The 55,555-nt window shown below is 68.2% G+C and carries 54 protein-coding genes and 1 tRNA gene (2 of these 55 running past the window's edge); 29 read left to right on the top strand and 26 right to left on the bottom strand.

Annotated elements, in window-relative coordinates:
* On the top strand, nucleotides 1-650 hold the 3' portion of the coding sequence (locus ACJH6I_RS05355; protein WP_138250049.1) for an oxygenase MpaB family protein. 235 nt of this gene lie to the left of the window's left edge; 650 of the gene's 885 nt are visible here — the last part of the coding sequence; its start codon lies beyond the left edge, outside the window; the stop codon is at nucleotides 648-650.
* A gap of 38 nt (nucleotides 651-688) precedes the next feature.
* Nucleotides 689-895 carry a hypothetical protein gene (locus tag ACJH6I_RS05350; protein WP_162563280.1) on the top strand — a complete coding sequence of 69 codons (207 nt, stop codon included), beginning with the start codon at nucleotides 689-691 and terminating at the stop codon, nucleotides 893-895.
* On the opposite strand, the gene ACJH6I_RS05345 is transcribed toward ACJH6I_RS05350, so the two are convergent.
* Nucleotides 892-1,740, bottom strand: coding sequence for an NAD(P)-dependent oxidoreductase (locus ACJH6I_RS05345; protein WP_064858404.1), 849 nt, complete (start codon nucleotides 1,738-1,740; stop codon nucleotides 892-894). The two genes, ACJH6I_RS05350 and ACJH6I_RS05345, sit on opposite strands and share 4 nt — an antisense overlap.
* 23 nt (nucleotides 1,741-1,763) lie before the next feature.
* On the bottom strand, nucleotides 1,764-2,255 hold the full coding sequence (locus ACJH6I_RS05340) for an aminoacyl-tRNA deacylase (RefSeq protein WP_138250048.1): 492 nt from the start codon (nucleotides 2,253-2,255) through the stop codon (nucleotides 1,764-1,766).
* A 210-nt stretch (nucleotides 2,256-2,465) separates the two neighbouring features.
* Here ACJH6I_RS05340 and ACJH6I_RS05335 point away from each other — a divergent pair, with 210 nt between their 5' ends.
* Together ACJH6I_RS05335 and rsrA are read left to right on the top strand one after the other, a co-directional pair.
* Nucleotides 2,466-3,092, top strand: a complete 627-nt coding sequence (locus ACJH6I_RS05335; RefSeq protein ID WP_174814157.1) for a sigma-70 family RNA polymerase sigma factor — start codon at nucleotides 2,466-2,468, stop codon at nucleotides 3,090-3,092.
* Nucleotides 3,092-3,403 carry a mycothiol system anti-sigma-R factor gene (rsrA, locus tag ACJH6I_RS05330; RefSeq protein WP_060999089.1) on the top strand — a complete coding sequence of 104 codons (312 nt, stop codon included), beginning with the start codon at nucleotides 3,092-3,094 and terminating at the stop codon, nucleotides 3,401-3,403. Before ACJH6I_RS05335 ends, rsrA begins: the two co-directional genes overlap by 1 nt.
* Nucleotides 3,404-3,457: 54 nt before the next feature.
* Here rsrA and ACJH6I_RS05325 read toward each other — a convergent pair whose 3' ends face one another.
* Nucleotides 3,458-3,532, bottom strand: a complete 75-nt coding sequence (locus tag ACJH6I_RS05325) for a 50S ribosomal protein bL37 (RefSeq protein ID WP_085976028.1) — start codon at nucleotides 3,530-3,532, stop codon at nucleotides 3,458-3,460.
* 137 nt (nucleotides 3,533-3,669) lie between these two features.
* Here ACJH6I_RS05325 and ACJH6I_RS05320 point away from each other — a divergent pair, with 137 nt between their 5' ends.
* Both ACJH6I_RS05320 and ACJH6I_RS05315 read left to right on the top strand, forming a co-directional pair.
* Entirely contained in the window at nucleotides 3,670-3,885 is a 216-nt protein-coding gene (locus ACJH6I_RS05320) for a biotin/lipoyl-binding carrier protein (RefSeq protein WP_036421130.1), read from the top strand.
* A 26-nt stretch (nucleotides 3,886-3,911) separates the two neighbouring features.
* Nucleotides 3,912-5,405 carry a sensor histidine kinase gene (locus ACJH6I_RS05315; RefSeq protein WP_060999092.1) on the top strand — a complete coding sequence of 498 codons (1,494 nt, stop codon included), beginning with the start codon at nucleotides 3,912-3,914 and terminating at the stop codon, nucleotides 5,403-5,405.
* Nucleotides 5,406-5,621: 216 nt separating this feature from the next.
* Here the strand turns inward: ACJH6I_RS05315 and whiB1 are convergent, their stop codons facing one another.
* The 3 genes from whiB1 to ACJH6I_RS05300 all read right to left on the bottom strand — a co-directional run bounded on the left by whiB1 (nucleotide 5,622) and on the right by ACJH6I_RS05300 (nucleotide 7,496).
* Nucleotides 5,622-5,876, bottom strand: coding sequence for a transcriptional regulator WhiB1 (gene whiB1, locus ACJH6I_RS05310; protein WP_133426888.1), 255 nt, complete (start codon nucleotides 5,874-5,876; stop codon nucleotides 5,622-5,624).
* Between the two features lie 251 nt (nucleotides 5,877-6,127).
* Complete coding sequence (locus tag ACJH6I_RS05305; RefSeq protein ID WP_138250047.1) at nucleotides 6,128-7,087, bottom strand: diacylglycerol kinase family protein; 960 nt, start codon at nucleotides 7,085-7,087, stop codon at nucleotides 6,128-6,130.
* Between the two features lie 52 nt (nucleotides 7,088-7,139).
* On the bottom strand, nucleotides 7,140-7,496 hold the full coding sequence (locus tag ACJH6I_RS05300; RefSeq protein ID WP_138250130.1) for a YchJ family protein: 357 nt from the start codon (nucleotides 7,494-7,496) through the stop codon (nucleotides 7,140-7,142).
* Nucleotides 7,497-7,574: 78 nt separating this feature from the next.
* On the opposite strand from ACJH6I_RS05300, the gene aroQ reads away from it, so the two are divergent.
* Complete coding sequence (aroQ, locus tag ACJH6I_RS05295; protein WP_043392452.1) at nucleotides 7,575-8,018, top strand: type II 3-dehydroquinate dehydratase; 444 nt, start codon at nucleotides 7,575-7,577, stop codon at nucleotides 8,016-8,018.
* On the top strand, nucleotides 8,015-8,404 hold the full coding sequence (locus ACJH6I_RS05290) for a hypothetical protein (protein WP_138250046.1): 390 nt from the start codon (nucleotides 8,015-8,017) through the stop codon (nucleotides 8,402-8,404). The genes aroQ and ACJH6I_RS05290 overlap by 4 nt, the downstream gene beginning before the upstream one ends.
* A gap of 5 nt (nucleotides 8,405-8,409) precedes the next feature.
* On the opposite strand, the gene ACJH6I_RS05285 is transcribed toward ACJH6I_RS05290, so the two are convergent.
* From ACJH6I_RS05285 to ACJH6I_RS05265, 5 genes are all read right to left on the bottom strand, one after another.
* Nucleotides 8,410-9,807 carry a mechanosensitive ion channel family protein gene (locus tag ACJH6I_RS05285; RefSeq protein WP_406783846.1) on the bottom strand — a complete coding sequence of 466 codons (1,398 nt, stop codon included), beginning with the start codon at nucleotides 9,805-9,807 and terminating at the stop codon, nucleotides 8,410-8,412.
* Nucleotides 9,807-11,933: an adenylate/guanylate cyclase domain-containing protein gene (locus tag ACJH6I_RS05280; protein ID WP_267323694.1), complete on the bottom strand. Its 2,127-nt coding sequence runs from the start codon at nucleotides 11,931-11,933 to the stop codon at nucleotides 9,807-9,809. The genes ACJH6I_RS05285 and ACJH6I_RS05280 overlap by 1 nt, the downstream gene beginning before the upstream one ends.
* Before the next feature lie 126 nt (nucleotides 11,934-12,059).
* Nucleotides 12,060-12,551, bottom strand: a complete 492-nt coding sequence (locus ACJH6I_RS05275; RefSeq protein WP_060999103.1) for a GNAT family N-acetyltransferase — start codon at nucleotides 12,549-12,551, stop codon at nucleotides 12,060-12,062.
* Nucleotides 12,548-13,594 carry an isochorismate synthase MenF gene (locus ACJH6I_RS05270; RefSeq protein ID WP_267324332.1) on the bottom strand — a complete coding sequence of 349 codons (1,047 nt, stop codon included), beginning with the start codon at nucleotides 13,592-13,594 and terminating at the stop codon, nucleotides 12,548-12,550. Before ACJH6I_RS05270 ends, ACJH6I_RS05275 begins: the two co-directional genes overlap by 4 nt.
* A 35-nt stretch (nucleotides 13,595-13,629) precedes the next feature.
* A complete protein-coding gene (locus ACJH6I_RS05265) occupies nucleotides 13,630-14,289 on the bottom strand; it encodes an acid phosphatase (protein ID WP_406783817.1) in 660 nt (219 codons plus the stop codon).
* A 14-nt stretch (nucleotides 14,290-14,303) separates the two neighbouring features.
* Between ACJH6I_RS05265 and ACJH6I_RS05260 the strand changes: the two genes are divergently transcribed.
* Nucleotides 14,304-15,107 carry a ParA family protein gene (locus ACJH6I_RS05260; protein WP_166428055.1) on the top strand — a complete coding sequence of 268 codons (804 nt, stop codon included), beginning with the start codon at nucleotides 14,304-14,306 and terminating at the stop codon, nucleotides 15,105-15,107.
* Between the two features lie 9 nt (nucleotides 15,108-15,116).
* On the opposite strand, the gene ACJH6I_RS05255 is transcribed toward ACJH6I_RS05260, so the two are convergent.
* Nucleotides 15,117-16,331 carry a hypothetical protein gene (locus ACJH6I_RS05255; protein WP_406783816.1) on the bottom strand — a complete coding sequence of 405 codons (1,215 nt, stop codon included), beginning with the start codon at nucleotides 16,329-16,331 and terminating at the stop codon, nucleotides 15,117-15,119.
* A 20-nt stretch (nucleotides 16,332-16,351) separates the two neighbouring features.
* On the bottom strand, nucleotides 16,352-17,905 hold the full coding sequence (locus ACJH6I_RS05250) for a DEAD/DEAH box helicase (protein WP_138250041.1): 1,554 nt from the start codon (nucleotides 17,903-17,905) through the stop codon (nucleotides 16,352-16,354).
* A 336-nt stretch (nucleotides 17,906-18,241) separates the two neighbouring features.
* Between ACJH6I_RS05250 and ACJH6I_RS05245 the strand changes: the two genes are divergently transcribed.
* Entirely contained in the window at nucleotides 18,242-18,943 is a 702-nt protein-coding gene (locus ACJH6I_RS05245; protein WP_133426878.1) for a ferritin-like fold-containing protein, read from the top strand.
* A gap of 33 nt (nucleotides 18,944-18,976) precedes the next feature.
* On the opposite strand, the gene ACJH6I_RS05240 is transcribed toward ACJH6I_RS05245, so the two are convergent.
* Entirely contained in the window at nucleotides 18,977-19,915 is a 939-nt protein-coding gene (locus tag ACJH6I_RS05240) for a hypothetical protein (protein WP_138250040.1), read from the bottom strand.
* A 335-nt stretch (nucleotides 19,916-20,250) separates the two neighbouring features.
* Between ACJH6I_RS05240 and ACJH6I_RS05235 the strand changes: the two genes are divergently transcribed.
* A complete protein-coding gene (locus tag ACJH6I_RS05235; RefSeq protein ID WP_135355331.1) occupies nucleotides 20,251-20,487 on the top strand; it encodes a DUF3107 domain-containing protein in 237 nt (78 codons plus the stop codon).
* Nucleotides 20,488-20,557: 70 nt separating this feature from the next.
* Here the strand turns inward: ACJH6I_RS05235 and ACJH6I_RS05230 are convergent, their stop codons facing one another.
* Nucleotides 20,558-21,235 (bottom strand): TetR/AcrR family transcriptional regulator, encoded by a 678-nt coding sequence (locus ACJH6I_RS05230; RefSeq protein ID WP_212806560.1) that lies wholly within the window; start codon nucleotides 21,233-21,235, stop codon nucleotides 20,558-20,560.
* A gap of 224 nt (nucleotides 21,236-21,459) precedes the next feature.
* On the opposite strand from ACJH6I_RS05230, the gene ACJH6I_RS05225 reads away from it, so the two are divergent.
* The 6 genes from ACJH6I_RS05225 (at nucleotide 21,460) to ACJH6I_RS05200 (ending at nucleotide 27,575) form a co-directional block, all read left to right on the top strand.
* Nucleotides 21,460-22,506 (top strand): DUF3152 domain-containing protein, encoded by a 1,047-nt coding sequence (locus tag ACJH6I_RS05225; RefSeq protein ID WP_212806559.1) that lies wholly within the window; start codon nucleotides 21,460-21,462, stop codon nucleotides 22,504-22,506.
* Nucleotides 22,507-22,632: 126 nt separating this feature from the next.
* Nucleotides 22,633-23,838 carry an adenylyltransferase/sulfurtransferase MoeZ gene (gene moeZ, locus ACJH6I_RS05220; protein ID WP_318984121.1) on the top strand — a complete coding sequence of 402 codons (1,206 nt, stop codon included), beginning with the start codon at nucleotides 22,633-22,635 and terminating at the stop codon, nucleotides 23,836-23,838.
* A 36-nt stretch (nucleotides 23,839-23,874) separates the two neighbouring features.
* Entirely contained in the window at nucleotides 23,875-24,729 is an 855-nt protein-coding gene (locus tag ACJH6I_RS05215) for a TIGR02569 family protein (RefSeq protein WP_073697168.1), read from the top strand.
* A 58-nt stretch (nucleotides 24,730-24,787) separates the two neighbouring features.
* Nucleotides 24,788-26,182, top strand: coding sequence for a cytosine permease (locus tag ACJH6I_RS05210; RefSeq protein WP_318984122.1), 1,395 nt, complete (start codon nucleotides 24,788-24,790; stop codon nucleotides 26,180-26,182).
* A complete protein-coding gene (locus tag ACJH6I_RS05205) occupies nucleotides 26,179-26,619 on the top strand; it encodes a nucleoside deaminase (protein ID WP_318984123.1) in 441 nt (146 codons plus the stop codon). Before ACJH6I_RS05210 ends, ACJH6I_RS05205 begins: the two co-directional genes overlap by 4 nt.
* Entirely contained in the window at nucleotides 26,616-27,575 is a 960-nt protein-coding gene (locus ACJH6I_RS05200; protein WP_318984124.1) for a 2-oxoglutarate and iron-dependent oxygenase domain-containing protein, read from the top strand. Before ACJH6I_RS05205 ends, ACJH6I_RS05200 begins: the two co-directional genes overlap by 4 nt.
* Nucleotides 27,576-27,582: 7 nt before the next feature.
* On the opposite strand, the gene ACJH6I_RS05195 is transcribed toward ACJH6I_RS05200, so the two are convergent.
* On the bottom strand, nucleotides 27,583-27,879 hold the full coding sequence (locus ACJH6I_RS05195; protein ID WP_318984125.1) for an MGMT family protein: 297 nt from the start codon (nucleotides 27,877-27,879) through the stop codon (nucleotides 27,583-27,585).
* Between the two features lie 2 nt (nucleotides 27,880-27,881).
* A complete protein-coding gene (locus ACJH6I_RS05190; RefSeq protein ID WP_318984126.1) occupies nucleotides 27,882-28,688 on the bottom strand; it encodes an alpha/beta hydrolase in 807 nt (268 codons plus the stop codon).
* 58 nt (nucleotides 28,689-28,746) lie between these two features.
* Here ACJH6I_RS05190 and ACJH6I_RS05185 point away from each other — a divergent pair, with 58 nt between their 5' ends.
* Nucleotides 28,747-31,878, top strand: coding sequence for an ATP-dependent DNA helicase (locus ACJH6I_RS05185; protein WP_318984127.1), 3,132 nt, complete (start codon nucleotides 28,747-28,749; stop codon nucleotides 31,876-31,878).
* The gene (locus ACJH6I_RS05180; protein WP_318984128.1) at nucleotides 31,869-35,126 is read left to right on the top strand and encodes an ATP-dependent DNA helicase; all 3,258 of its coding nucleotides are present in this window, start codon (nucleotides 31,869-31,871) and stop codon (nucleotides 35,124-35,126) included. The genes ACJH6I_RS05185 and ACJH6I_RS05180 overlap by 10 nt, the downstream gene beginning before the upstream one ends.
* Here the strand turns inward: ACJH6I_RS05180 and ACJH6I_RS05175 are convergent.
* Nucleotides 35,109-35,516 (bottom strand): hypothetical protein, encoded by a 408-nt coding sequence (locus tag ACJH6I_RS05175; protein WP_318984129.1) that lies wholly within the window; start codon nucleotides 35,514-35,516, stop codon nucleotides 35,109-35,111. The two genes, ACJH6I_RS05180 and ACJH6I_RS05175, sit on opposite strands and share 18 nt — an antisense overlap.
* Nucleotides 35,517-35,576: 60 nt before the next feature.
* On the opposite strand from ACJH6I_RS05175, the gene ACJH6I_RS05170 reads away from it, so the two are divergent.
* Together ACJH6I_RS05170 and nudC are read left to right on the top strand one after the other, a co-directional pair.
* Nucleotides 35,577-36,656 carry a TrkA family potassium uptake protein gene (locus ACJH6I_RS05170; RefSeq protein WP_212806550.1) on the top strand — a complete coding sequence of 360 codons (1,080 nt, stop codon included), beginning with the start codon at nucleotides 35,577-35,579 and terminating at the stop codon, nucleotides 36,654-36,656.
* 8 nt (nucleotides 36,657-36,664) lie between these two features.
* A complete protein-coding gene (gene nudC, locus ACJH6I_RS05165) occupies nucleotides 36,665-37,591 on the top strand; it encodes an NAD(+) diphosphatase (protein WP_318984130.1) in 927 nt (308 codons plus the stop codon).
* A 48-nt stretch (nucleotides 37,592-37,639) separates the two neighbouring features.
* Here nudC and mrx1 read toward each other — a convergent pair whose 3' ends face one another.
* The gene (gene mrx1, locus ACJH6I_RS05160; protein ID WP_212806548.1) at nucleotides 37,640-37,876 is read right to left on the bottom strand and encodes a mycoredoxin; all 237 of its coding nucleotides are present in this window, start codon (nucleotides 37,874-37,876) and stop codon (nucleotides 37,640-37,642) included.
* A gap of 83 nt (nucleotides 37,877-37,959) precedes the next feature.
* On the opposite strand from mrx1, the gene ACJH6I_RS05155 reads away from it, so the two are divergent.
* The 3 genes from ACJH6I_RS05155 (at nucleotide 37,960) to ACJH6I_RS05145 (ending at nucleotide 40,910) form a co-directional block, all read left to right on the top strand.
* The gene (locus tag ACJH6I_RS05155; protein ID WP_318984131.1) at nucleotides 37,960-40,071 is read left to right on the top strand and encodes an ATP-dependent DNA helicase UvrD2; all 2,112 of its coding nucleotides are present in this window, start codon (nucleotides 37,960-37,962) and stop codon (nucleotides 40,069-40,071) included.
* Between the two features lie 162 nt (nucleotides 40,072-40,233).
* A complete protein-coding gene (locus ACJH6I_RS05150) occupies nucleotides 40,234-40,494 on the top strand; it encodes a hypothetical protein (protein ID WP_318984132.1) in 261 nt (86 codons plus the stop codon).
* Between the two features lie 152 nt (nucleotides 40,495-40,646).
* The gene (locus ACJH6I_RS05145) at nucleotides 40,647-40,910 is read left to right on the top strand and encodes a WhiB family transcriptional regulator (RefSeq protein WP_029105582.1); all 264 of its coding nucleotides are present in this window, start codon (nucleotides 40,647-40,649) and stop codon (nucleotides 40,908-40,910) included.
* A 148-nt stretch (nucleotides 40,911-41,058) separates the two neighbouring features.
* Here ACJH6I_RS05145 and ACJH6I_RS05140 read toward each other — a convergent pair whose 3' ends face one another.
* From ACJH6I_RS05140 to ACJH6I_RS05130, 3 genes are read right to left on the bottom strand one after another with little or no spacing between them, the layout of a single operon-like run.
* Nucleotides 41,059-42,384 carry an AarF/ABC1/UbiB kinase family protein gene (locus ACJH6I_RS05140; RefSeq protein ID WP_212806546.1) on the bottom strand — a complete coding sequence of 442 codons (1,326 nt, stop codon included), beginning with the start codon at nucleotides 42,382-42,384 and terminating at the stop codon, nucleotides 41,059-41,061.
* Nucleotides 42,385-42,426: 42 nt separating this feature from the next.
* The gene (locus tag ACJH6I_RS05135; protein WP_318984133.1) at nucleotides 42,427-43,284 is read right to left on the bottom strand and encodes a TOMM precursor leader peptide-binding protein; all 858 of its coding nucleotides are present in this window, start codon (nucleotides 43,282-43,284) and stop codon (nucleotides 42,427-42,429) included.
* A gap of 54 nt (nucleotides 43,285-43,338) precedes the next feature.
* Nucleotides 43,339-44,733: a zinc-dependent metalloprotease gene (locus tag ACJH6I_RS05130; protein ID WP_318984134.1), complete on the bottom strand. Its 1,395-nt coding sequence runs from the start codon at nucleotides 44,731-44,733 to the stop codon at nucleotides 43,339-43,341.
* Between the two features lie 89 nt (nucleotides 44,734-44,822).
* On the opposite strand from ACJH6I_RS05130, the gene ACJH6I_RS05125 reads away from it, so the two are divergent.
* The 4 genes from ACJH6I_RS05125 (at nucleotide 44,823) to ACJH6I_RS05110 (ending at nucleotide 49,623) form a co-directional block, all read left to right on the top strand.
* A complete protein-coding gene (locus tag ACJH6I_RS05125) occupies nucleotides 44,823-45,848 on the top strand; it encodes a PDZ domain-containing protein (protein ID WP_318984135.1) in 1,026 nt (341 codons plus the stop codon).
* 90 nt (nucleotides 45,849-45,938) lie between these two features.
* Nucleotides 45,939-48,926: a UPF0182 family protein gene (locus tag ACJH6I_RS05120; RefSeq protein ID WP_212806542.1), complete on the top strand. Its 2,988-nt coding sequence runs from the start codon at nucleotides 45,939-45,941 to the stop codon at nucleotides 48,924-48,926.
* Nucleotides 48,927-49,071: 145 nt separating this feature from the next.
* A tRNA-Met gene (locus ACJH6I_RS05115) sits at nucleotides 49,072-49,145 on the top strand.
* 121 nt (nucleotides 49,146-49,266) lie between these two features.
* Complete coding sequence (locus tag ACJH6I_RS05110) at nucleotides 49,267-49,623, top strand: cupin domain-containing protein (RefSeq protein WP_064983801.1); 357 nt, start codon at nucleotides 49,267-49,269, stop codon at nucleotides 49,621-49,623.
* Nucleotides 49,624-49,686: 63 nt separating this feature from the next.
* On the opposite strand, the gene ACJH6I_RS05105 is transcribed toward ACJH6I_RS05110, so the two are convergent.
* Genes ACJH6I_RS05105 through ACJH6I_RS05090 form a run of 4 tightly spaced genes read right to left on the bottom strand, consistent with a single transcriptional unit; the run spans nucleotide 49,687 to nucleotide 54,885 of the window.
* A complete protein-coding gene (locus ACJH6I_RS05105) occupies nucleotides 49,687-51,390 on the bottom strand; it encodes an ABC transporter ATP-binding protein (protein ID WP_318984136.1) in 1,704 nt (567 codons plus the stop codon).
* Nucleotides 51,390-52,349, bottom strand: a complete 960-nt coding sequence (locus ACJH6I_RS05100) for an ABC transporter permease (RefSeq protein ID WP_318984137.1) — start codon at nucleotides 52,347-52,349, stop codon at nucleotides 51,390-51,392. Before ACJH6I_RS05100 ends, ACJH6I_RS05105 begins: the two co-directional genes overlap by 1 nt.
* Complete coding sequence (locus tag ACJH6I_RS05095; RefSeq protein WP_318984138.1) at nucleotides 52,342-53,268, bottom strand: ABC transporter permease; 927 nt, start codon at nucleotides 53,266-53,268, stop codon at nucleotides 52,342-52,344. The genes ACJH6I_RS05100 and ACJH6I_RS05095 overlap by 8 nt, the downstream gene beginning before the upstream one ends.
* A gap of 3 nt (nucleotides 53,269-53,271) precedes the next feature.
* A complete protein-coding gene (locus ACJH6I_RS05090) occupies nucleotides 53,272-54,885 on the bottom strand; it encodes an ABC transporter substrate-binding protein (RefSeq protein WP_318984298.1) in 1,614 nt (537 codons plus the stop codon).
* Nucleotides 54,886-55,074: 189 nt separating this feature from the next.
* Between ACJH6I_RS05090 and ACJH6I_RS05085 the strand changes: the two genes are divergently transcribed.
* A protein-coding gene (locus tag ACJH6I_RS05085; protein ID WP_318984139.1) for a DUF4129 domain-containing protein crosses the window boundary here: on the top strand, nucleotides 55,075-55,555 show its beginning. The gene runs 488 nt beyond the window's last position; only the first 481 of its 969 coding nucleotides appear in the window; it begins with the start codon at nucleotides 55,075-55,077; its stop codon lies beyond the right edge, outside the window.

Below are 55,555 nucleotides of genomic sequence, written 5' to 3'. Positions count from 1 at the left end.
GCACCACGTTCCAGTACCTCGCGGTGGCCATCCTCGGCAATGACGAGGACCGCACGGCTATGCGCAAGGCCGTCGACACCGCGCACCGCCAGGTGCAGTCCGGTCCGGACAGCCCGGTGCGCTACAACGCTTTTGACCGCGACCTGCAGATGTGGGTCGCCGCGTGCCTGTTCGTCGGCATGGAGGACGTCTACCAACTGCTGCGCGGCGAGCTGACACCCGAACTGGCCGAACAGTTCTACCGGTCGGCCGCCCCGCTGGGCACCACGCTGCAGGTCACCGCCGACCAGTGGCCGGCCACCAGGGCCGAGTTCGACGACTACTGGACCGCGGCCTGCGCCAAGGTCGCCATGGATGACACCGTCCGTGCTTACCTGACGGATCTCGTGCGCCTCAAGATGATCAATCCGGTTCTGGCCCTGCCATTTCGGCCACTGCTGGCATTCCTGACCGGAGGCTTCCTGGCGCCGGTGTTCCGCGACGCGATGCGCATGTCGTGGGGCAGCGGCCGGCAGTATCTGTTCGAAACGCTGTTCCGGCTGGTCGCTCTCGTCAACCGGTTCCTGCCGCTGTTCGTGCGGCAGGCCGGAAGCTACGTGCTGCTGGCCTACGTACGCAGGCAGATTCGCCGGGACGGGGCGCTGATCTGATGCGCCGCTTGCTCAGCCGGCGCGTCAGCGTCGGTGCGATGACCGAATTCCTGCTGTGGCTGGCGCTGCCGTACCTGCTGATCGGGATGGCCTGGACGTTTCTGCACCCCCATGCGGTGCAGCAGGTACAGAAACAGTGGGACCGGGCATTTCCCGCGGTCGCGCCGCTGGCCGCACTCGTCGAGGTGACGGTGGCGTGGCCGCCGATGGTCACGGGTGTCGAGATCTGCCCGGCCACTGATTAGGGGCCGGTGTATCCGGGCGGGTTGGGGGTGTCCACCCACAGGTCGACGCCGAGCTCGGCGTTCGGGGTGCAGTTGTACACCGACAGGTCGGTGACGCCGGAGTCGAGCAGCACGTCCTCGCACAGCAGGCTCTGCCCGGTGTATTCGCGGGCCGGCTTGTTGAAGATGGCGTATGCGGCGTCGGAGTACACCTCGGGCTTGCGGGCCTTGGCCATCGCCTCGTCACCACCGAGCAGGTTCTGCACCGCGGCGGTGGCGACGAGGGTGCGTGGCCACAGCGTGTTCGAGGCGATGCCGGCCTCGCGCATCTCTTCGGCGATACCCAACGCGCACAACGTCATTCCATACTTCGCCATCATGTAGGCGGTCGGCTTCAGCCACTCCGATTCCATCCGGATCGGCGGCGACAGCGTCAGGATGTGCGGGTTCTCGCGGCCCTTCATGTGGGGGATACAGGCCTGTGAGACGGCGTACGTGCCGCGGATCTGGATGCCGTTCATCAGGTCGAAGCGCTTCATCGGCACTTCTTCGATGGAGCCGAGGTTGATGGCGGAAGCGTTGTTGACGCAGACGTCGATGGCGCCGAACTGCTCGACCGCCTGGGCCACCGCGGCGGTGACGGAGTCGGGGTCGCGGACGTCGCCGACGATCGGCAGCGCCTGGCCACCGACCTCTTCGATCTCCTTTGCCGCGGTGTAGACGGTGCCGTCGAGCTTGGGATGGGGCTCGGCGGTCTTGGCGAGCAGCGCGACATTCGCGCCGTCGGCCGCGAACTTCTTGGCGATGGCCAAGCCGATGCCACGGCTGGCACCGGAGATGAACATGGTCTTCCCGGACAGTGTCATGCGCACACCCTATGCCGCGGGAGTTACCGCGGAGTACATATCTCGGCAGTCACCGCCGAGGTGGCGGCGACCAGGTCCGCGGGGGCCAGCACGATGTCCAGTCCGCGCTTGCCCGCGCTGCACAGCACCCGGTCCCAACCGAGTGCCGACTTGTCCACGACGGTCGGCAACGCCTTGCGTTGCCCCAGCGGCGAGATGCCGCCGACGACGTAGCCCGTGGCGCGCTGCGCGGCGGCCTGCTCGGCCATCTCGGCCTTGGGCACGCCGAGCGCCGCCGCCGCGGCCTTGAACGACAGCTTGTCGGGCACGGGCAGCACCGCGACGGCCAGTCCGCCGGGGATCGTGAGTACCAGCGTCTTGAAGATCTGCGCCGCGACGAACCCTTCCGCGGCGAGTTCGGTGACGGCCTCGTCGCCGAACGACGTGGCCCGCGGATCGTGCCGGAACTGCCGAATCTCGTAGCCGATTCCCGCGGCCTGCAGGGCCTTGATCGCCGGGGTAGCCGCACTCGCCATGGCTGGCAAGCGTAGAGGCCGGGAACAACTGCGTGGTCCGGCGCTGTTACTCCCGTCAGCATGGTCAATTAATGGCTCGCGAAGTTGTCGGTCGCAGCCTCTAGGATCGGACGGAAGGGGACACAGGTGCCAACGGCATGTCTGGAACGTCCGGTCGAGTTGCCGGACCTGTTGCGTGGTGCCGCGACAGAAGGGACGGTCACGATCACGATGACCGACATCGACGGGCTGGGTTCCGCGGTCGAGAGCGACGCGGAGCTGACGGCGCGGTTCGAGCGCGACGCTATTCCGCTGCTCGATCAGCTCTACGGCGGTGCGCTGCGCATGACGCGCAACCCGGCAGACGCCGAGGACCTGGTGCAGGAAACCATGGTGAAGGCCTATTCGGCCTTCCATTCGTTCCGTGAGGGCACCAACCTCAAGGCGTGGCTGTACCGCATCATGACCAACACGTACATCAACAGCTACCGCAAGAAGCAGCGGCAGCCTGCCGAATACCCGACTGACGAGATCACCGACTGGCAGCTGGCGTCCAACGCCGAGCACTCGTCGACCGGTCTGCGGTCAGCTGAGGTTGAGGCGCTGGAGGCGCTGCCGGACACTGAAATCAAGGCGGCGCTGCAAGCGTTGCCGGAAGAGTTCCGGATGGCGGTGTACTACGCCGACGTCGAGGGCTTCCCGTATAAGGAGATCGCCGAAATCATGGATACCCCGATCGGGACGGTGATGTCCCGTCTGCACCGTGGCCGCAAGCAGCTGCGCGAACTGTTGTCGGGCGTCGCGCGGGACCGGGGCTTCCTCCGCGGCGAGAGCCTCGACACCCAGGAGGTGTCCTGATGGGCGACGAGTACACCCGGCCCGAGGGGCACGACTTCCAGCCGCCGATCGGCCCCGTCGACCCGGAGCATCCCGAATGCGCCGCGGTGATCGCCGAGGTATGGACGCTGCTGGACGGGGAGTGCACCACGGAGACCCGCGACAAGCTGCGGTTCCACCTGGAGGAATGCCCCACCTGCCTGCGGCAGTACGGCATCGAGGAGCGGGTGAAGGCGCTCATCGCCACCAAGTGCAGCGGCGAGAAGGCTCCTGAGGGCCTGCGTGCGCGCCTGAAGCTCGAGATCAGCCGCACCACCATCGTCCGAGGCTGAAAACGAAAACCGCCCGGTTCCGTGAGGAGCCGGGCGGTTTTTTGAAGGCGTAGGTCAGGCGTTGGGACGCCGGCCGTGGTTGGCCTTCGAGTGCTTGCGGTCACGCTTCTTGCGGCCACGCTTGGCCATGATGGTCCTCCAAAGGTTCGGTTGCTCGCCCTACAGTGTCGCACGGCCACGCCACCCAATTGCAAACCGTGGTGCTGTGGTGCAATAGAGGCCGCAGGCACCGCCTGCGTACAAACGCATAGACGAGTGGGGTGAAGATGGCCGAGGACGTTCGCGCTGAAATCGTGGCCAGTGTGCTCGAGGTCGTGGTTCGCGAGGGCGACCAGATCGGCGAGGGCGACACGGTGGTGCTCCTCGAGTCGATGAAGATGGAGATTCCGGTGCTGGCCGAGGTCGCCGGCACGGTGACGTCCGTCAACGTGGCTGTCGGCGACGTGATCCAGGCCGGCGACCTGATCGCCGTCATCGGCTAGGCAACCCCAGAACGGGATAACGCGACGTGTCCACCCTCGGTGATCTGCTCGCCGAGCACACTGTCCTGCCCGGCAATGCGGTCGACCACCTGCATGCCGTGGTCGGTGAATGGCAGCTGCTTGCCGACCTGTCGTTCGCCGATTACCTCATGTGGGTCCGGCGCGACGACGGTGCGCTGGTGTGCGTGGCCCAGATTCGGCCCAACACCGCGCTGACGGTGCTGTTCGCCGATGCGGTCGGGACCATCAACTCTGCTGCGGACATGCCCGCCGTCACGGCGGCCTTCGAGACCGGGCTCATCGGCCGGGGAGCGGAAAGCTCTGCGGTGCAAGGTGATTCGCGCCTCAATCTGGAGGCCGTCCCGGTCCGGTACGGCAATGATGTGGTAGCGGTGCTCACTCACCAGACCGCGCTCGCCGACCGACGCAAGGTGGCGCCGCTCGAGCGCGCCTACCTGGACTGCGCGCGCGATCTGCTGCGCATGCTGGCCGAGGGGACGTTCCCGAACGTCGGCGACGTGCCGATGTCGCGATCGAGCCCCCGCGTCGGTGACGGCCTGATCCGGCTGGACGTCGACGGGGTCGTGGTCTTCGCCAGCCCCAACGCCATCTCGGCCTATCACCGCATGGGGCTGGCCACCGAGCTGGACGGTCAGAACCTGATCAGCGTCACCCGCCCCCTGATCTCCGACCCCTTCGACGCGCAGGAGCTCGCGAACCACGTCCGGGATCTCCTGGCGGGCGGCTCCAGCATGCGCATGGAGATCGACGCCGGCGGCGCCGCGGTGCTGCTGCGCACCATCCCGTTGTCCGTGGGCGGACAGGCCGTCGGCGCGGCGGTTCTGGTCCGCGACGTCACGGAGATCAAGCGGCGTGACCGCGCGCTGTTGTCCAAGGACGCCACGATCCGTGAGATTCACCACCGGGTGAAGAACAACCTGCAGACGGTGGCCGCGCTGCTGCGGCTGCAGTCCCGCCGCATGAACAACGCCGAGGCGCGCGAGGCGCTGCTGGATTCGGTGCGCCGGGTGTCGTCGATCGCGCTGGTGCACGACGCCCTGTCGCTGTCGGTGGACGAGGAAGTCAACCTCGATGAGGTCATCGACCGCATCCTGCCGATGATGAACGACCTGGCCTCGCTGGGCGCGCCCATCCGGGTGCGGCGGGAGGGTGATCTGGGCGTCCTCGATGCCGACCGCGCGCACGCGCTGATCATGGTCATCACCGAGCTGGTGCAGAACGCCATCGAGCACGCTTTTGATCCGACGACCGAGCAGGGCAGCGTGACCATCAGGTCGGACCGGTCGGCGCGCTGGCTCGACGTCGTGATCCACGATGACGGGCACGGGTTGCCCGACGGCTTCACCCTCGAGAACTCGGACCGGCTGGGGCTGCAGATCGTGCAGACCCAGGTGTCGTCGGTTCTCGACGGCACGCTCAGCATGGATGCGGCGCCGGGAGGCGGCACGGATGTGGTGCTGCGCGTCCCGATCGGTCGCCGCGGCCGAGCCGCGCAGTAGGCACCGCGGCCGAGCCGCGCAGTAGGTACGGCGCAATAACCCAGGCGCGCAAGTTCTTTCGCGTCTACGCCGCGCAGTGTGAGCGTGCACACAGATCGTGGAAATCGCGGTTTCGACGATCTGACGGCACACTCGCGGTCCTGCGCCCGCCATCTACCCGACCCACAAAAATGACCCCGGCGGATTCGCCGGGGTCATTTTCGGATGCCGTGGTGGCTAGACGCCGGTGCGAGCCTTGTTGCGGGCGTTGCGGCGCTTCAGCGCGCGACGCTCGTCTTCGCTCATGCCGCCCCATACGCCCGCGTCCTGGCCGGACTCGAGTGCCCAGCTCAGGCACTCGGTGGTCACCGGGCAGCGGTTGCACACGAGCTTCGCGTCAGCGATCTGAGCGATGGCCGGGCCGCTGTTTCCCACGGGGAAGAACAGTTCCGGATCCTCGTCGCGACAGACCGCCTTGTGGCGCCAATCCATGGTCAACACTCCTCACTGGGCGCGCAGCAAAGCGCGCAATGTTTTTTTCACTTCGGCTGTTAACGGGTGCACACGAAATGTTTCTGCACTGTTGCATCTGATGTTTTCACAGGCTGGACAGATGTCAATAGCGGCGCGTTAACTCGTGGGCAATGTCACTGCGGACCCGCGTTGGCAGGCCCCTGAACCAGTTGTACTACACTTGGCCCACCTGCGCCCTAAATATTGCAAAGTGTTATCAAGATCGCTGGTCACTGTGGTTTTGCTGGGGGCGCGACCACATTGAGGGCCGCCGGAACCGACGTGAACGTCATGCTTTCGCGCAGGCCAACGAAATCTCCGTCGATCTGACACGCGATAGGTGTGTCACTTGTCACGCGCAGCCACGGCAGGTCGTCGTCGCGGATGAGGTGCGGGCCCTCGATCTGTGGTGTACGCGACAGCATCCGTCGCAGCAATCGCAGGTTGGCCCAGATGCCCATGCTCGTGGTTGCGAACACGCCCAGCCCCGTTTCGAACGTCGTCGTCGGGTTGGTCCAGACCGGTCGGCTGTTGGCGTAGGTCCACGGACTCGCGTTCGACACGAACGCGAAGTGCACGCCGGGGACCGGCTCCCGGTTCGGCAGGTGCAGCGTCAGGCGCGGGGGCTTGCGGGCGCTGCCGACGGCCTCGCGGATCGCCACCCGGATGTAGCGCGACGCGGTCACCTTGCGGCCTTTGGCCCGCTGGGCCTCGACGGCCTCGACGACCTCGCCGTCGACGCCCATGCCGGCGGTGAACACCGACCAGCGGTCGCCGCAGTCCATCAGCCCGATGCGCCGCCAGGGCACCCCACGTCGAAACTCGCTGAGCTGGTCGACGAGCTGGTTGGTTGCCTGCAGGGGATCGGGGCTGATACCGAGCGCCCGGGCGAAGACGTTCGCCGAACCGCCGGGCACGACGCCGACAGCGGTGTTGGACGCCCCTGGTACGCCGCCCGCGTGCCCCAGAATGCCGTTGACCACTTCGTTCACCGTGCCGTCGCCGCCGTGCACGATCACCACGTCGATGCCGTCAGCGGCGGCCTGATGGCCGATCTCGATGGCATGGCCGCGGTGGTCGGTGTGTGCGACGGTCAGGTCGACGCGGCTCTCCAGCGCGTGGGCCAGGAGGTCCCGGCCTGCCGGGGTCGTCGAGGTTGCGTTCGGATTCACGATCAGCACGGCACGCACGGGTGACGAGCCTATCCGCGCCGCGACCGTCGGCAACTCGGTCGCCCGGCCGCTAGTCCACGAAGTCGCCGTCGACGTACAGCCAGTGGCCGTCGCCGCCCCGGGTGAAGCGGCTGCGCTCGTGCAGGATGTGCCGGCTGCCGTCGCGCACGTACTGGGCGCGGAACTGCACGACGCCGGCCGGGTCGTCCGCGCCGCCGGCCTCGGTGTCGACGATCTGCAGCCGGCGCCACACCACGGCGTCATCGAGGTCGAGATCGGCCGGGCGGGTGTTCGGATGCCATGTCGCCAACAGGTAGTCGACATCGCCGAGGGCGAACGCTGTGAAGCGGGAACGCATCAGCGCCACCGCGGTGGCAGCGGGACGTTCGCCGCGGTGCAGCGGGCCGCAGCAGGCGTCGTACTCCATCCCGGTATCGCAGCGACACGGTGGATTGTTGGTCGGCACCGGCCAATTCTGCCTGTTCGCTGCCGGTACCGTGGATGGGTGACCGATCGCCGCCTGCTCCTCGTCAACGGGCCCAACTTGAACCTGTTGGGCACTCGCCAGCCCGAAATCTACGGCTCGACCACGCTGGCGCAGATCGAGCAGGCCGTCACCGATCTCGCGGCACAACTGGGCTTCTCCGTGCGTGCGGTACAGAGCAACCACGAAGGTGAACTGGTCGACGCGATCCAGGCGGCGCGCACCGACTGCGTCGGCATCGTGATCAACCCCGCGGCCTACAGCCACACGTCGGTGGCCATCGCCGATGCCCTCACCGCGGCCGAATTGCCGGTTGCCGAAGTGCATTTGAGCAACATCCACAAGCGCGAGGCCTTCCGGCACCACTCTTACGTGTCGGCCGTCGCGGAGACCGTGATCGCCGGCGCGGGGCCCATCGGCTACGAGCTGGCGGTGCGGTACCTGGCAGATCGGTTGTCGCGGTGAGTGATCCGACGATCCACCCACCGGCCGTGCGTCGGGCCGGATTCCTGGTGGCCGCCGAAGGTGCGCTCGGCCTGATCGGGGCCGCGGTGTACGTTGTGCGCGGCCTCGCCGGTGCCGACCAGCACATCGTGAACGGCTACGGCAATGCGATCTGGCTGGCGTGCGTCGGCGGCGCGGTGCTCGCGGGCGGCTGGGCCCTGATCACCGGCCGGCGCTGGGGCCGCGGCATCGGGGTGTTCGCCAACCTGTTGCTGCTCGGAGTCGCCTGGTACGTCTTCCAATCCGGCCAGTTGCAGTACGCCATCGTGGTCGCCTTGGTCGCCATCGTCACGCTGGGCTTGTTGTTCAGCCCGTCCACGGTGGAGTGGATCTCGAAGCGGGAGTGACGGTTTCAGTCGGCGCTCAGGAGTCGTCGGGCGTGGGCCCGGCGGTCCTCGATAACCCGGCCGAATTCCTGTAGCAGCACCGGATTTCGCTGTACCACCGTCTCGATGTGGTCGCGTTCGACGTGCACCACGGTGACTTCGTCGAGGGCATGTGCGTTGCCGATCACCGGTTGGCGCGTCAGTGTGCTCTGACCGAGATAGCTGCCGTCCTCGAGGATCCCGATCAGGGTTTCCACGCCGTCGTCGCTGCTGGCGGTCAACTGAACGCGTCCGGACAGGATGAACGTCATCCGCTCCGGTACCTCGCCGACCCGCTGGATCAATTCGCCGATTCCGTAGCGTTCCAGGTTCGCGGCACCCAGCAATTCGCTTTGTTGGTCGGAGTTCAGCCGTAGTGTCGGTGCGACGACGTCGGCGACGGCCTCGGCGAGCCGTTCGGTTGTCGCGAAATCGTCCTCGGCTTCGTCCAGGTGCAGGCCGGCCCGTCGCGATGCGTACCAGACCCATTGCAGGAAGAGCTTTTTGGTTTCGCCGTCGTCGGCGGGGGAGTGCAGTGGAATGGTGGTCTGATATTCGAGTCCGCCCGCGGGGGTTGCCGACACGGCGCCGTCCGGGCGTCGCATCGGCAGGTCTGCGGCCAGTCGCGTGAGCAGCGCGCACACCTGGTTCGGCGGATCGTCGAGCGAGAAGATGGTGGTCACGGTGAGCGAGTGCGCGTCGGCCGGCCGGCTCAGATTGGTGAACGACGCCCCGGCAAGGACCGAGTTCGGGGTGATCTGGGTTCCGGCGCCGGTCTCCAGATGCACTGCCCGCCAATTGACTTCGACCACGCGGCCGCGTGCGGCAGCCGTGTCCAGCCAGTCGCCGATCTGGAACGGCTGCTCGAACAACATGAGCAGGCCGGAGATGATCTGGCCCACTGAATTCTGCAGTGTCAGGCCGATGACGATCGAGGTGATGCCCAGCGCGGTGAACAGGCCGCGGACGTTCGCTCCCCAGATGTACGAGAAGATCACCGCCAGACCGACCGCGATGAGGACGAACCGGGCGACGTCGACGAAGATCGTCGGCACGCGCTTGCGCCACGTCCCCGCGGGCGCCCCCTGGAACAGGGTGGCGTTGACGCCGGACAGCAGCAGGATCAGCACGACGAACGCGAAAAGTGTTGCGACGGTGCGGACCGAGGTGGCTCCGGCCGGTACCTGCCGGGCCTCGGTCAACAACAGCAGCAGGGCACCGAGGGGCAGCAGGTAGTTGCGTAGTACGGTCACCGGCCGCACCAGGTAGCTCTCCCTGCGTCGCAGCGCGTGCTGCCATTCGGTGAGGACCACCATTCCGATCGGCAATCCGACCGCGATGGCCACGGCCCAGTAGAACCAGGCCGAGGTGAACACGTCGGCGATCATTGCGGCGCCACCAGCCGCCAGATCGGCTCATCCTGCCCGTCCACGGACATGGTGCCGGCAGAAGTGAAGGTCATGGTGGCCTGCAGCGCCTGATAAACGCGGTCCGTGACATCGATTCCGGGTTGCGGTGAGCCGCTCTTGACCTGGTAGGCGACGTTGACCGCGGCACCCCACATGTCGTAGACCACGGAGTACTCGCCGCCGAGACCACTGCTGACGGTGCCGGTGTCGATGCCGGCCCGCAGACCCAGGTGGTTACCGGTTTCATTGTTGAACCGGTCGATGATGCGCTGGCACTCCAAGGCGAAGTCGACGGTCCGCCGGACGTTGTCCAGTCGCGGGGTGTTGAGTCCGCAGCTGCCCAGGTAGCCGTTACGGATCGCGCGAACACGTTCGATACCGAGACTGTCTGCGGCCGCGTCGAATTGGCGCTCGAGCTCGGTGACGACAGCCAGCGACCCCTGCGACGTCAACTGCGCCTGGAGCCGGTCCAGCCCGATGACCTCGGTGAAGATCACCGTGACGTTCTGGTGCTCCTCGGGGACGATCTCCTCACCCTGCTGGTAGCGCTCGACGACCGGTTCGGGCATCAGCAGCGCCAGAAGCTTGGCGTTCTCCTTGCGCTGCTCGACGAGCAGCTCTTCCTTGACGGTCAGGCTCCGGCTCATCTCGTTGAAAGCCTCTGTCAGTTCACCGATCTCGTCGCGCGTCTCGACGGGCACGTTGATGTTGTAGTCGCCGGCGCTGATGCGTTGCGCGCCCGCCTCCAGCCGCCGGATGGGCCGCACGAAGAGTTGGGCGAGGAACATCGCGGCGATGCACACGACGAAGATGATGCCGACGGTCGTCAGCACGATGGTCCGGGTGAACGCGGTCTCCCGCTGGAACGCCTCTGCGGTGTCGATCTTGCCGATGATGGTCCAGTGCAGTTCGGCATCGGGAATCGTGATGGGCGCGTAGGCCAACAGGACCTCGTGGCCGAGATAGTCGGTGGCCAGCCGGGTTCCGGACTCGCCCCGCAAGGCCTGCTTGTTGGTGGTCGGTGGCACCGGTTGCACCAGGGTGGTGCCGCCCAGTTGGATGGCCCGGTCGGCGACGTCGGCCGGCGTGCCGGCCGCGACGACGTCGGTCTTGTAGGTCTGCCGATCCTGCAGGAACATCCGGGAATCCGAGCGCATCAGGTCGTCGGGGCCGACCAGGAACACCTCGCCGGTGTTACCGAGGCCCGATTCCTTCCAGCGCTGGTCGAACGTCATCAGGCGGTTGATCTTCGAGATCGGGAACTGGAGGGCGAGCACCCCCATCGCGCGTCCCGCCGTCACGATCGGGGTGACCATCCAGGCGGTGGGTTGGTTCTCCGCCGGTTGGTATATCTCGAAATCGGTGATGTCCACGTAGTCGACGGAGTTCGCGGACATCGCTTTCTCGTATGCGCCACGGAGTTTGGAGCCGCTGTAGGGACCGGTCAGGATGTTGGTGCCCAGGTCGACGTCTTTGTACGCGCTGTAGACCATGTTGCCGCGGTTGTCGAGCAGGATCGCGTCCTGGAATTCGAACCGATTGACGATCTGGCGGAAGAAATCCTGATATCGCGCGTTCGCCGCCGACCAACTGCTGCCGTCATGGGCGTCGTCGACCTTGACCGCCGTGTCGTCGTCCTTCCGTACGGCGGTGTAATTCGCCTGCAGGTAGCGCTGGGCGTTGTCCCTCGGGAGGAGCTGATCGACATTCAGTTTGGCGCCGCTGGACTGCTCGACCTCTTTGAGAAATGTGTTGGTGTAGTAGTCCGTGATCGACTGCGACTGCGCCGGACTGATGGGTTTGTCCGCCAGCGCGTCGAATCCGGCGGTGAACTCCGCCAGCGCACCCTGGGTGTGCGCGCCGCGCGCATAGATGATCATCGAGTTCTTCAGATCCGACAGCTGGTCCTTCAGCTCGCGCGACTGCGATTGCCGAAGTTCGGTGAGCCGGTTCAGGACCGAGTCGCGCAGCGAGGCGCGACCGGCCCGGAACCCGATGACACCCACGACGGTCGCCGCGACGATGGTGCACAGCACCAGCATCACCACGAGCTTCGACTGGATGCTCACCCTGGACAGCAGTTGGCGACGCTGGAATCGCATTGCCGTCCCTTCGCCGGCCCGGCCTCATCGGTCGGGCCGCGGATCACCACCGATGCTGGCAGCTGAGGCCCACGTGCAGAAGGGAATTGGGGAAGAAATTTGCGAGGAACGTCAGCGGCGGCCGGATCAGCCCTCGGCCAGAGCCGTCAACTCCGGTCCGGACACCCGGTAGGTGGTCCACTCGGTCTGCGGTTTCCCGCCGACCTCGTCGTACAGGGCGATGGCATTCACGTTCCAGTTCAGCACCGCCCACTGCAGCCGCGTGTAACCGCGCTCGACGCATTCCTGCGCCAGCGTCGACAGGAGCTTGCGGGCCAGGCCGCGGCGCCGGAAGTCGGGACGCACGAACAGGTCTTCGAGGTAGATGCCGGAGACGCCGTCCCACGTCGAGAAGTTCAGGAACCACAGTGCGAACGCTGCCGGCCGGCCGTCGACCTCGACGAAATGACCTGAGACGGCGGCCTGACCCGATTCGGCGCCACCGAACAGCGCGGTCCGAATCTGCGCTTCGGTCACGGTGCACTGGTCGGCGGCCTTCTCGAATGCGGCCAGTTCGTGGATCATCGCGGTGATCTCGACTTCGTCGCCCGGCTGCACCGGGCGGATGGTCACGGTCATACGGGTACTCCCAACGCGGTCAGCATCGTCCTGAATTTTGTTGTGGTCTCGGTGACTTCGTCATCGGGATCGGATTCGGCGACGATACCCCCGCCGGCGCGGGCGTCGATGGACAGCCGGTCGGCCGACAGCTGCCCGCACCGGATCGACACCACCCACCGGCCGTCGCCGGCACTGTCACACCAGCCGACCGCACCGGCGTAGAACCCACGGTCGCCTTCGAGTTCGTGGATCAGCCGGGCCGCCGCTTCGGTGGGGACCCCGCCGACGGCCGGCGTCGGATGCAGTGCGATGGCCAAATCCAGTGCGGTGGTCGATGTTTCGCGCAGCCGCCCGACGATCGGGGTGCTCAGGTGCCAGACGGCCGTGGTGGCGCTCACCTGGGGCTCGGCGGCGATGTCGAGTTCGCTGCACAGCGGTTCGAGCGCCTCGCGCATGATGTCGACCACCAGCTGGTGCTCGTGCCGGTTCTTGGCCGACGCCGCCAGCGCAGCGCCGTTGGCGGCGTCCGTCTCGGGGTCGGCCGACCGCGGCGCCGAGCCGGCGAACGGCTTGCACGTCACCACATCGCCGCGACGGGCGACGAGCAGTTCGGGACTCGCGCCGAGCAACGCGGTGCCGGAGTACGGCGCGCCGGCCGCGCTGAGATCGGTGAAAAATGCTGTGGCGCTGTGGTCGTCGGCGAGCCGGCGCAGCACCACGTACGGGTCCAGGGCTTCGTCGGCGACGAGCTCCAGTGCCCGGGCGAGAACCACCTTGTGCAGGCCGGCCGCCGGATCGCGCAGGGCCCGTACCGCCGCTGCCACGCGGGCCCGGTGTTCGTCGGGCGAGGGCAGGCTGGCCGCGATCCGGACCGCCGGCAGCCGGTCGGCGGTGAACGGCAGCGCGTCGGCATGGGTCACCGAGTCCGGCGCCATCAGCGCGGCGGGGGAGTCGAGATCAAAAGGCAAGGCGCCCACCAGGATCGGCACCTCGCCGGCGGCCAGCGCCCGTCGTGCGTCGGCCAGATCGGGGAACGCCCGGGCCGGTCCGTCTGCCAGCATCACCCCATCGGGACCAGCCAACACGAAAAGCGGAGTCACTCGGGCAGGCACGGGTTGGGGTGGCCGGTGAGACCGAGCGCGACCAACTGGCGCACGCCGTGCTCGAAGCCGCACACCGAGATCGAGGCCGCCGCCATCGAGATCCGGATGCCGTCGGTGATCGGGAGCTCCATCCAGCGGGTCATCACGGCGCGCGAGAAGTGGCCGTGCCCGACGAACACCACGTCGCGCGTCGCCATGTGCTCCAGGGCCAGCGCGACGGCCCGGTCGGCGCGGGCACTGACATCGGCCAGGCTCTCGCCGCCGGGGCAGCCGTGCGTCCACACCAGCCAGTTGGGCACCTGCTCGCGAATCTGCGGCGTCGTCAGGCCCTCGTAATCGCCGTAGTCCCACTCGGCCAGCAGTTCGGTGGTCTCGGCGACGTTCAGCCCGGCGAGTTCGGCCGTCACCACGGCCCGCCGCCGCGGGCTGCTGATCACCAAGGGGTCGTCGAGCTTCAGCTCGGCCAGCGCCGAGGCGGCGCTGCGGGCCTGCTGCAGGCCTTCCTCGGTCAGCTCGAGGTCGGTGCGTCCGGTGTGCCGGCCACTGCGCGACCATTCGGTCTGGCCGTGGCGAAGCAACAACAGCCTGTGCTTGGAGGGATCGGCTGCGGTACTCACGCCCGAGATTCTGCCCCACGGTGAGCGGTGCCACATGGCCGCGTGTCAGGATGGGCACCGTGACACGGGTACTTGCGGTCGCCAACCAAAAAGGTGGGGTCGCAAAAACGACGACAGTGGCGTCGCTGGGTGCAGCGCTGACCGAGGAAGGGCAGCGCGTTCTGCTCGTCGACCTCGATCCGCAGGGCTGCCTGACCTTCTCTCTCGGCCAGGACCCCGACAAGCTGCCGGTCTCGGTGCACGAGGTGCTGCTCGGTGACGTGGAGCCCGACGTCGCGCTGGTCTCGACCACCGAGGGTATGACCCTGCTGCCGGCCAACATCGACCTGGCCGGTGCCGAAGCGATGCTGCTGATGCGGGCCGGTCGCGAGTACGCGCTCAAGCGCGCGCTGGCCAAGGTCGCCGATCAATTCGACGTCGTGATCATCGACTGCCCGCCGTCACTCGGCGTGCTGACGCTCAACGGCCTGACCGCGGCCAACGACGTCGTCGTGCCGCTGCAGTGCGAGACGCTGGCCCACCGCGGTGTCGGCCAGTTCCTGCGGACCGTCACCGACGTGCAGCAGATCACCAACCCGGACCTGCGCCTGCTGGGCGCGCTGCCGACGCTGTACGACGCCCGCACCACCCACAGCCGCGACGTGCTGCTCGATGTGGCCGACCGCTACAGCCTCGTGGTGCTCGCGCCGCCGATCCCGCGCACGGTGCGGTTCGCCGAGGCCAGTGCCTCGGGTTCGTCGGTCCTCGCAGGCCGAAAGAACAAGGGCGCCATCGCTTATCGCGAATTGGCGCAGTCGCTGCTGAAGCACTGGAAGAAGAACAAGGCGCTGCCCGTCTTCACCCCTGAGGTGTGATCCCGCGGGTCACTGACCCAACGCCACCAACTGGCTGCCGCGCTGCTCCAGCAGCACCGAACCGGCCAGGGCCGGGATGACCGCGGTGTTGACGGGCTGCCGGGCCAGCGCGATGTGCGTCTGGCCGGCGCCGCTCTGCGCGTCGAACGTGTCGTAGCCGCTGGTGACCGGAACCAGCAGATGGCCGGCCAGCATTGTCGCCGGGCCGATCGGCGCCTGTCCGCCCTGTGCGCTGACGGTGTACTTGTAGCGCAGCCCGTTGGCGTCGAAAACCAGCACCGAGTCGCCGGTGTACCAGGTGACGACGTCACCGACGCGGGTCGTCGCGGTCACCGGTGTCGGCGCATGCGGCAGCAGCGTGCTGGCGATGGTGTTGCCGGTTTCGTCGACGATGTTCACGCACGGCTGCGGCGTCGGCACGTAGATGGCCGCCTTGGTCTCGGACACCGCGATCACCTGGGCGTCGGAGTCCACACTCACACCGGGCAACGCCACCCGCTTGACGTCCGGCTGGTCTTCTTCCTTGGCGGCCTTGAGCAGCGTCAACCGCAGGTCGTTCTGCTTGGGGCAGGCCTCCATGACGGCCACCGACGCCGGGCTAGCCGCGGCGGAGGTCAACCGGCACAGGGGAGAGGCCGGCACACCGGGTTTCACGACGGCGTCGAGGTAGCCGTAGCTGATCATGCGCACCAGGTCCGAGCGCCACTGCTCGAGGCGGCTGTCTCCGTACGACAGGATCGTCGTCCCGTCGGTGGACAGCTTCACTTCGGCGTCGGCCAGGCTGCTGCGGGCGGGTCCGCGTCGACCGGTGCTCGCGTCGACCGCGCTCGCCTGCCCACAGCCGCGGTCGTCGGGGTACACCGCCACCGCGTACTGGTACACGGTGGTGACGCCGCACAGTTCGCGGCCGCGGGAGTAGCTCCAGACGGTGCTGCCGGTGGCCGGGTCCCGGCCCAGCATCTCGTCGCCGTCGCCGGTCACCACGACGCCGCCGACGACCGCCGGCTGGGTGGTCTTGCCGCTGGCCGCGGTCCACAGTTCGCGCAGCGTCGTGGGCACTGTCTTCGCGGCGTGCAACGCCGGGACGGGACGCTCGGCGGGCCGGCTGACGGTGGCCCGCGCGTCGCTGTTCCACCAGATCAGCGCGGCGCCGACCGCGACCACCACAACGATGGCCGCGGCGGCGATCAGATCAGCTTTGGTACGTCGTTCCGGTTTGACCATAGGGCGCCGACGACCTGCGGCTATTCGGCTGCAGGTGCGGCGACGGCCGCGGCCTCTGCGCCGGCCTTGCTCGGACGACGACGCCGGCGGCGACGACCCGAATGGGTCGACTCGGCGGGCGTGTCGCCGGTGGGCGCACCGGCTTCGGCGGGGGTGTCGCCCTCGGCGGCACCGGACGCCTCGACATGACCGGTGGCCGTTTCCCCGGCGCGGGTGCGGCGGCGCGACCGGCTGCGGCTGCGGGCCGGGCGGTCCTTGTCGGCGCTCGACTCGCGCTTGAGCTCGGGGTCAGAGGCCGACTTCTTGGCGGGCTTGGCGCGCGAGGCGCCGATCGAGCCGGTGACATCGGTCGGGATGTCCAGCTCTTCGTACAGGTGCGGCGAGCGCGAGTAGGTCTCGGCCGGGTCCGGGCAGTCCAGGTTCAGGGCCTTGTCGATGAGCGCCCAGCGGGTCAGCTCGTCCCAGTCGACCAGCGTGACGGCGATACCGGTCTTGCCGGCGCGGCCGGTACGGCCGATCCGGTGCACGTAGGACTGCTCGTCCTCGGGGATCTGGTAGTTGATGACGTGCGTGATGTCGTCGATGTCGATGCCGCGGGCGGCGACGTCGGTCGCGACCAGCACGTCGATGTCGCTGTTGCGGAAGGACTTGAGCGCCTTCTCGCGGGCGATCTGGCCCAGGTCACCGTGGACGGCGCCGACCTTGAAGCCGCGCTCGGCGAGCTCGTCGGACACCTTCTGCGCGGTGCGCTTGGTGCGGGTGAAGATCATGGTGGCGCCGCGGCCGTTGGCCTGCAGGATGCGGCTGACCATCTCGACCTTGTCCAGCGCGTGGGCGCGGTAGACGTACTGCTTGGTGGTGTCGTGGGTGGCCGCCGAGTGCGGGGCCTCGGCCCGGATGTGCGTCGGCTGGTTCATGAAGGTGCGCGCCAGCGTGATGATCGGGTCCGGCATGGTCGCCGAGAAGAGCATGGCCTGGCGGGAGTCCGGGGTCAGCCGCAGGATGCGCTCGATGTCGGGCAGGAAGCCCAGGTCCAGCATCTCGTCGGCCTCGTCGAGGACCAGGACGCTCAGGCCACCGAGCTGCAGGTGACCCTGCTGAGCCAGGTCAAGGAGCCGGCCCGGGGTGCCGACGATGACGTCGACGCCCTGCTGCAGGGCCTCGATCTGCGGCTCGTAGGGTCGGCCGCCGTAGATGGCCTCGACGCGGAGTTTGCGTTCCCCGTTCTCGCCGGCCTTGAGGTGTTTGCTGGCCATAGTGAGGTCGCCGTAGACCTGGATGCAGAGCTCGCGGGTGGGGACGACGACGAGCGCGCGGGGGGTGCCGGTCAGCGGCAGCGCGGCGTCAGAGGCGACGCGGTGCAGCAGCGGCACGCCGAACGCCAGGGTCTTGCCCATGCCGGTGCGGGCCTGGCCGATCAGGTCGTCGCCCGCCAGCGCCAGGGGCATGGTCAGTTCCTGGATGGCGAACGGGTGGGCCTTGCCGTCTTCGGCGAGCGCCCGGACGATCTCGTCCCGAACGCCGAGGTCAGCGAATGTTTTTTCTTCGGTTGTCTTTGCAGTCAATGCGGTCATGAGGTGGCGTGGATGCCTTCCAGTGTCATCGGAGTCAGTGCTCGCTGTTTGTCCACGCGCGCACGAGTCTGACGATCAACACTTGGGCCCTCGGGGCGATTCTGCCGATTCAGCCGGATGTTCCGGCGAGCTGGAGAACCGCCTACCGCGTCGGTCGCGGATGGAGGCGGGCCAACACGTGCACGCACATTTCCTTGGTCGTGGCCGGTTGCGCGTTGCCCGCGCCGGACCCTTCTCGGATCCGGAACTTGCTCGGAACTGGCTACAGCCGAGACCATTGTAGCTGGTCGCATCGCCGGTCGGCTGTGACGCGAGTCGCGGTCTACAGTTGGGGCCATGCCTTCGACGTCCCAGGCGCGGCCCGAGCAGACGGCAACTCCGGTGCAGCCGGCGGTGTCCGGCGACCATCCCGGTGTCAACGAGTTGTTCGCCTTGTTGGCCTACGGAGAGGTCGCCGCGTTCTACCGGCTGACCGAGGAGGCGCGCATGGCGCCGAATCTGGCCGGCCGCATCAACCTGGCGCGCATGGCCGCCGCTGAGATGGGGCACTTCGACGTATTGCGCGACGCGCTGCTGCGCCGCGGCGTCGACGTCGTCCCGGCGATGACGAAATACGCTCCGGCACTGGAGAACTACCACCGACTGACCACGCCGAGCACGTGGCTCGAAGCGCTCGTCAAGACGTACGTCGGCGACGCCCTCGCGGCGGATTTCTACCTCGAGATCGCCGGTTCGCTGCCCGCCGAGGCCGCCGACGTGGTGCGCGCGGTGCTGTCGGAAACCGGGCACTCCCAGTTCGTGGTGGCCGAGGTGCGGGCCGCGGTCGGCGCGAGCGACCGGCAGCGGCACCGGCTGGCGTTGTGGTCGCGGCGGCTGCTGGGAGAGGCGATCACCCAGGCGCAGTTCGTGATGGCCGAGCATGACGAGCTCGTCGACCTGGTGCTGTCCAGCGGCGAGGGCCTGACCCAGATGACCGAGTTCTTCGAGCGCCTGCAGGAGACACACAAGAACCGGGTGCGCGAACTCGGCCTCGGCTGAGCTCACACACCCGGTTCTGTCGTGCCGCGGTGATTACTTCGTGCAGGTCGTGATCATCGTGTTGTTGGTCTGCATGGCGACCGCCTGGCCGGAACCGTCGCTGATCGAGCAGTTCAGCTGACCGGTGACGCTGGTTGCGGTCACCGAACTCAGCGTGACGCCCGGGTTCAGCGTGACCGTCTTGGCCCACGGCAGCGCCACGTTCACATCCGTCTGCAGCGCACCCTGCCCGTCGGTGTAGATCACCGTCACGAGGTCCAGGAGCGACTTGTTGCCCGTGATGCGGTACGTGACCGTGTTCGGCAGCGGTGCCGCGGGCACCGCCGCGGGGTCGGCCGGCGGGACGGCCTCGGCGGGTGTGGGCGCCGCCGCGGTCGGGGTGACGGTCGTGACGGTCTCGGGTGCCAGTGACGCGGTGGGCGGCGCCGCCGTCACTCGGGGGCGCGGAGCCGCCGACGGCGCGGCGGAGGCGGTCGGCGTCGCCGACTGGCTGGTGCTGGGCGGGGTGATCGGCGCGGTGACAGGTCCGCTGTCGCCGCCGCCGAGGATCACGACGGTGCAGATGACGGCGACGAGCAGGATGGCACCGGCGACGCCGGCCACCCACACCCAGCGCCGGTCGATGCCTTCGTCGTACTCGTAGATCTCGTCGTCGTAGTCGTCATATGCCGCGTCGGCGTCCGCGTCGGTGTAGCCCGCATCGGACGCGGTGAACCGATCGGTGTCGCCGTAGGTGCTGGTGTACTCGCGCGCCGGTCGGTCGGCCAGATCGGTGGCCGAACCGTACGAGCTGTACGAACCGTACGAGTGGCTGCGGTCGCTGCTGTAGTCGGTGCTGCCGTACCCACTGCCGTACGCGGTGCTGGAGCCGTAGCTGTAACCGCGGTCGTAGCCCTCGTAGCTCGGGGTGTCCCCGTAGCTGCCGGTGGACGCCCCCGACGGTGTTGAATATCGCGAATATGTCCTGCTCATGGCGACTTTCCCCGGTCGAGTATCACTTACCTCGTCGATGCTAATGGTGCAGAAGTTACGGATGAGCTCGGCTCGCTGGCCGCCTGATAACGGTCGGGACTCGGTTCGGTCGACCCCGCCGCGACGACCCGTCGCGACCTCGAAGAGCGGTGCCGCCGGGCGGTGTTTTCGGGCCGACAACTGTGATGACGTCGTGACCTCGGCGCCGGGACTTGCACCGGTTCGCCACCGGCGAACGGCCCGCGGCCACCGCGGCGGCCGTCGTCCACTAGCCTCCTGAGGAGAGTTCGACAGCAGCTCGACCGAAGTCTTGAAAACGAATGAAAGGGGTCAGCGTGGAGGTCAAGATCGGTGTCACCGACAGCCCGCGCGAACTGTTCCTCAACAGCGCGCAGACTCCCGAGGAAGTGGAGAAGTTGGTGACCGACGCGCTCGGTCAGGATTCGGGCGTGCTCGCACTGACCGACGAGAAGGGTCGCCGGTTCCTGGTGCAGACCGCAAAGATCGCCTACGTCGAGATCGGCGCTGCCGACGTCCGCCGCGTCGGCTTCGGCGTCACCGGCAAGGACTGACACCGCCCACACGCAGAAAAGCTGCCCCTTTCCATCATGGAAAGGGGCAGCTTTCTTTGTTCTGGCCGCGTCAGCGGGTGAGTGGAACGTGTGACAGTCCGCCCCAGGCGAACTGCACCGTGCCGTCGACGGCCGCGTCCTTGGAGATCGGCCGGTCGTTGTTGATCCAGTAGCGGGCACAGTCGACGCTGATCGCGACGAGCCCGACGGCGATCATCCGGGCGCGATGGGGCTCCAACCCGGAATCGCTGCTCACCAGGTCGAACACCGCGTCGGTGCACGAATCGGTTGCGACCTTCACCTGCGCCGACACCTGCGGCTCGGTGACGTAGTCGTTCTCGAAGATCAGCCGGTAGCCCTGGCTGTCGTGCTCGATGAAGTCGAAGAACGCCTCGACGGCCGCACGCAGGCGCAGCCGGTTGTCGGTGGTGGCGCTCAGCGCGCCGCGCACGCCCTGCAGCAGGTTGTCGACGTGCCGCTGCAGCACGGCCAGGTACAGCTCCAGCTTCGACGAGAAGTGTTGGTACAGGACGGGTTTGCTCACGCCGGCGCGTTCGGCGATCTCGTCCATGCCGGCTGCGTGGTAGCCGCGGTCCACGAAGACGTCGCTCGCCGCGATCAGCAGCTGGCCGCGGCGTTCGTCGCGAGGCAGCCGGTTGCCCCGTCGATTCGTGGTCGGGCCGCCCTGCGCACCGTCGGTTCCGGCTTGCGTGCCTCTGGCGTCTGAGGTGTTGGCAACCTCGCTCATTACGTCCTCAATCTGGCATTGTCCGATCTGGACCCCGCTGTTCATGGCCGCCCAACGTGTTGTTCAGGTTGACCGACCCGGCAGTTTATCGCCACGACACTACTACCGTTAGTTCGCGGCATTCGCGTGCTACCAGCGGTTCGGCGATTGTGTCCGGTCCCACTTGAACAACCTGGTGGCGTGCCATTACCGGCGTACGCCCAGCTCTGTGCCATCCTGGTTCGGTGACCTACGACCCGGGCCGAGGCACCGGTCGCGTCCCTGTGGTGCGCAACGAGTGGCGTGAGCCCTTGCGCGCGCAGCGGGATCCGGTGGCCGAGGACTCCGGACGGCTGCGGTCCAACCGGGACGACCGGCAGCAGTGGCGCAAGCAGTCCTGGCTGGGCCGCTTCGTATCCACCTACGGGTGGCGCGCCTACGCCCTGCCGGCCCTGGCCGTCGTCACCGGAATCGTGGTCTACCAGAGCATCTCCGGTCCGGCGCCGATCACACCGTCGCATCCGCACGTGCCGATGGTCGGCCAGCCCACCATCAACTCGGCGAGCACCGCGATCGTCGGCGCACCGCCCAAGGGCCTGACGCAGTTCGACGTCAACCTGCCCACCGGCATCCTGCCGGACGGCGGTCCGTTCACCGAGGCCGGCGCCAAGGCCTGGCACATCGTGCCGGGTACCACCGGCAAGATCGGTCAGGGCACCACCAAGTCGGTGACCTACACCGTCGAGGTGGAGGACGGCGTCGACACCACCAGTTTCGGCGGTGACGAGGCGTTCGCCCGGATGGTCGCCGAAACCCTCGCGAACCCCAAGAGTTGGACGCATGACGGGAAGTTCGCCTTCACCCGGCTCGACGCGTCGTCGCCGGAGACACCGGATTTCCGGGTGTCCCTGACCTCGCCGATGACGGTCCGCGAGGGCTGTGGCTACGACATCCAGCTGGAGTCGTCGTGCTTCAACCCGGCGTACTTCCCGGCCGACGGTGGCAAGGCGCAGTCCCGCGTCTTCATCAACGAGGCGCGCTGGGTGCGCGGCGCGGTGCCGTTCCAGGGCGACATCGGCTCGTACCGCCAGTACCTGATCAACCATGAGGTCGGCCACGCCCTCGGCTTCCGGATGCACGAGCCCTGCGGTGACAACGGCGGGCTGGCGCCGATCATGATGCAGCAGACCTTCTCGACCAACAACAACGACGACGCCAAGTTCGACCCGGAGTCGGTCAAGCCCGACGGCAAGACCTGCCACGTCAACTCCTGGCCGTACCCCATTCCTTAGCCGCCCCTCCCGCGAGCGGCCGTGTCTGTACCCCGACACGCCGTATTCGGCGTACATGGAGCGCACGCTCGTCGCCGCCGAGCGGCCCCGAAATGTCATGCGAAGCCGCTGATTACTGTTGAGGGCATGGCATCCCCGTCCGGACGCAAGGAGGAAAACGGCTCCTTGCCGCCGCTGGTGCAGCCGGCAGCCGAACTGACCCGCGACGAGGTGGCGCGATACAGCCGCCACCTGATCATCCCGGACCTCGGCGTCGACGGGCAGAAGCGGCTCAAGAACGCACGGGTGCTCGTGATCGGCGCCGGGGGACTGGGTTCCCCGACCCTGCTCTATCTCGCGGCGGCGGGCGTCGGCACCATCGGCATCGTCGAGTTCGACGTCGTCGATGAATCTAACCTGCAGCGCCAGATCATCCATGGCCAGTCCGACGTCGGCCGGTCGAAAGCCCAGAGCGCCCGCGAATCGATCCTGGAGATCAACCCGCTGGTCACCGTCAATCTGCACGAATTCCGGCTCGACACCGACAACGCGGTGCCGCTGTTCGAGCAGTACGACCTGATCCTGGACGGCACCGACAACTTCGCCACCCGCTACCTCGTCAACGACGCCGCGGTGCTGGCGCACAAGCCGTACGTCTGGGGCTCGATCTACCGGTTCTCCGGCCAGGTGTCGGTGTTCTGGGAGGACGCCCCCGACGGGCGCGGGCTGAACTACCGCGATCTCTACCCGGAGCCGCCGGCCCCGGGCACGGTGCCGTCATGCGCCGAGGGCGGCGTGCTGGGGATTCTCTGCGCGTCTGTCGCCTCGGTGATGGGCACCGAGGCCATCAAGCTGATCACCGGTATCGGCGAGTCGTTGCTGGGCCGGCTGATGATCTACGACGCCCTCGACATGACCTACCGCACCATCGCGATCCGCAAGGACCCGGCGACCCCGAAGATCACCGGACTCATCGACTACGACGCGTTCTGCGGCGTGGTGTCCGACGCGGCCGCCGAGGCGGCGGCCGACTCGACGGTGACTCCGCTCGAGCTGCGGGAGCTGATCGACTCCGGCAAGCCCGTCGCCCTGATCGACGTGCGGGAGCCCGCGGAGTGGGCCATCAACCGCATCGAGGGTGCCGAACTGATTCCCAAGTCGACGCTCGACTCCGGGGCCGGGCTGGCCCGGGTGCCACAGGACCGAATTGCGGTGCTGTACTGCAAGACCGGGATCCGCTCGGCCGAGGTCCTGCTCGCCCTCAAACAGGCCGGATTCGCCGACGCGTTGCACCTGCAGGGCGGAATCGTGGCCTGGGCCCGGCAACTCGAGCCCGACATGGTCATGTACTGACGTCAGGTCTGGCCGGGCACACCTTAGTCTGATCGGGTGACCGTCGACCGTCCTCCCGAACATGTGCTCACGGCGTTCGGCCTGACCGGTCTCCGGCCGGTGCCGCTCGGCTCGAGCTGGGAGGGCGGCTGGCGCTGTGGCGAGGTCGTGCTGTCCATGGTCGCCGACAACGCGCGGGCGTCCTGGTCGGCCAAGGTGCGCGAGACGCTGTTCGTGGACGGCGTCCGGCTGGCCCGCCCGGTGCGTGCCACCGACGGCCGCTACGTCGTCGCCGGCTGGCGCGCTGACACGTTCGTCACCGGGACACCGGAACCGCGGCACGACGAGATCGTCTCGGCGGCGGTGCGCCTGCACGAGGCGACGGCCAAGCTCGAGCGTCCACGGTTCCTGACGCAGCCGCCCGCGGTGCCGTGGAGCGACGTCGATGTCTTCATCGCCGCCGACCGCGCCGCGTGGGAAGACCGGCCACTGCAGTCGTTGCCGCCCGGCTCGCGGGTGGTACCCGGGACCACCGACGGCCGCCGTTCGATCGAGCTGATCAATCAGCTTGCGTCGCTGCGCAAGCCGACCCGCAACCCGAGCCAGCTGGTGCACGGCGACCTCTACGGCACCGTGCTGTTCGCCGGCACCGCCGCGCCGGGCATCACCGACATCACGCCGTACTGGCGCCCGGCGTCGTGGGCCGCGGGCGTGGTCGTCGTCGATGCGCTGTCCTGGGGCGAGGCCGACGACGGTCTCATCGAACGCTGGGCATCGCTGCCGGAGTGGCCGCAGATGTTGTTGCGTGCCTTGATCTTCCGGCTCGCTGTGCATGCCCTGCACCCCCGGTCGACGGCCGCGGCTTTCCCGGGGCTGGCCCGCACCGCAGCTCTGGTCCGCCTGGTGCTGTAATTCCGCGCACCGTCGTTCGAATGGCAGCGCGCCCCGTTCGGTGGGAAAGTTACCTCGCATGACGGCTGTTGAACCCACCACCGACGGAACCTACAAAGACCGGATCGCTGCGGTCGAACCCGGTGGCAACGAGTTCATCGCCGAGGCGGACCGGCACGGCAAGCCGAGCCAGCTGTTCTGGACGTGGACGTCGCCCAACATGGAATTCGCGACGGTGTTCGTCGGCATGCTGGCCGTCCTCGCCTTCGGCATGAGCTTCTGGCAGGCGGTCGCCGGGATCGTCGTCGGGACGGGGCTGGGTGCCATCGCGCACTATTTCCTGTCCGCGCGTGGGCCGCTGCACGGCGTGCCGCAGATGGTGCTGGGCCGAATGGCGTTCGGGTTCAAGGGCAATGCGTTGCCGGCGACGCTGATGTCGATCACCGCGGGCGTCGGTTGGTTCGCCACCAACAGCGTCAGCGGTGCGTTTGCCCTGTCCACCCTGTTCGGCTTCGGGCCGCTGATCGGCCTGATCATCATCGTGGTGCTGCAGACGGCGTTCGCGTTCTTCGGTCACAACCTGGTGCAGGCGTTCGAGCGGTGGTCGTTCCCCGCGCTCGTCGTCGTCTTCGGCGCGGCATCGGTCGGAATCTTCGCGCACGCGAATCTGGGTGCGCCCGCGCCGTCGGGCGGCGTCGGCGGACTCGGCGGCTTCCTGCTCACCGTCGGCACGTCGTTCGGCTACGCGGCCGGCTGGACCCCGTACGCCGCGGACTACACGCGCTATCTGCCGTCGGCGGTGTCCACTTTCGCGACGGGGTTCTTCGCCTCGACCGGGTTGTTCATCTCGTGCGCGGTCCTGGAGATCGTCGGGGCGGCATCGGCGACGTTCGGCACCGCGAGCCTGGCCAATCCGACCGCGTCGTTCACGGCCGAGCTCGGGCCGTGGCTGGCCAAGGCGACCCTGCTGGCCATCGCGATCGGCGCGATCGCCGCCAATGCGCTCAATATCTATTCCGGGGCAATGGCTTTCGTGACCATCGGGATCACGTTGCCGCCGCATATCGCGCGGGCGCTGGTGACCGTCTTCTTCGGCGTCGCCGGTTTCCTGATCGCCTGGTGGGCGTTGCCCGACGCCGCGCACAGCTATGAAGCGTTCCTGCTGGTGATCGCCTACTGGATCGGACCGTGGCTGGGTGTGGTCTTCGCCGATCAGTATCTGCGTCGCGGGCAACACATTGCCGGGTACCTCTACGACCGCTCGTACTCGAACTGGCCCGGGCTGCTGTCCTTCGCGCTGGGACTGGGCCTGTCGGTGCTGTTGTTCTCCAACCAGGAGAAGTTCGTCGGTTACATCGCCCGTGCGGTGCCGAAGCTCGGCGACATCACCTTCTTCGTCGGCTTCGTCATCGCGGGTGTCGCGTACCTGGTGTTGTGTCGAAAGAAGATCGCCGCGGAATGCGCCGCCGTATGACCCCTGAGCAGATGCTCGACGTCGCGGTCGCCGAAGCCCGAAAAGGGCTGTCCGAAGGCGGCATTCCGATCGGCGCGGCGTTGTTTCGCGCCGATGGTGAACTCCTGGGCGCCGGGCACAACCGCCGGGTGCAGAACGATGATCCCTCGGTGCACGCCGAGACCGACGCGTTCCGCGCGGCCGGGCGCCAGCGCGGCTACCGCTCGACCATCATGGTGACGACGCTGTCGCCGTGCTGGTATTGCAGCGGGCTGGTGCGGCAGTTCGGCATCGGCGCGGTGGTGATCGGGGAGGCCCGCACGTTCCACGGCGGTCATGACTGGCTGGCCGAACATGGTGTGGCGGTTACGGTATTGGACGACGAGCGGTGCGTGGCCATGATGGAGGACTTCATCGCGGCCCACCCCGAATTGTGGGCGGAGGATATCGGCGAATGAGTGCCATTGCGACAGTGGATATTTCCCGCTGGTATGCCGGCGGAGCCGAGGCCGATGCGTTGGCCGCCGAGGTCGACGAGGGGCTGCAGCGCGCCGGTTTCATCGTGGTCACCGGTCACGGGGTGGACCAGGGGTTGGCGGCTGCGGTGCGCGCGGCCAGCCGGGAGTTCTTCGCGTTGCCCGACGAGGTCAAGCAGCGGTACTCGGTGCCGGTCGGCGGGCACGGCTGGATCGGCCCGGGTGCCGAGGCCAACGGTTACGCCGAGGGCACCGAGACACCACCCGATCTCAAGGAGAGTTTCAGCCTGGGCGCGGAAACGTCGACGGGGGATCCGGAGGTGGACCGAATCTGGTTCGCCCCCAACGTATGGCCCGCCGAGGTGCCCGCATTGCAGACGTTGGTGGATGAATACACCGCCCAGATGCGCCGATTGTCCGACGATCTGCTGGCCCTGTTCGCGCACGCGCTGGGACTGGCGGCGAATCCTTTTGCGGCGCTGGCAGATCGGCCGACGTGGACCATGAACATCAACCACTACCCGCCGGTGAGCGTCGTGGGCGAACCCGAGCCGGGGCAGTTCCGCATCGGCCCGCACACCGATTTCGGCACCGTCACGGTGCTCGACCGGGAGCCGGGCGCCGGTGGGCTGCAGGTGTATTCCGAGGCAGCGGGCTGGGAGGACGCGCCCTGGGAACCGGGCGCGCTGACGGTGAACATCGGAGACCTGCTGGAGTATTGGAGCGGACGACGCTGGCCGTCCGGCCGCCACCGCGTGCTGCCGCCGCAACCGCACGCACCGGAAGAGGACCTGGTGTCGCTGATCTACTTCTACGAAGCCAACCACGACGCGCTGATCACCCCGTTGCAGCCGCCCATCGGTGCGGTGTCCGGGCTCGCGCCGGTGGTCTCCGCGGATTTCATCAAGGAACGGCTGGACGCCATCACCGTCGGCTGAGCGGCCCTCAGAACTCGTGCCGGTACTCCCGCAACCGAACCCGGCCGTCGACCGCCAGCACCCCTTCGGCGCGCAGCCGTTCCAGCTGCCGCGTCGCCAGATGCGCTGCCGGCCGGCCCGACGCGCTGATCACGCGGTGCCAGGGCAGGTCCGAGGAATCGGTCCGCATGATCCAGCCGACGATCCGCGGGCTGGAAAGCCCTGCGGCATCGGCGATGTCGCCGTACGTCGACACCTGGCCGGACGGTATCGACGCGACGAGACCCCGCACCTTCTCCACCTGCTCGTCGGTGACAGCCGCCACGATCAGACCAGGTGACGCCGGATCACGTCGGCGGTTTCGGCGGGCATGGCGTGCGGCACCATGTGGTCGCAATCGAATTCGGTCAGCACGAAGTCGGCGCCGAGCCGGGCCTGCAAACCCGACACGAGTTCGCCGGTGACGTAGGCCGGATGGGTTCGTTTGGCCAGCACCAGCGTCGTCGGTGTGCCCTGCGGCGGCAACACGATCGGGCGGGCCAGCTCACTCCAGTAGGACATCATGGCGGGCAGGCTGATGCGCCAGCCGACGCGTCCGCCCGGCAGGGCGACCAGGTGCTCGTCCAGGTCGCGCTCGAGTTCGCCGGGGTACTTCGCCGAGACCTCGCCCCACGATCCGTTCACCTTCTCGGCGTGGGCCTCCTGGCGGTCCGGGTAGTCGGGGGAGCCGAGCATGGCGTCGGCGATCTCGCTCATCCAGCTGCCGTCCAGCCCGGTCGCCGGGTCCAGCAGCACCAGGCCGGACACCAGATTCGGATGGGCGGCAGCGAGATTGAGCGCTATCGCGCCACCGAATGAATGTGCCACCACGACCACCGGCCCGTCGGCCTCGTCCTGGAGGAGGGCCGCCAGGGCCGCGACGTTCTCGTCGATGTTCCACGGCGCCGCCCACGACGAATGGCCATGTCCCAGGAGGTCGGGCGCCAGCACGGCATATTCGGCCAGATACCCGTCCGCCAGTGTCTGCCAGCGCTTTCCGTGGCCGGTCAGGCCGTGCAGGGCCAGGATCTGTGCCGGCCGCGCCGGTCCGTAGTGGTACACCTGCAAGCTCACCCCGTTGATGCTGCCAGACATCGCGGCCGGACGTCGCCGTCGGCCGAACTTGTCGTACCCCCGTGGTTGCATTCCTGCCATGGCCGCCCCGCACTCCGCACTCACCGCGCCCGGCTCGGTTAATGCCCTGACCGAGCCCGGGCAGCGCGGTGTCGTGCGGGTGCTGGGCGGCCCCGGAACCGGGAAGACCGAGCTGCTGATCCGCACGGCGGCAACACATATCGCGGCGGGAACCGATCCGGAGTCGGTGCTCCTGCTCACCGGTTCGGCGCGGCTGGGCAGCCGGGTCCGCGGCGCCATCACCTCGGCGCTGCTGGGCGATACCGGCCAGGTCACCCGGGAGCCGCTGGTTCGCACCCTGCACTCCTACGCGTTCGCCGTGCTGCGGCAGGCCGCGCAGCGTGCCGGTGACCCGCCGCCGCGCCTGATCACCAGTGCCGAGCAGGACGGCATCATCCGCGAGCTCCTCGCCGGTGATCTGGAGGATGGCGACGAGGCGAGCGTGGACTGGCCGCTGCACCTGCGGCCGGCGTTGGGCACCGCGGGGTTCGCGACCGAATTGCGGGACCTGTTGGCCCGCTGCACCGAACGCGGCGTCGACCCCGCGGATCTGCGCCGGATCGGCCGCAAGGCCGGCCGTCCGGAGTGGGTGGCGGCGGCCCGGTTCGCCCAGGTCTACGAGCAGGTCATGCTGCTGCGCAGCGCCGTCGGCATGGCGGCCCCGCAGGCGACGGTGCCCGCGCTGGGCGCGGCCGAGCTGGTGGGCGCCGCGCTCGAGGCCTTCGCCGTCGATCCCGCGCTGCTGGACGCCGAACGCGCCCGCATCAAGCTGTTGCTCGTCGACGACGCGCAGCACCTCGATCCGCAGGCCGCGCTGCTGGTGCGGGTGCTGGCGGCCGGTGCCCAGCTGACGGTCATCGCCGGTGACCCGAGCCAGACCGTGTTCGGCTACCGCGGCGCCGAGCCGACGCTGCTGTACGGCCCCGATGACCAGCCGCAGGTGGTGCTGACCGAGTCCCACCGGTGCTCGCCCGCGGTGGCCGGAGCGGTCGCGGCCGTCGCGCGGCGGCTGCCCGGCGTGGACGCGTCCCGGGCCCTGACGCCGGCGACGACGGATCAGCTCGGCTCGCTGGCGGTGCGCGTCGCCGGATCGCCGCATGCCGAGTCCGCGTTGATCGCCGACGCCTTGCGACGCGCGCACCTGGTCGACGGCGTGCCGTGGTCGCAGATGGCCGTCATCGTGCGCTCGGTACCGCGGGCCGGGACAGCGCTGGCCCGGGCCCTGAGCGCCGCCGGGGTGCCGGTGCAGCAGCAGGCCGGCATGGCGCCACCCGCGCAGCATCCGGCGGTGGGCGCGCTGCTCACGGTGCTGGACTGCGTCGCCGACCAACTGACCGGTGACCGGGCGCTGGCTCTGCTGACCGGCCCCATCGGCCGCGTGGACCCGGTGTCACTGCGCCAGTTGCGGCGCGCGCTGCGCCGCGCGGACGGCAGCGGTCGCGATTTCGGTGACCTGCTCGTCGAGGCGCTGACCGGAAGTACCGAACATTCGCTGTCCGATCAGCTGGCACGGCCGGTGCGGCGCGTCCTCGCGGTTCTCGACGCGGCGCGCCGGTCGGCGACCGCGGGCCAGGATCCGCGTTTCGTGCTGTGGCAGGCCTGGCACGCCAGCGGGTTGTCGCGCCGGTGGCAGGCCGCGGCCGGGCGTCCGGGTGCGGCCGGGGTGGCGGCAAACGCCGATCTGGATGCCGTCACCGCGCTGTTCGACACCGCCGACCAGTACGTCGCCCGCACCGCGGCGGCGTCCCTCGCCGGCTTGATCGACCACGTCCGCGCTCTCTCCTGGGCGGGTTCGGCTCCCGAGCGCGCCGAGGCCGACGAGGTGGCCGTGCTCAGTGCCCATGCCGCGCTGGGGCGGGAGTGGGATTTCGTGGTCATCGCGGGCTTGCAGGAAGGGTTGTGGCCCAACACCGTTCCGCGTGGGGGCGTACTCGGCACCCAGCAGCTCCTCGACATCGTCGACGGGGTGGGCGATGTGCGCGGCATGTCGGCCACCGCGCCGCTGCTGGCCGAGGAACGGCGACTGCTGGTCGCCGCGCTGGGACGGGCCCGCAACCGCGTGCTGGTGACGGCCGTGGACAGCGACAACGGTGACGAGGCGTTGCTGCCGTCGACGTTCTTCGAGGAGCTGGCGGCCCTGGCCGGCGGCACCGACCCCGACGCCGACGAGCTCCCGGTGCATGCGCCCGCCGTGTTGTCGCCGTCGGCAGTGGTCGGCCGGTTGCGGTCGGTGGTGTGTGCTCCCGACGGCGCGGTCGAGGAAACCGACCGGCTGTGTGCGGCAGCGCAATTGGCCCGGCTGGCCGAGGCCGGCGTGCCGGGCGCCGACCCGGCGCAGTGGTACGCCAGCACGGCGCTGTCCACTGCCGAGCCGCTGTGGTCGGGCGACGACCACGTCGTCACGGTGTCGCCGTCGACCGTGCAGACCCTGACCGACTGCCCGCTGCGCTGGATGCTGGAGCGCCACGGCGGCAGCGACGGCCGCGATCTGCGGTCGGCGTTGGGCTCGCTGGTGCACGCCCTGGTTGCCGATTCGGGTCGCAGCGAGGCGCAGCTGCGGGGTGAACTCGAAAAGGTCTGGCAGCAGCTGCCTTTCGATTCGAACTGGTATGCCGACAACGAGCTGGAGCGGTACCGCGCCATGCTGGCGACGTTCACGACGTGGCGGCAGGAGACCCGCGGTGAGCTGACCGAGGTCGGTACCGAACTCGAGGTGTCCGGCACGATCGCCGACGAGGGGCTGCAGGTGCAGGTGAAGGGACGTATCGACCGCCTGGAACGGGACCGTGAGGGCCGCCTCGTGGTGGTCGATGTCAAGACCGGCAAGAGCCCCGCCACCAAGGCCGATGCCCAGGAGCACGCCCAGCTCGCGCTGTACCAGCTGGCGATCGCCGAAGGTGTTGTGCCGCATGGTGATCAGCCCGGCGGTGGTCGGCTGGTGTATCCGGCCAAACCTGCCAAGACCGGCGCCACCGAACGCGAACAGGATCCGATGGGGGAGACGGCGCAGGCGCAGTGGCGGCAGCGGGTGACCGACGCCGCCGCGGCGACGGCCGGGCCGCACTTCGTCGCGCGCGTCGGTTCCGGGTGTGCGACGTGCCCGGTGCGGGACATGTGCCCGGCGCAGGGTACGAAGGGGGCATGCTCGTGACGTACAGCCCCGCCGAACTTGCCGAGGCGCTCGGGCTGTTCACCCCGACCGACGAGCAGGCGGCGGTCATCGCCGCGCCGCCGGGACCGCTGGTGGTGATCGCGGGGGCCGGTGCCGGGAAGACCGAGACCATGGCCGCGCGCGTGGTGTGGCTGGTGGCCAACGGCTATGCCACGCCGTCACAGGTGCTGGGGTTGACCTTCACCCGCAAGGCCGCCGGACAGTTGCTGCGCCGTGTGCGTACCCGGCTGGCCCGCCTGGCGGGGTCGGGTCTGCTGCCCGGCGTCTCGCTGGCCGACGAGCACGCCACCGTCAGCACCTACCACGCCTTCGCGGGCACCTTGCTGCGCGAGTACGGGCTGCTGCTGCCCATCGAGCCGGCCACCCGGCTGGTCACCGAAACCGAGATGTGGCAGTTGGCTTTTCGGGTGGTGTCCGACTTCCCGGGGCAGCTGCACACCGACAAGTCCCCGGCCGCCGTCACCCAGATGGTGCTGCGCCTGGCCGGCCAGCTGTCCGAGCATCTCGTCGACACCGACGCCGTGCGCGACACGCATCACGAGCTGGAGCGGCTCATTCTCACGCTCCCCGGGGGCCCGGGCCAACGCGGCGGGCCCACCCAGTCGCTGCTGAACCTGCTGGCCACCCAGACCGAGCGGGCCGAGCTGGTGCCGCTGATCGATGCCGTGCACCAGCGCATGGGGGAAGCGCAGGTCATGGACTTCGGCAGCCAGATGTCGGCCGCGGCCCGCCTGGCCGAGCGTTTCCCGCAGGTCGGCGCGCAGCTGCGGGAGCGGTATCGCGTCGTCCTGCTCGACGAATACCAGGACACCGGGCACGCTCAGCGGGTCGCGCTGTCGTCGCTGTTCGGCGGCGGCGTCGACGACGGCCTGGCGCTGACGGCCGTCGGGGATCCCATCCAGTCGATCTACGGCTGGCGCGGCGCGTCGGCGACCAACCTGCCGCGGTTCACCACCGACTTCCGCCTGTCGGACGGTTCGCCGGCCCCGACCCTGGAATTGCGGACCAGCTGGCGCAATCCGCCGCGGGCACTCAAGCTGGCCAACGAGGTGTCCGCCGAGGCACGGCGCCGCAGTGTGAGCGTGCGCGAACTGCTGCCGCGCCCGGGCGCCGAGCCGGGGACCATCCAGTGCGCGTTGCTGGACGATGTTGTCGCCGAACGTGATTGGGTGGCCGACCACCTGGCCCGCCGGTACCACGGCGCGGTGGCCGCAGGAGAGCCGGTGCCGACGGCCGCCGTCCTGGTGCGCCGCAACGCCGACGCCGCGCCCATCGCCGAGGCGCTGACTGCCCGCGGGGTGCCCGTCGAGGTGGTCGGTCTGGCCGGGCTGCTGGCCATCCCCGAGGTCGCTGACGTCGTCGCGATGCTGCGCCTGGTCGCCGAACCGACCGCCGGGGTCGCCGCGATGCGGGTGCTCACCAGCGCGCGGTGGCGGTTCGGCGCAGCCGACCTGGCCGCGCTGTGGCGCCGCGCCTCGGAACTGGATGCGCCCGACCCGGCGCGGACGTCCGGGTCGGCCGCCGAGCAGGCCGTCGCACAGGTCGCCCCCGACGCCGACCACGCCTGCCTGGCCGACGCGATCAGTGATCCGGGCCCGGCCGACCGCTACTCACCCGAAGGACACCGCCGGCTGCTCGCCCTGGCCGCCGAACTGAGCCAGCTGCGTGCGCACCTGCACCAGCCGCTGCCGGATCTGGTCGCCGAAGTGCGTCGGGTCCTGGGTATCGACGCCGAAACCCGCGCGGCCAGTGGGGTTTCCGAGGGCTGGCGCGGCACCGAACATCTCGATGCCTTCGCCGATGTGGTCGCGGGATACGCCGCCCGGCCGGCCGCAGAACCGGACGGCGCAGCATCCATCGCCGGACTGCTGGCGTACCTGACCGCGGCCGCGGAGGTGGAGAACGGGCTGGCCCCGGCACAGGTGACGGTGGCCTCGGACCGCGTGCAGATCCTGACGGTGCACGCGGCCAAGGGCCTGGAATGGCAGATCGTCGCGGTTCCGCACCTGGTTGCCCGGGTGTTCCCGTCGACGGCGTCGCAGCGCACCTGGCTGACCGACGCGGGGGACCTGCCGCCGTTGTTGCGTGGGGACCGTGCCGAGCTGTCCGAGCATGGCGTGCCGGTGCTCGACACGTCCGACGTCTACGACCGGAAGATGTTGGCGGACAAGATCGCCGCGCACAAGGCGCTGCTCGATCAGCGGCGCACCGATGAGGAACGCCGACTGCTCTACGTGGCCCTCACCCGGGCCGAGGACACCCTGCTGTTGTCCGGATATCACTGGGGGACGACGGCCGGGAAACCGGCGGGACCTTCTGACTTCCTGATCGAGATGCGCGACATCATCGAACGGGCAGCGCAGGAGGGCGACCCCTGCGGCGAAATCGAGCAGTGGGCCCCGGCACCCGCGGAAAAGGCCGTCAACCCGTTGCGGGACAACGTCGTCGAGTGCTCCTGGCCCGTCGACCCGGCTGGTTCCCGGCGCGGGGACGTCGACCGGGGCGCGGCCCTGGTGGCCCAGGCGCTCGCCGCAGGGGCCGAGGACCTCGAGGACCGGCACGGCTGGGCTGCCGACGTGGACGCCCTGCTGGCCGAGCGCGAGCGGGCCCAGGAGCGCGGTCCGCTCGACCTGCCGCCGCAGTTGTCGGTGAGCACGTTGGTCGACCTGGGCAGCGACCGGTCGGGTGCACTGCAGCGGCTGCAGCGACGGCTGCCGGCCCGGCCGGACCCGCAGGCGCTGCTGGGCACCGCGTTCCACGACTGGGTGCAGCGGTACTTCTCCGCCGAGCGGTTGTTCGACCTCGACGACCTGCCCGGTGCGGTCGACGCCGAGCTGGGGCAGGCCGTCGCCGAGGAACTGGCAGACCTGCAGGCCGCGTTCGCCCTCTCGGAGTGGGCGGCCCGTACCCCGATCGACATCGAGGTGCCGTTCGACATGGTGATCGGTGACCGGGTGATCCGCGGCCGTATCGACGCGGTGTTCGCCGACGCCGACGGTGGCTACACCGTGCTCGACTGGAAAACCGGCGATCCGCCCACCACTCCGGAAACGCTGCGCAACAAGGCCATTCAGCTGGCGGTGTACCGCCTGGCCTGGTCGTCCATCCAGGGCGTACCCGTCGATGCGGTGCGGGCGGTCTTCCACTACGTGCGCGCGGGGCAGACGGTGGCACCCACCGACCTGCCCGGCGCCGACGAGCTGGCGGCGCTAGTTCACCTCGGGTGAGTTGCGGTAGATCTTGAGTGCCTGGGTCACCATCGGCACTTGCAACGGCAGCCGGGCCAGTGCCGCGATGCGGGCCGGCCACCCCTTGGGCCACCACAGCCGGACCATGTTGACGTTCGCCGGGAAGACGCTGAGGAAAAGTGCGACCGCGGCCAGCGCGCCCAGCTTGCGGGTACGGGGCAGGAGCAGCGCGGCGCCGGTGGCGACTTCGCCGACGCCCGACGCGTAGGTGTAGAACCGTGCCGTGCCGGGGAGTTCCGCCGGGACGATGCCGTCGAAAGGCTTCGGTGCGACGAAGTGCAGGGCGCCCATTCCGACGAGCAGCGCGCCCATTCGGTACGCGGGCGCCTGGCTGGGGGTGGTGTTGGCAGTGCTGTTGGCGGCGGTCATGGTTACATAGTGCTGTGCCGAGCCGTCTCGTGGTGAGTCTCCGCCAGATAATGGAGCCGCATGGCTCGCGTTAGGTTGTCGCGGCGCATGGCCGCGATGGAACAGAACCTCACGAGCCGCCAGAACGCGGATCTGGTTGATGTGCTGCAGATTCCGGAAGCGTTCGTCAGTCCCATCCGCCGGATCGTGCGCCGTGTCATCTACGCGCTGCTGGTGCTCGCCGCCGCGGTGCTCGTCGTGTACCTCGACCGCGACGGCTACCGCGACGCCCAGGAGAACGAGATGTCGCTCCTGGACTGCATCTACTACGCGACGGTGTCGCTGTCGACCACCGGCTATGGCGACATCACACCGCTCACGCCGAGCGCGCGCCTGGTGAACGTCCTGGTGATCACGCCCATGCGGATCGCGTTCCTGATCGTGCTCATCGGTACGACCGTCGAGACGCTGACCACGCAGTCTCGTCAAGCCTTGAAGATTCAGCGATGGAGGAGCACCGTGCGCAACCACACCATCGTCGTCGGTTACGGGACCAAGGGCCGCACCGCGGTCCAGGCCATGGTCGGTGACGAGGTCGCCCCCGGAGACATCGTCGTCGTCGACGAGAACCCGGCGGCCCTGGACCGGGCGCGTGCCGCCGGACTGGTCACCGTGGTCGGCGACGCCACCAAGTCGGAGGTGCTGCGCCTCGCCGGCGCCCAGCACGCGAAGTCCATCGTCGTCGCGACCGACAAGGACGCCACCGCCGTGCTCGTCACGCTGACCGCGCGCGAGGTGGCACCCAAGGCCAAGATCGTCGCCTCGGCCCGCGAGGCCGAGAACCAGCACCTGCTGCGGCAGTCCGGTGCCGACTCGACGGTCGTCTCGTCGGAGACCGCCGGCCGGCTGCTGGGCATCGCGACCCAGACCCCGAGTGTCGTCGAGATGGTCGAAGACCTGCTCACCCCCGATGCCGGCTTCGCGATCTCCGAGCGCGAGGTCGAGGCCAAGGAGCTCGGCGGTTCGCCGCGGCACCTGACCGACATCGTGCTCGGGGTGGTGCGCGACGGGCAGCTGCTGCGGGTCGACTCGCCTGAGGTCGACGCCCTGGCGGCCGGGGACCGGCTGCTCTACATCCGCAACGCCGAAGTCGAACGGTAAGCCCCGCGATGAGCGATTTCACCCTGCGTAACGTCCCGCTGCTGTCCCGGGTCGGTGCCGACCGGGCCGACACGCTGCGCACCGACGTCGACGCCGCGATCGCCGGCTGGGAGGACGCGCTGCTGCTGCGCGTGGACCGCCGCAATCAGGTGTTGATCTCCGGTGGCCGGGTGGTGCTCGGGCGTGCCGCGGAACTCGGCGACAAGCCCGACGAGCACGCGGTGTTCCTGGGCCGGATGCCCGATGGCCGCCACGTGTGGGGCGTGCGCGCCGCACTGGAGGAGCCGACGGGCGGGACGGACGCGCCGGTCGAGGTCCTCGACCTGCGCCGGGCCGGGCCGATCTTCGACGACATCAGCGCGCAGCTCGTCTCGACGGCGACGGCCCTGCTGAACTGGCATGACAGCGCCCGCTTCAGCGCCATCGACGGCGCGCCCACCAAACCGATCAAGGGCGGCTGGGCGCGGGTCAACAGCATCGGCGGCCACGAGGAATTCCCGCGCATCGACCCGGCGATCATCTGCCTCGTGCACGACGGGCATGACCGCGCGGTGCTGGCCCGACAGACCAACTGGCCCGAGCGGTTGTTCTCACTGCTGGCCGGGTTCGTCGAGGCCGGCGAATCGTTCGAGAGCTGCGTGGTGCGCGAGATCGCCGAGGAGATCGGTCTGACCGTCACCGACGTCAAGTACCTGGGCAGTCAGCCCTGGCCGTTCCCGCGTTCGCTGATGGTCGGCTTCCACGCCATCGGTGATCCGGAGCAGCCGTTCTCGTTCAACGACGGCGAGATCGCCGAGGCCGACTGGTTCACCCGGGCCGAGGTGCGCGAGGCCCTCGAGCACGGCGACTGGAACAGCACGGCGGACACCCGGCTGCTGCTGCCCGGCTCCATCTCGATCGCCCGGGAGATCATCGAATCCTGGGCGGCTCAGTGATTTGTGCACGAAAATCCGCGGCCGGCGCGGAAAATCGTGCACAAATCCCTAACTCAGCTTGGCTTTGACGTCCTTGATGCTGGGGTTGGTCAGCGTCGAGCCGTCGGGGAACTTGACCGTCGGAACCACGTGGTTGCCGTTGTTGACCGAACCGACGAACTCGGCGGCCGCCGGGTCCTGCTCGATGTCGATCTCGGTGTAGGAGATGCCTTCGGCCTTCAGCGCGGTCTTGAGCCGCTTGCAGTAGCCGCACCAGGTCGTGCTGTACATGATCAGTGCACTCATAACGCACCTCAACGTATCCGATCGCCGCGTCATGCCGCCCAGCGGTGCCTCGTGTGTCACACCCGCCTGCCATGATGGAGGCCATGCCAGCCGAGGCCCCGCCGTCCACACTTCTCGAGGACCTCGACGACGAACAGCGTGAGGCCGTCCTCGCGCCCCGCGGCCCGGTGTGCGTGCTGGCCGGTGCCGGCACGGGCAAGACCCGCACCATCACCCGCCGCATCGCGTATCTGGTCGCCGCCGGACACGTCGCGCCGAGTCAGGTGCTGGCCGTGACGTTCACCCAACGCGCCGCCGGTGAGATGCGCGGCCGCCTCCGCAGCCTGGAAAGCGAGATCGACGGAGCACAAGGCACCGGGGCTGTCCAGGCCATGACGTTCCACGCCGCGGCGCTGCGGCAGCTGCGGTACTTCTGGCCGCGGGTGGTCGGCGACACCGGCTGGGAGTTGCTCGACAGCAAGTTCGCGGTGGTCGCGCAGGCGGCCAATCGGGCGGGCATTCAGGCCAGTACCGACGACGTGCGCGACCTGGCCGGTGAGATCGAATGGGCCAAGTCGTCCCTCATCAGTCCCGAGCTGTACCCGGAGCAGGTCGCCAAGATCGAGCGGGACATCCCGTTCGACGCCGCCAAGGTCGCCGCGGTGTATGCCGGGTACGAGGGCCTCAAGGCCCGGCGCGACGGATCGGCCCTGCTGGACTTCGACGACCTGCTGTTGCACACCGCGGCGGCCATCGAGAACGACGCCGCCGTCGCCGGCGAATTCCGCGACCGCTACCGCTGCTTCGTCGTCGACGAGTACCAGGACGTCACCCCGCTGCAGCAGCGGGTGCTCAACGCCTGGGTGGGGGAGCGCGACGACCTGACGGTGGTCGGTGACGCCAACCAGACCATCTACTCGTTCACCGGCGCCACCCCGCAATACCTCCTCGACTTCTCGCGGCGGTTCCCCGATGCGGCGCTGATCCGGCTGGAGCGCGACTACCGCAGCACGCCGCAGGTGGTGTCGCTGGCGAACCAGGTGATCTCGGCAGCGTCCGGCCGGATGGCCGCCAGCCGGTTGCAGCTCATCGGTCAGCGCGATCCGGGGCCCAAGCCGGTGTTCCGGGAACATCCCGACGAGGTCGCCGAGGCCAACGCGGTCGCCGCCGCCATCAAGAAGCTCATCCAATCCGGTACTGCCCCTTCGGAAATCGCGGTGCTGTACCGCATCAACGCGCAGTCCGAGGTGTACGAGGAGGCGCTCACCGCGGCCGGGGTGGCGTTCCAGGTGCGCGGAGGTGAGGGCTTCTTCAGCCGCCAGGAGATTCGGCAGTCGTTGCTGGCGCTGCAGCGCGCCGCGGGACACCAGGGTGACGTCGCCGGTGTCGAGCTGCCCCAGTTGGTCCGGGATCTGCTGGAACCGCTGGGCCTGACGGCCGAGCCGCCGGCGGGTACCAAGGCCCGGGAACGCTGGGATGCGTTGTTGGCCTTGGTCGAATTGGTCGAGCAGGAAGTCGCGGTGCGTCCCAACCTGGACCTGCAGGGCCTGCTCGTCGAGCTGCGTCAGCGCGCCGATTCGCGGCACCCACCGGTGGTGCAGGGTGTCACGCTGGCGTCGCTGCACGCCGCCAAGGGCCTCGAGTGGGATGCAGTGTTCCTGGTGGGTCTGGTCGACGGCACGCTGCCCATCTCGCACGCGCTGTCACATGGCGCGGACAGCGAACCGGTCGAAGAGGAGCGCCGCCTCTTCTACGTCGGAATCACCAGGGCCAGAGTGCATTTGACGATTTCGTGGGCGCTCGCCCGAGCCGCCGGCGGGCGGCAGAGCCGCAAGCCCTCGCGGTTCCTCAACGGGCTGACACCGCAGAGCCGCCGGGAACCCCAACAGCCGCAACGTAAACGGGGTCCGGCGCCGCGCTGCCGGGTCTGCAATGCGGCGTTGACGTCGTCGACCGCGATCCTGCTGCGGCGCTGCGAATCGTGCCCGTCGAACCTCGACGAGGAGCTGCTCGGCCGGCTCAAGGAGTGGCGCCTGCGTACCGCGCAGGAGATGAAGGTGCCCGCCTACGTGGTGTTCACCGACAACACCTTGATCGCGATCGCCGAGGCCCTGCCGGCCGACAATGCCGCATTGGTGGCCATTCCCGGCATCGGTGCGCGCAAGCTGGAGCAATACGGACCAGATGTGCTGGCATTGGTGAACGCGTCCCGTTAGCCCCACTAATTTGCGCCAAACATGGCGCAAATTGCGCCAAAACTGCTGGTCAAAAAATCGCTTGCCTGATTTTGGTGGTAACGTCTAGCCTCGAAGCCGCAACGAAATCCCGCGAATTCGCACCCTGTGAATCCGCAGTCGACCGCTGAGGAGGTGGCCCCGATGATCAGCTTTGATGCGTCCCGTGGCGCTGTCCTCGCTGTCTCTGGTTCCCGTGCGCCGTTGACCGCTGCCGCCTATGAGGCGGTATCGCGCGTCGGCGCCGGTTGGCATCAGATCGTTGACGTCCCCGCCATTCCCGCTGTCGCTGCAGCCGCCGCTATGCCGGCGGCACGTCTCGCGACGGCTGGACATGTCGCCGACATCCCGCAGCGCAAGCGCAACGCCAAGACCTTCGCGTCCGTGAAGCGAGGCACTACTTAGGTAGCGCCCACAGCAGCCAAAACCTGGCCACGGACCCGAAACCACCGGATCCGTGGCCAATGTTTTTGGGGCACAACCTCAAAACCACCACCTGGTCACCGATCCATCAGACAGATGAGACGCAAGACGACCAGGAAGTAGGTGATGAGGACATGACTAGCCAGACTTGCCGACAAAGGCTGGCGGTGCCATGTCATGTCGGCGACCCCGATATGTGGTTCGCTGACAACCCCACTCAGCTGGAACAGGCCAAGGCGCTGTGCGCCGACTGCCCGATCCGGTTGCAGTGCCTCAACGAGGCGCTGGAACGTGAAGAGCCGTGGGGTGTTTGGGGTGGGGAGATCCTCGAGCGCGGCGCCGTCATCGCACGCAAGCGTCCGCGCGGTCGTCCGCGTAAGGACGTCGTCGCGGCATGACCCCGCGGCCAAACCTCGGGGGGCACCAACCGCGAGCCGGCCTGGGGGTACCTCCCGCTTGCGGGGGAGTTTGTACGCCGACACACCGTGTTTGGCGTGCATTACGCGGCCGCTCGCCGGCGCCGAGCGGCCGCGTAACCGCCGTTGACTACGGCGTGAAGCCCGGAACCAGTTCCGTGGCAATGGCTTTCACGGGGACGTGGGCGTCCAGCTGACAGCAGATCGCCACGGTCGACGCGATCACGCGCAGCGGGATGACCAGGTTCGGCGGCATGTCGAGCTGACGGGCCATCTTGATCTGGTTCACGCCGTTGTCCAACTGGCCCGCAGCCATTTTCATGATCCAGCGCCGCGTGTAGTGGAAGACATCGGTCTGGATCGGCTCGACGTACTGCCGCAGCATGTTGTCGACCTCGAAGATCGGGACCTCTTCGCCCGGCTGGATGAACCCGGCTTCCTCCATCACCGGCAGCAGTTTGTCGTAGTTCTTGTCCCGCGCCAGGCTGATCATCTCGCCGATCGCGGTCGGCAGCCCACCGGGCAGTGGCGCCACCGCGCCGAAGTCGATGACGCCCATGCGACCGTCGGGCAGCAGCATGAAGTTCCCGGGGTGGGTGTCCCCGTGCATGATCTCCAGGCGCGCCGGCGCGTCGAATGTCAGCTCCGACAGCCGGGTACCCATCAGGTCGCGCTGCTCGACGGTGCCCTCCCGGATGATGACCGACATCGGGATGCCGTCCATCCACTCGGCGATGACGACCTTCGGCGCGCTGGCCACGATCGCCGGCACCTTGAAGTGCGGGTGCCCGGCGTAGGCCTTGGCGAACGCCCGCTGGTTGTCGGCCTCCAGCCGGTAGTCCAGTTCCATCTCGGTGCGGTCGATGAGCTCGTCGACGACGCCCTGGACATCGGCGCCGGGCGCCAGCTGTTTGAAGACGCCGACCAGACGCTGGATGGTCTTCAGGTCGGCACGCAGTGCCTCGTCGGCGCCGGGGTACTGGATTTTGACCGCGACCTCGCGGCCGTCGGACCAGACGGCCTTGTGCACCTGGCCGATGCTGGCCGACGCGACCGGGGTGTCATCGAAGGACTGGAAGCGGTCGCGCCACTTGGTACCCAGCTGCGCATCGAGCACGCGGTGCACCTTGGCGGCCGGCAGGGGCGGGGCTTCGCGCTGCAGCTTGGTCAGCGCCTCGCGGTACGGCTTGCCGTACTGCTCGGGAATCGCCGCCTCCATCACCGACAGGGCCTGGCCGACCTTCATCGCCCCGCCCTTGAGTTCACCCAGCACGGTGAACAGCTGGTTGGCCGCCTTGTCCATCAGCTCGGCGGTCACCTCGTCCTTGGACCTGCCCGCCAGGCGCTTGCCCAACCCCAGCGCCGCCCGTCCCGCCATGCCGCCGGCCAGACCGGCGAGCTTCGCGTTGCGTGCCACACTGCCCCGTTTGATATCAGCCACATTCACATCATCCATGACGTTGCTGAGTGCACGGCAGCGACATGGCAACGCGTGTTGTCACGACAGTCGATCGCACCAGTCACACAGCGGATGACGCGACCACCGGCGCACCACCGTGGTCCGCGAGCCGATGTCGAATTCGAGGGTGGCATCGAGCGTCGGCGGTGGTTCTGCGCGGGCCCCGCCGCCGCGGATCGCGTCGATCACCCGGTCCACCTGGTTGAGCGCCACCGCCGCGGTGGCCAGTACCGTCGCCCGGTCGGCGCTGCCGACGGTGCCCTCCAATTGGGCGGCCAGCACCGGCCACGACGCGTCGCGGTCGCTGCGGTGGAGGTCGGCACAGTTCAGGCAGCTCGTCGCCCCGGGCAAAACGAGGGGACCGATCAGCCCGGTGCCGTCCCGGATCCGCACCGGCAGATGCGGGACCCCGGCACGGTGCAGGTCGCGTACCAGGCGGCGGTCGGCGACCAGGAAATCGGACAGCACCACCAGATCGGCGGCATCCCGCGTGACGGCCACGTGGCCGAATCGGCTGGTGCGCACCCGGGTTCCGGAACAGTTCAGGGCGCCGGCCAACAGATCCGAGAGGGGGCCGCTGCCGTGGATGCGTACCGACACCGGTCGCCGGCCGGTATCCGGCACCGTCTGCAACAACCCGGCCGAGTTCAGGGCGTCGACCAAGCCGGTCCAGCCGTCGATGTCGGTCAGCCCGGCCGCCAGCGCGAGCGCCTGGCTGCTCTCGGCGTCGACGCCGCTCTGCATACCGCGCAGCAGGTCCGCCAGGTCACCGACCGTCAACCCGTCCGGAGGCCGAATGCCGATGGCGCGCCGCGGGTCCCAGCCGAGCTGCACCGTCCCGTCGGGCCGCTGCAACACCGGCATGGCCGGGTTCAGGGTCTGACGAGACGTGGTCATGGGCCAACTGTGCCAACAGCACGCCGATTCGGCGAATCAGTTATCCACAGGCACTCAGCCCTCGGCTGGGTCGTCTCCAGCGTCCTCGTCGGCGGACCGCTTGAGGTCCTTCTCCAGATCGGCCAGCGCCTGGTCGAGATCCGAGGTGTCGCCGCCGAGCGCCTGGTCGATGAAGGCCGCGGGCTCGTCGAGATCGGCGGCGCTGGGCAGCAGATCGGGGTGTTGCCAGACGGCGTCGCGCTTGTCGGCGCCGACGGCGTCGGTCAGCTTCTCCCACAGCGTGGCGGCCTCGCGCATCTTGCGCGGCCGCAGTTCCAGGCCCACGAGGGTCGCGAAGGTCTGCTCGGCGGGTCCGCCGGTGGCGCGACGACGACGCAGCGTCTCGCTCAGCGCCGACGTGCCGGGCAGCCGCTCACCGAGTGCGGCGGTGACGACGGTCTGCACCCAGCCCTCGATGAGCGCCAGCAGCGTCTCCAGTCGTTCCAGCGCCGCGGCCTGCTCGGGGGTGGCCTTCGGTTCGAACATGCCCTGGCTCAGCAGCTTCTCCATGGCGCCCGGATCGCCCATCAGCGACGCCGGGTCCAGGCCGGAGGCCATCTCCTCGAAGCCGCTCATGTCGATCTTCATGCCCTTGGCGAAGGCTTCGACGGCGCTGAGCAGCTGGCTGGCCAGCCACGGCACGTGGCTGAACAGCCGGTGGTGGGCAGCCTCACGCGCCGCGAGGAATGTCAGCACCTCGCTGCGCGGCTGCTCGAGACCTTCGCCGAACGCTTCGACGGCCTCGGGCATCAGTGCGGCGACACCGGACGGCCCCAGCGGCAGGCCGATGTCGGTGGACGTCAGGACCTCCTTGGACAGCGTCCCCAGCGCCTGGCCCAGCTGCGAGCCGAAGGCCATGCCACCCATCTGCGACATCATCGCCAGCAGCGGGCCGGCCATCGCCTTGGCCTCTTCGGGCAACGCCGACACCCAGACCGTCGACAGCTGCTCGGCGACCGGGTCGCACAGCCGCTTCCAGGTGTTGAGGGTGTTGTCGAGCCAGTCGCTCGGCGTCCACGCCACGGCGCGGGTGGTGCCGGCCGGCAGGGCGGTGACGCCGTCGAGCCACGTCTCCGCCAGGTGCACGGCGTCGGAGATGGCCGTCGCGGTCTGCTCGGGCACCGGCTTGACGAACCCGATCGAGTTCGACGCCAGCTTGCGGGCCAGGTCGTAGTTGACCGGGCCGGACTGGGGATTGTTCATCGACGCGCCCGCGCCACTGAACATCGCGCCGAGCTGCGTGAAGATCTGCCCGAGGTCGGGCATGCCGGCACCGCCGGGACCGCCGAACGCGTTGCCGAACCCGAACGGGTCCGAGGAGCCACCGGAAGAGCCTGGTCCAGGTTCTTTCTTGGACTTGTCGCGGTCGGGGTCTTCGCCGCTGGAGAAGCCGAAAGGCAGGTCAGCCATACCGTCAACGGTACTGCCCGCATCGCCGGCGGGTGGCTTCGCGGGTCATGCTGTCAGCGAACCGAGCCACGAGCTTTACTGTTGGCGGCGTGAACAGGCGGATTTCTACGCTCGTGGTCGCTCTGGTGCCGATCATCGTGTTCGTCGTACTGGTGTCGGTGGTGACCGTGCCCTTCGTCTCGCTGGGTCCCGGCCCGACGTTCGACACGCTCGGTGAGGTCGACGGCAAGAAGGTCGTCGACATCAAGGGCGACGTCAAGGTGCACCCGACCTCCGGACACCTGAACATGACGACAGTGTCGCAGAGCGACGGGCTGACGCTGGGCCAGGCGCTGGCGCTGTGGATGTCGGGCCGCGAGCAGCTGGTGCCGCGCGACCTGGTGTACCCGCCGGACAAGTCCAAGGAGCAGGTCGACAAGGCCAACAACGCCGACTTCAAGAACTCCGAGGAAGACGCCGAGTACGCGGCGTTGAGTTACCTGAAGTACCCGAAGGCGGTGACGGTCCAGGCCGTCGCCGATCCCGGGCCCTCGGCCGGCCAGTTGCGCCCCGGCGATGCCATCGATGCGGTCAACGGCATTCCGGTGGCCACCGTCGAAGAGTTCACCGGACTGCTGAAGAAAACCAAGCCCGGCGACCACGTCGTGCTCGACTACCGGCGCAAGAACGCCGGGATCGGCGTCACGACCATCACGTTGGGCACCAACAAAGACCGTGACTACGGCTACCTCGGTACGACGGTGCTCAACGCGCCGTGGGCGCCGTTCGTCATCGACTTCAACCTCGCCAACATCGGTGGCCCGTCGGCCGGTCTGATGTTCAGCCTCGCCGTCGTCGACAAGCTGACCGATGGAAACCTGAACGGCGGCAAGTTCGTTGCGGGTACCGGCACCATCGGCGACGACGGCAAGGTGGGCCCGATCGGCGGCATCACGCACAAGATGCTGGCGGCCCGCGAGGCCGGCGCGACGGTGTTCATGGTGCCCGCCGAGAACTGCGCCGAAGCGGTCTCGGCCCACCTGGACGGCCTCGGCCTGATCAAGGTCGAGAACCTCAGTGGTGCCGTCGACGCGCTGCACGCGGTGTCCGCTGGTGGCGAACCTCCCCGCTGCTGAACTCGCGATCACCCCTGGTTGCGTAGAGTCGTAGGACAAGCTGGCCTTTTCAGATTTCATACAGACTTTTCAACAGACTGGAGCTGACGAGTGGGGATGCGGCCTGCGGCGAGGATGCCGAAGCTGACGCGACGAAGCCGAATCCTGGTCGGGATCGCGCTGCTGATCGTCGGTTTGTTGATGGTCGGCCCGCGACTGGTCGACGCCTACGTGGACTGGCTGTGGTTCGGTGAGGTCGGCTTCCGTTCGGTGTTCAGCACCGTCCTGGTGACGCGCCTGGTGGTCTTCCTGGTGGCCGGCGTCTTCATCGGCGCCGTGGCGTTCGGTGGAATGGCACTGGCGTACCGGTCCCGGCCGGTGTTCGTGCCGGCGTCCGGACCCAATGACCCGGTGGCCCGCTACCGCGCCACCGTCCTGTCGCGACTGCGGTTGTTCGCCATCGGTGTCCCGGCGTTCATCGGGCTGCTGGGCGGCTTCGTGGCGCAGACCTACTGGGTGCGGGTGCAGCTGTTCCTGCACGGCGGCTCGTTCGGCATCACCGATCCCGAATTCGGCAAGGATCTGGGCTTCTACGCGTTCGACCTGCCGTTCTACCGGCTGGTGCTCGGCTACCTGTTCGTCGGCGTCTTCCTGATGCTGGTCGGGAACCTGTTGGGCCACTACGTGTTCGGCGGCATCCGCTTGTCGGGCCGTCAGGGTGCGCTCAGCCGTGCGGCGCGCATGCAGCTGGTGTCGCTGGTGGGAATCCTGGTGCTGCTCAAGGCCGTTGCCTACTGGTTCGACCGGTACGAGCTGCTCAGCCACACCCGGGCCGGCAAGCCGTTCACCGGCGCCGGCTACACGGACATCAACGCGGTGCTGCCGGCGAAGCTGATCCTGCTGGCGATCGCGGTGATCTGCGCGGTGGCCGTGTTCTCGGCGCTGGTGCTGCGGGACTTGCGGATTCCGGCGATCGGCTTGGTCCTGCTGCTGCTGAGCTCGGTGATCGTCGGGGCCGGCTGGCCCATGCTGGTCGAGCAGTTCAGCGTCAAACCCAATGCGGCGCAGAAGGAACGTGACTACATCAGTCGCAGTATCACAGCGACGCGCGACGCGTACGGGTTGACCGGCGATTCGGTGACCTACCGTGACTACAGCGGCAACGCGCCCGCCACCGCCGAGCAGGTGGCGGCCGACCGGGCGACGACGTCGAACATCCGGCTGCTCGACCCGACCATCGTCGGACCGGCCTTCACGCAGTTCCAGCAGGGCAAGAACTTCTACAGCTTCCCGGACCAGCTGTCCATCGACCGCTACAACGGGCCGGACGGCAAGCTGCGCGACTTCGTCGTCGCGGCACGGGAATTGAACCCGGACCGGCTGATCGACAACCAGCGCGACTGGATCAACAAGCACTCGGTCTACACCCACGGCAACGGCTTCATCGCCTCGCCCGCCAACACCGTGCGCGGTATCGCCAACGATCCCAACCAGAACGGCGGCTACCCGGAGTTCCTGGCCAGCGTGGTCGGCGCCAATGGCGCGGCCGTGTCGCCCGGTCCGGCACCGCTGGATCAGCCGCGCATCTACTTCGGTCCGGTGATCGCCAGCGCGCCATCGGATTACGCCATCGTCGGCAAGAACGGCGCCGACCGCGAGTACGACTACGAGACCAACACCGAGACGAAGAACTACACCTACGGCGGTACCGGTGGTGTGGACATCGGCAACTGGCTGGCCCGGTCGGTCTTCGCCGCCAAGTTCGCCGAGCGGAACTTCTTGTTCTCCAGCGTCATCGGGCCGAACAGCAAGATTCTGTTCAACCGTGACCCGGCCCACCGGGTCGAGGCAGTGGCGCCGTGGCTGACCACCGACTCGACGGTCTACCCGGCGATCGTCAACAAGCGCATGGTGTGGATCGTCGACGGCTACACCACCCTGGACAACTACCCGTACTCGGAGCTGACGTCGCTGTCGAGTGCGACCGCCGACTCGAATGAGGTTGCGGTCAACCGGATGTTGCCGGACAAGCAGGTCTCCTACATCCGCAACTCGGTGAAGGCCACCGTCGACGCCTACGACGGCACCGTCACGCTGTACGAGCAGGACGAGCACGACCCGGTGCTGCAGGCGTGGATGAAGGTGTTCCCGGACACCGTGAAGCCGAAGTCGGCCATCAGCAAGGAACTCGCCGAGCACCTGCGCTACCCGGAGGACCTGTTCAAGGTTCAGCGCATGCTGCTGGCCAAGTACCACGTCAACGACCCGGTGACGTTCTTCTCGACATCGGACTTCTGGGACGTGCCGCTCGATCCCAACCCGACGGCCAGCAGCTTCCAGCCGCCGTACTACATCGTCGCGAAAGACCTTGCCACGGGTGGGGATTCGTCGTCGTTCCAGCTGACCACGGCGATGAACCGGTTCCGGCGGGACTTCCTGGCCGCGTACATCAGCGCCAGCTCCGATCCGGCCACGTACGGCAAGATCACGGTGCTGACCATCCCGGGTCAGGTGAACGGTCCCAAGCTGGCGTTCAACGCGATCAGTACCGACACCGCCGTCAGCCAGGACCTGGGCGTCATCGGCCGGGACAACCAGAACCGGATCCGGTGGGGCAATCTCTTGACGCTGCCGGTCGGGCAGGGCGGGTTGCTCTATGTCGCACCGGTTTACGCCTCGCCGGGCGCCAGTGACGCGGCCTCGTCGTACCCGCGACTGATCCGCGTGGCGATGATGTACAACGACAAGGTCGGCTACGGCCCGACGGTCCGTGACGCCCTCAACGGCATCTTCGGGCCCGGCGCCGGCGCCACCGCGACCGGTCCGGCTCCGACCGATGTGCCGGCCGGCACGCCGCCTCCGGCGGCCGTTCCGGGGGCCGTCCAGCCGCCTGCCGCGGGACCGCAGCCCCCGCCGGTCGCGGTGCAGTCACCTGGCGTGCCGCTGACGCTGTCGCCCGCGAAAGCGGCTGCCCTGCAAGATGTCAACGCGGCCCTCGACGGCATGCGTGCGGCCCAGCAGAGCGGCAATTTCGCCCAGTACGGCGCCGCGCTGCAGAAGCTCGACGACGCCATGGCCAGGTACCGCGACGCCAAGTAGTCCGCACGAGTCGCAGAACTGCCCAACTCCTTCGGGAGTTGGGCAGTTCTGCATCTGGCGCAGGTTCACCAGGTGGTCCCAAAAACCCTGTCTGACCATACGATTTGGTTCATTCGGCAGCGTTGGGTAACGTTGTATTCACCGACGCGGGGTGGAGCAGCTCGGTAGCTCGCTGGGCTCATAACCCAGAGGTCGCAGGTTCGAATCCTGTCCCCGCTACTAGCGAGAAGGCCCCCGGAGAACTCTCCGGGGGCCTTCTTCATGTCCAGGTGAATCGGGGCGTCGAGCAGGAGCCTGGGGTTGTCGGAATAGTGCAACGGGAGCCCTGGTTTTGCATTCCGTGGACTCAGTCGCAGGAGATGCAGCCTGGTTCGGCCCCAACGCCCCCGGGTATGCCTGGAAATCAGTGGCCGACGTCGACCCGGTCGAGATCTTCCCAGGCATCACAGCTCGACTGCTGTGGCAGGGCGCCGATGGCGCCAAAGCGGCGGTGACGACCATCGCCCCCGGCGCGGTATGGGGCGACGAAGACCACCACAGTCCAGGGCCAGAGGAGGTGTACGTCGTCTCCGGTGTCTTCAACGACGGCGTAAACGACTATCCCGCAGGGACTTTCCTGCACGCGCCGGCGGGATCATGGCACGTTCCGCAGTCGGCGTCGGGCTGTGTGTTGTTTCTCTTCTACCCGCAGGGTTAGCTGCGTGCGCAAAGCCGGCAGGTGGACAATCCCCGAAAGTCACTGTGCCGTACGGCCTCTCGATCAGCCGGCGAGCTCGATCGTCCCGCCCGGAATCGCGTCGATCAACATCCGGGTGTAGTCCGACGTCGGGTTCTCGTACACCTGGTCGGTGGGCCCGGAATCCACCACCTCGCCGCGCGACATCACGATCACGTTGTGGGCGATCTCCTTCACGACCGCCAGATCGTGGGTGATGAACAGGTAGCTCAGGCCGAGCTCGTTCTGCAGATCGCGCAGGAGCGTCAGGATCTGTGCCTGCACAAGCACGTCCAACGCCGACACCGCCTCGTCGCACACCACCACCTCGGGGTTGAGGGCGAGCGCGCGGGCGATCGCGACGCGCTGCCGCTGCCCACCGGACAGCTCGTTGGGGAAGCGCTGCATGACCGACTGCGGCAGCGCGACCAGGTCCAGCAGCTCCTTCACGCGGGCGGTACGGGAGGACTTGTCTCCGATGCCGTGGATGTTCAGCGGCTCGGCGATCGCCCGGTAGATGGAGTACATCGGATCCAGTGACCCGTACGGGTTCTGGAACACCGGCTGTACCCGGCGGCGGAACTCCTTCGCTGCCGCGCCGCGCAGCGACGTGACGTCCTTACCGTCGAAATGCACTGTGCCCGAGGTCGCCTCCAACAGTCCCAGCACCATGCGCGCCACCGTCGACTTTCCCGAGCCGGACTCGCCGACCACCGCGGTGGTCGTCCCGCGGCGCAGCGTGAAACTGACATCGTTCACGGCGCGAAAGGTCGAGCCGCCGCGGAACGGGACGGCACCGCGGATCGGGAAGTCTTTGATCAAGTTGGTCGCGACCAGCACGTCCTGAGGGCCGGACGACACGTCCAGGCTGGATTCGGTGCCGGTGACCTTCGGCTGCAGCGCCTGGTCGCCCACGAGCTCGCCGTCGGTGCGCCGCGCGGCCAAGGAGGGCGCCGCGCGCACCAGCCGCTTGGTGTACTCGTGGTGGGGGTCCTGCAGGATCTGCAGGGCGGGTCCCGACTCGACCACCCGGCCCTTGTACATGACGACAAGGTGGCTGGCGCGTTCCGCGGCCAGGCCGAGATCGTGCGTGATGAGTAGGACCGCGGTGCCGAGCTCGGTGGTCAACTCCTCGAGATGGTCCAGAATCTGCCGTTGCACCGTCACGTCCAGGGCCGAGGTCGGCTCATCGGCGATCAGCAGCTTCGGCCGGCAGGCGAGCCCGATCGCGATCAGCGCCCGCTGGCGCATGCCGCCCGAGTACTCGTGCGGGAACTGATTGACCCGCTTGTCGGCGTCGCGCATGCCTGCCTCGCTCAGCAGCGCGATCGCGCGTTTGCGCGCGTCACCCCGCTTCGCCGCGCCATTGGCCTGCAAGGTTTCGCGGATCTGAAATCCGACGCGCCACACCGGGTTCAGGTTCGTGTTGGGGTCCTGCGGGACCAGACCCACGCCGCTGCCCCGGATCTTCTCGAAGTCGCGGCGCGACGCGGTGGCCAGGTCCTGGCCGTCGAACAGGATCTGACCGCCGGTCACCTTGCCGGTCCCCGGCAACAGTCCGAGCACCGCGGCGGCCGTGGTCGATTTACCCGACCCGGACTCGCCGACGATGGCCACCGTCTGCCCTGGATAGACGGTCAGGCTCACGCCTCGCACCGCCGGCACCGACTTGCCCTGCGCGCGGAAGTCGACCTGCAGGTCGCGGATGTCGAGCAGCGGCGCGGCGCCCTCGTTCGGTGTCTGGGTCATCAGCGGGTCCTCGCCTTCGGGTCCAGCGCGTCGCGCAGCACGTCGCCGAGCATCATGAAGGTGAGCACAGTGATCGCCAGCGCCGCCGCCGGGTAGAACAGGATCGGCGTGCCCTCGCGGAGCAATTGCTGCCCGGCCGCGATGTCGATGCCCCACGACACTGCCGTGGACGGTAGTCCGATACCGAGATACGACAGCGTCGCCTCGGTGACGATGAAGATGCCCAGCGAGATGGTGCCGACGACGATCACCGGGCCCAGCGCGTTGGGTATGACGTGGGCGAACAGGGTGCGCACCCGGGACGCGCCCAGCGACCGCGACGCGGTGATGAACTCCTCGTTGCGGACCGCGATCGCGGCCGATCGGGCGATGCGCGCGATCTGCGGCCAGCTGAAGATCGCGAGCACGATCACCACGGTGAACACGGTGCGAGAACTGATCATCTGCATCGTGACCACCGCCGCGAGGATCAGCGGGATACCGAAGAAGATGTCCGACAGCCGCGCGATCACCGAGTCGATCCAGCCACCGAAGAACCCGGCTACGGCGCCGAGCAGGCCGCCGATCAGGACCACGACGATCGTGGTCAGCACGCCCACCGCCACCGAGGCGCGGGCGCCGTAGATCGTGCGGGTGTAGATGTCGTAGCCCTGCCGGTCGGTCCCGAACCAGTGCTCGGCGCTGGGCGGGAGCAGTGACTGCTCGAGCGAACCGTAATGCGGGTCCTGGCTGGTGAACAGTCCCGGGAAGAGCACGACGACCACGATCATCGCCAGCAGGAGCATCGAGACGATGAACTCCGGCTTGGTGCGCAGCTCCCGCCACGCGGACTTCCAGAAGCCGGCGGGATGCACGTCGGCGGCGACCGCGTCGATCGCGGCGACGCTGACCACGTCCGGGCCCGCGACGAAACGCTCCTGGCCGGGGTAGCGGGTGGGTTGCGTCTGGGGCTCAGGCATAGCGGATCCTCGGGTCGAGGGCGGCGTAGAGCAGGTCGACCACCACGTTGGACGCCAGGTAGATGAGCACGAGCACGGTGACGAAGGACACGACGGTCGACGACTCGCCCCGGATCACCGCCTGATAGATGGTTCCGCCCACTCCGGGAATGTTGAAGATTCCTTCCGTGACGATCGCGCCGCCCATCAGCACACCGAGGTCGGCGCCGAGAAAGGTCACCACCGGGATCAGCGAGTTGCGCAGGACGTGCACCAGGATCACCCGTGGACGGGACAGCCCCTTCGCCGTCGCCGTCCGCACGTAGTCCGCCGAGAGGTTCTCCGCGACCGACGAGCGGGTCAGCCGGACAACGTATGCGAACGACACCGCACCGAGCACGAATCCGGGCAGCAGCAGGTGATAGACGTCGAGATGGCCGCCGACGGTGACGGGGAAGAGTTGCCAGCGCACACCGAACAGGTACTGCGCCGCAAAGCCGATCACGAAGATCGGGACAGCGACGATGAGGAGCGTCACGATCAGGATCGTGGTGTCGAACCACTTGCCCTTGTTCAAACCCGCGAGCACGCCGAACGTCACACCGAACACCGCCTCGACGGCGAGCGCGATGAGCGCGAGATCGACCGTGACGGGGAAGGCCCGTTTCATCACGTCGAACACCGGCTGGCCCGAGAAGGAGGTGCCGAAGTCCAACCGGAACACCCCGCTGATGTAGTGCCAGTACTGCGAGTAGAACGGCTGGTCCAGGTGGTACTGCGCGCGCAGCGTCGCGATCAGCGCGGGCGACATGGGCTTACCGCCGCCCAGCGCGGAGATCGGGTCGGCGGGCAGTAGGAAGACGAGCGCATAGATCAGGAAGGTGGCGCCGAAGAACACGATCACCACCTGCCCGAGCCGGCTCAATCCGTATCTCAGCATCGGTTATCCCTTGGTGTTCTCGGCGTCGTCGCCCTTGGTGATCTGGGTGAAATCGGCCAGACCGTTCCAGGTCAGCTGGGCCGTCACACCCGGCCCGACGCCGCCGGCCGCGATGTAGTCCCACAGCGGGATCACCGGGAGGTCGTGCAGCAGGATCGCCTGGGCCTGATTGACGAGCGCATACGACTGGTTCGGATCGAGCGCCCGTTCGGCCTCGATCAGTTTCGCGTCGAACGCCGGTGAACTGTAGACCGGATCATTGGAGCCCGCGCCGGTCACGAACTGGGGCTGCAGGAACTCGATCATCGACGGGTAGTCGCCCTGCCACCCGCTGCGGAACGCCGTCCGAATGGTCCGCTTGGTGATTTCGTCCCGGACCTGCTTGAACGTCGGCTGCGGAGCGCCGTGCGCGTCGATGCCGAGCGCGTTCTTCAACTGGTTCGACAGCGCGTCCACCCACACCTGGTGATCGCCGTCGGAGTTGTACGCGACCTCGAACGATCCCGACCACGGCGCCATCGCGTCAGCCTGCGCCCACAGTTGCTTGGCTTTGACCGGATCGAACTTCAGCACGTCGTTGCCCGGGATATTCGCGTCCCAGCCCGGTAGCGACCGGGCGGTGAAGTCTTCCGCCGCGCCGCGGGCGCCGCGGAAGATCGCCTTGATGATCTCGGGCCGGTTGATCGCCATCGAAATCGCCGCGCGTCGCAGGCGACCCTCCTCGCCGCTGAAATGCGGGAGGAAATAGGGGATTCCGAGCTGCAAGTTCTGGGCGGTCGGTTTGGTCAGCGCCCTTTTCCCGAGCACCTTCTTGTAGGTACCCAATGCGCTCACCGGCACAGTGTCGAGCACGTCGAGGTTGCCGGACTCGAGGTCGGTGTACGCGGTGTCGAAGCTGCTGTAGAAGATGAAGCTCAGGCCACCGTTCTTCGGCTTGTCCGGACCCTGGTAACGCGGGTTGCGCACCACATCGAGCTTGACGTTGTGCAGCCAGGCGTCCGGGCCCTTCAGCATGTAGGGGCCGTTCCCGACGGGATGCTCGCCGAACTTGGCTGCGCCCTCGGCGAAGAACACATCGGGCAATGGCTTGAACGGCGTGAATCCGAGCCCCAGTTTGAAGTCGATGTTGGGGCTGGTGAGGCGCACCGTGAAGGTGTAGTCGTCCACCACCTTCAAGCCCGACATCTCGGTCAGCGAGGAACCCTCGGCGGCGACGGCGTCGTACCCCTCGATCGGTGAGAAGAAGCTCTGCTGCAGTTGTCCGTTGACGGTGGCGGCACCGAAATTCCATGCGCGGACGTAGTTTTGGGCCCGTACGGGGGTGCCGTCGGTGAAGGTCCAGTCCCGTCTGAGGTGAACGGTGTAGTTCTGATTGTCGGTGGTGTCCACGGACTCCGCGTTCGCCAACACCGGCGTGCCGTCAGCGGTGTAGCAGTACAGACCCGTGAACAACGAATCGACGATGCGACCGCCCATGTTCTCGTTGGTGTTGGTGGGCACCAGACCGTTCTGTGGCTCACCGCCGTTGACGGTGATGATCGCGTCCGGGCCGGTGCCGTAGTTACCGCGCGCGCCTTCCAGGCTGCACCCCGACGCGGCCAGCACCACGCCCGTCATCGCCACAGACAATGACCTTGCTGCCCATTTCACTTCGGACCTCCGATCGAGTGGCTTCACATTTCCACAGGTCGATTCCGTCGGCCAGACGAGGAACGTCAGGCGACGAGCGCATCGCGCTCTTTCGGCAGTTTCGACGGCGATGACGTGCCACGATGGAAACAGGGCAAACGATCGAGCGGTGTACCGATGAACGGTAGCGACAAGGCGTTGGGGCGTGTGGTCGCGCTGCTCGCACTGCTGTTCGTCGTTTCCCTCGCCCTGCGCGGCCATCTGCCCGGCAGCGGTCACCCGCAGCCCGACAAGCGGGCAAGCGGCACCGCGAGCCAGGTGGGCATCGACACCCTGCTGGTCGTCTCGGTGCTCATCGTCGCGATCGCCTTGATCGCATCGCTCCGGCGTCCGAGGACTCCGGGCGCGTCGGCGGCCTTCCAATTGCCGGGGTCGTTCGAGGGCAAGCTCACGTGGAAGCCCGTCCGCCGTCTGCTGCTGATCGGTGGCGGGGTGTTCCTCGCTTGGCTGGTGATCCTGCTCCTGCTGTCACATCTGCAGCTGCTGCAACTACCTGCTCTGCCCTTCGCGGAACCCCCGCAGAACAGAGCGCCGATCACCCCGGTGCCATCACCGCCGCCGTCAACGGCACCGGTGCGGCCGCCCATGTCGCCGCCGC

Source organism: Mycobacterium sp. SMC-13 (assembly GCF_045311035.1).
Lineage (GTDB): Bacteria > Actinomycetota > Actinomycetes > Mycobacteriales > Mycobacteriaceae > Mycobacterium.
The sequence above is the reverse complement of the archived record's forward strand: the minus strand, read 5'-3'. Positions and strand labels throughout refer to the sequence as shown.

Coding starts and splice junctions, on each gene's coding strand:
- mrx1 (WP_212806548.1), bottom strand. CDS start 37,876: ATGAGTGCACTGATCATGTACAGCACGACCTGGTGCGGCTACTGCAAG.
- ACJH6I_RS05170 (WP_212806550.1), top strand. CDS start 35,577: ATGGCTCGCGTTAGGTTGTCGCGGCGCATGGCCGCGATGGAACAGAAC.
- ACJH6I_RS05105 (WP_318984136.1), bottom strand. CDS start 51,390: ATGACCCAGACACCGAACGAGGGCGCCGCGCCGCTGCTCGACATCCGC.
- ACJH6I_RS05230 (WP_212806560.1), bottom strand. CDS start 21,235: ATGAGCGAGGTTGCCAACACCTCAGACGCCAGAGGCACGCAAGCCGGA.
- ACJH6I_RS05320 (WP_036421130.1), top strand. CDS start 3,670: ATGGCCGAGGACGTTCGCGCTGAAATCGTGGCCAGTGTGCTCGAGGTC.
- ACJH6I_RS05155 (WP_318984131.1), top strand. CDS start 37,960: ATGCCAGCCGAGGCCCCGCCGTCCACACTTCTCGAGGACCTCGACGAC.
- ACJH6I_RS05240 (WP_138250040.1), bottom strand. CDS start 19,915: ATGAGCAGGACATATTCGCGATATTCAACACCGTCGGGGGCGTCCACC.
- ACJH6I_RS05175 (WP_318984129.1), bottom strand. CDS start 35,516: ATGACCGCCGCCAACAGCACTGCCAACACCACCCCCAGCCAGGCGCCC.
- ACJH6I_RS05255 (WP_406783816.1), bottom strand. CDS start 16,331: ATGGTCAAACCGGAACGACGTACCAAAGCTGATCTGATCGCCGCCGCG.
- nudC (WP_318984130.1), top strand. CDS start 36,665: ATGAGCGATTTCACCCTGCGTAACGTCCCGCTGCTGTCCCGGGTCGGT.
- moeZ (WP_318984121.1), top strand. CDS start 22,633: ATGGCATCCCCGTCCGGACGCAAGGAGGAAAACGGCTCCTTGCCGCCG.
- ACJH6I_RS05250 (WP_138250041.1), bottom strand. CDS start 17,905: ATGACCGCATTGACTGCAAAGACAACCGAAGAAAAAACATTCGCTGAC.
- ACJH6I_RS05300 (WP_138250130.1), bottom strand. CDS start 7,496: ATGGAGTACGACGCCTGCTGCGGCCCGCTGCACCGCGGCGAACGTCCC.
- ACJH6I_RS05345 (WP_064858404.1), bottom strand. CDS start 1,740: ATGACACTGTCCGGGAAGACCATGTTCATCTCCGGTGCCAGCCGTGGC.
- ACJH6I_RS05100 (WP_318984137.1), bottom strand. CDS start 52,349: ATGCCTGAGCCCCAGACGCAACCCACCCGCTACCCCGGCCAGGAGCGT.
- ACJH6I_RS05180 (WP_318984128.1), top strand. CDS start 31,869: ATGCTCGTGACGTACAGCCCCGCCGAACTTGCCGAGGCGCTCGGGCTG.
- ACJH6I_RS05335 (WP_174814157.1), top strand. CDS start 2,466: ATGACCGACATCGACGGGCTGGGTTCCGCGGTCGAGAGCGACGCGGAG.
- ACJH6I_RS05185 (WP_318984127.1), top strand. CDS start 28,747: ATGGCCGCCCCGCACTCCGCACTCACCGCGCCCGGCTCGGTTAATGCC.
- ACJH6I_RS05270 (WP_267324332.1), bottom strand. CDS start 13,594: ATGCTGGCAGACGGACCGGCCCGGGCGTTCCCCGATCTGGCCGACGCA.
- ACJH6I_RS05135 (WP_318984133.1), bottom strand. CDS start 43,284: ATGACCACGTCTCGTCAGACCCTGAACCCGGCCATGCCGGTGTTGCAG.
- ACJH6I_RS05350 (WP_162563280.1), top strand. CDS start 689: ATGACCGAATTCCTGCTGTGGCTGGCGCTGCCGTACCTGCTGATCGGG.
- whiB1 (WP_133426888.1), bottom strand. CDS start 5,876: ATGGATTGGCGCCACAAGGCGGTCTGTCGCGACGAGGATCCGGAACTG.
- ACJH6I_RS05130 (WP_318984134.1), bottom strand. CDS start 44,733: ATGGCTGACCTGCCTTTCGGCTTCTCCAGCGGCGAAGACCCCGACCGC.
- ACJH6I_RS05200 (WP_318984124.1), top strand. CDS start 26,616: ATGAGTGCCATTGCGACAGTGGATATTTCCCGCTGGTATGCCGGCGGA.
- ACJH6I_RS05205 (WP_318984123.1), top strand. CDS start 26,179: ATGACCCCTGAGCAGATGCTCGACGTCGCGGTCGCCGAAGCCCGAAAA.
- ACJH6I_RS05245 (WP_133426878.1), top strand. CDS start 18,242: ATGCCTTCGACGTCCCAGGCGCGGCCCGAGCAGACGGCAACTCCGGTG.
- ACJH6I_RS05260 (WP_166428055.1), top strand. CDS start 14,304: ATGGGCACCGTGACACGGGTACTTGCGGTCGCCAACCAAAAAGGTGGG.
- ACJH6I_RS05095 (WP_318984138.1), bottom strand. CDS start 53,268: ATGCTGAGATACGGATTGAGCCGGCTCGGGCAGGTGGTGATCGTGTTC.
- ACJH6I_RS05340 (WP_138250048.1), bottom strand. CDS start 2,255: ATGGCGAGTGCGGCTACCCCGGCGATCAAGGCCCTGCAGGCCGCGGGA.
- rsrA (WP_060999089.1), top strand. CDS start 3,092: ATGGGCGACGAGTACACCCGGCCCGAGGGGCACGACTTCCAGCCGCCG.
- ACJH6I_RS05140 (WP_212806546.1), bottom strand. CDS start 42,384: ATGGATGATGTGAATGTGGCTGATATCAAACGGGGCAGTGTGGCACGC.
- ACJH6I_RS05090 (WP_318984298.1), bottom strand. CDS start 54,885: ATGACGGGCGTGGTGCTGGCCGCGTCGGGGTGCAGCCTGGAAGGCGCG.
- ACJH6I_RS05210 (WP_318984122.1), top strand. CDS start 24,788: ATGACGGCTGTTGAACCCACCACCGACGGAACCTACAAAGACCGGATC.
- ACJH6I_RS05145 (WP_029105582.1), top strand. CDS start 40,647: ATGACTAGCCAGACTTGCCGACAAAGGCTGGCGGTGCCATGTCATGTC.
- ACJH6I_RS05150 (WP_318984132.1), top strand. CDS start 40,234: ATGATCAGCTTTGATGCGTCCCGTGGCGCTGTCCTCGCTGTCTCTGGT.
- ACJH6I_RS05265 (WP_406783817.1), bottom strand. CDS start 14,289: ATGTGGCACCGCTCACCGTGGGGCAGAATCTCGGGCGTGAGTACCGCA.
- ACJH6I_RS05280 (WP_267323694.1), bottom strand. CDS start 11,933: ATGCGATTCCAGCGTCGCCAACTGCTGTCCAGGGTGAGCATCCAGTCG.
- ACJH6I_RS05275 (WP_060999103.1), bottom strand. CDS start 12,551: ATGACCGTGACCATCCGCCCGGTGCAGCCGGGCGACGAAGTCGAGATC.
- ACJH6I_RS05190 (WP_318984126.1), bottom strand. CDS start 28,688: ATGTCTGGCAGCATCAACGGGGTGAGCTTGCAGGTGTACCACTACGGA.